General features: G+C 38.5%; 68 protein-coding genes, 6 tRNA genes and 1 other RNA gene (2 of these 75 only partly in view). 51 read left to right on the forward strand and 24 right to left on the reverse strand.

Annotated elements, in window-relative coordinates:
- The 6 genes from CFH81_06970 to CFH81_06995 all read right to left on the reverse strand — a co-directional run.
- Positions 1–856: the 5' portion of a type I restriction-modification system subunit M gene (locus CFH81_06970; protein ID DAB39951.1), read on the reverse strand. The gene continues 707 nt to the left of window position 1, outside the view; the window shows 856 of its 1,563 coding nt (coding positions 1–856); it begins with the start codon at positions 854–856; its stop codon lies beyond the left edge, outside the window.
- A gap of 313 nt (positions 857–1,169) precedes the next feature.
- Positions 1,170–1,424: a hypothetical protein gene (locus CFH81_06975; protein DAB39952.1), complete on the reverse strand. Its 255-nt coding sequence runs from the start codon at positions 1,422–1,424 to the stop codon at positions 1,170–1,172.
- Positions 1,425–1,546: 122 nt separating this feature from the next.
- The gene (locus tag CFH81_06980) at positions 1,547–2,227 is read right to left on the reverse strand and encodes a hypothetical protein (GenBank protein ID DAB39953.1); all 681 of its coding nucleotides are present in this window, start codon (positions 2,225–2,227) and stop codon (positions 1,547–1,549) included.
- Positions 2,208–2,540, reverse strand: a complete 333-nt coding sequence (locus CFH81_06985; protein ID DAB39954.1) for a hypothetical protein — start codon at positions 2,538–2,540, stop codon at positions 2,208–2,210. Before CFH81_06985 ends, CFH81_06980 begins: the two co-directional genes overlap by 20 nt.
- Positions 2,537–2,734, reverse strand: coding sequence for an excisionase (locus tag CFH81_06990; GenBank protein ID DAB39955.1), 198 nt, complete (start codon positions 2,732–2,734; stop codon positions 2,537–2,539). Before CFH81_06990 ends, CFH81_06985 begins: the two co-directional genes overlap by 4 nt.
- A gap of 346 nt (positions 2,735–3,080) precedes the next feature.
- Positions 3,081–4,385 carry a hypothetical protein gene (locus CFH81_06995; protein DAB39956.1) on the reverse strand — a complete coding sequence of 435 codons (1,305 nt, stop codon included), beginning with the start codon at positions 4,383–4,385 and terminating at the stop codon, positions 3,081–3,083.
- A gap of 689 nt (positions 4,386–5,074) precedes the next feature.
- On the opposite strand from CFH81_06995, the gene CFH81_07000 reads away from it, so the two are divergent.
- On the forward strand, positions 5,075–5,488 hold the full coding sequence (locus tag CFH81_07000; protein ID DAB39957.1) for a hypothetical protein: 414 nt from the start codon (positions 5,075–5,077) through the stop codon (positions 5,486–5,488).
- 25 nt (positions 5,489–5,513) lie between these two features.
- Here the strand turns inward: CFH81_07000 and CFH81_07005 are convergent, their stop codons facing one another.
- The 7 genes from CFH81_07005 to CFH81_07035 all read right to left on the reverse strand — a co-directional run bounded on the left by CFH81_07005 (position 5,514) and on the right by CFH81_07035 (position 12,585).
- The gene (locus CFH81_07005) at positions 5,514–6,227 is read right to left on the reverse strand and encodes a hypothetical protein (protein DAB39958.1); all 714 of its coding nucleotides are present in this window, start codon (positions 6,225–6,227) and stop codon (positions 5,514–5,516) included.
- A gap of 35 nt (positions 6,228–6,262) precedes the next feature.
- The gene (locus tag CFH81_07010; protein ID DAB39959.1) at positions 6,263–6,541 is read right to left on the reverse strand and encodes a hypothetical protein; all 279 of its coding nucleotides are present in this window, start codon (positions 6,539–6,541) and stop codon (positions 6,263–6,265) included.
- Between the two features lie 63 nt (positions 6,542–6,604).
- Positions 6,605–7,792: a recombinase RarA gene (locus CFH81_07015; GenBank protein DAB39960.1), complete on the reverse strand. Its 1,188-nt coding sequence runs from the start codon at positions 7,790–7,792 to the stop codon at positions 6,605–6,607.
- Positions 7,793–7,795: 3 nt separating this feature from the next.
- On the reverse strand, positions 7,796–8,611 hold the full coding sequence (locus CFH81_07020) for a pseudouridine synthase (protein ID DAB39961.1): 816 nt from the start codon (positions 8,609–8,611) through the stop codon (positions 7,796–7,798).
- Between the two features lie 10 nt (positions 8,612–8,621).
- Positions 8,622–9,590, reverse strand: coding sequence for a KpsF/GutQ family sugar-phosphate isomerase (locus tag CFH81_07025; protein ID DAB39962.1), 969 nt, complete (start codon positions 9,588–9,590; stop codon positions 8,622–8,624).
- A gap of 114 nt (positions 9,591–9,704) precedes the next feature.
- A complete protein-coding gene (locus CFH81_07030) occupies positions 9,705–11,792 on the reverse strand; it encodes a ribonuclease J (protein DAB39963.1) in 2,088 nt (695 codons plus the stop codon).
- On the reverse strand, positions 11,722–12,585 hold the full coding sequence (locus CFH81_07035; GenBank protein ID DAB39964.1) for a 16S rRNA (adenine(1518)-N(6)/adenine(1519)-N(6))-dimethyltransferase: 864 nt from the start codon (positions 12,583–12,585) through the stop codon (positions 11,722–11,724). Before CFH81_07035 ends, CFH81_07030 begins: the two co-directional genes overlap by 71 nt.
- 84 nt (positions 12,586–12,669) lie before the next feature.
- Here CFH81_07035 and CFH81_07040 point away from each other — a divergent pair, with 84 nt between their 5' ends.
- The 3 genes from CFH81_07040 to CFH81_07050 are packed head-to-tail and all read left to right on the forward strand — an operon-like array spanning position 12,670 to position 15,094.
- Positions 12,670–13,434 carry an imidazole glycerol phosphate synthase subunit HisF gene (locus tag CFH81_07040; protein DAB39965.1) on the forward strand — a complete coding sequence of 255 codons (765 nt, stop codon included), beginning with the start codon at positions 12,670–12,672 and terminating at the stop codon, positions 13,432–13,434.
- Position 13,435: 1 nt separating this feature from the next.
- On the forward strand, positions 13,436–13,963 hold the full coding sequence (locus CFH81_07045) for a purine-nucleoside phosphorylase (GenBank protein DAB39966.1): 528 nt from the start codon (positions 13,436–13,438) through the stop codon (positions 13,961–13,963).
- Positions 13,964–14,017: 54 nt separating this feature from the next.
- Positions 14,018–15,094, forward strand: a complete 1,077-nt coding sequence (locus CFH81_07050; GenBank protein DAB39967.1) for a 23S rRNA (adenine(2503)-C(2))-methyltransferase RlmN — start codon at positions 14,018–14,020, stop codon at positions 15,092–15,094.
- Between the two features lie 228 nt (positions 15,095–15,322).
- On the opposite strand, the gene CFH81_07055 is transcribed toward CFH81_07050, so the two are convergent.
- Entirely contained in the window at positions 15,323–16,249 is a 927-nt protein-coding gene (locus tag CFH81_07055) for an RNA pseudouridine synthase (GenBank protein DAB39968.1), read from the reverse strand.
- 64 nt (positions 16,250–16,313) lie between these two features.
- Between CFH81_07055 and CFH81_07060 the strand changes: the two genes are divergently transcribed.
- From CFH81_07060 to CFH81_07140, 17 genes are all read left to right on the forward strand, one after another.
- Positions 16,314–17,642, forward strand: coding sequence for an adenylosuccinate lyase (locus CFH81_07060; GenBank protein DAB39969.1), 1,329 nt, complete (start codon positions 16,314–16,316; stop codon positions 17,640–17,642).
- Between the two features lie 335 nt (positions 17,643–17,977).
- Positions 17,978–20,344, forward strand: a complete 2,367-nt coding sequence (locus CFH81_07065; GenBank protein DAB39970.1) for a ribonucleoside-diphosphate reductase subunit alpha — start codon at positions 17,978–17,980, stop codon at positions 20,342–20,344.
- A gap of 203 nt (positions 20,345–20,547) precedes the next feature.
- The gene (locus tag CFH81_07070; protein DAB39971.1) at positions 20,548–20,859 is read left to right on the forward strand and encodes a hypothetical protein; all 312 of its coding nucleotides are present in this window, start codon (positions 20,548–20,550) and stop codon (positions 20,857–20,859) included.
- Between the two features lie 142 nt (positions 20,860–21,001).
- Positions 21,002–22,021: a ribonucleotide-diphosphate reductase subunit beta gene (locus tag CFH81_07075; GenBank protein DAB39972.1), complete on the forward strand. Its 1,020-nt coding sequence runs from the start codon at positions 21,002–21,004 to the stop codon at positions 22,019–22,021.
- 11 nt (positions 22,022–22,032) lie between these two features.
- Positions 22,033–22,761 (forward strand): hydrolase, encoded by a 729-nt coding sequence (locus CFH81_07080; GenBank protein ID DAB39973.1) that lies wholly within the window; start codon positions 22,033–22,035, stop codon positions 22,759–22,761.
- 56 nt (positions 22,762–22,817) lie between these two features.
- Entirely contained in the window at positions 22,818–23,450 is a 633-nt protein-coding gene (locus CFH81_07085) for a protein-L-isoaspartate O-methyltransferase (protein ID DAB39974.1), read from the forward strand.
- A gap of 60 nt (positions 23,451–23,510) precedes the next feature.
- Entirely contained in the window at positions 23,511–24,164 is a 654-nt protein-coding gene (locus CFH81_07090; GenBank protein DAB39975.1) for a hypothetical protein, read from the forward strand.
- Between the two features lie 76 nt (positions 24,165–24,240).
- Entirely contained in the window at positions 24,241–25,923 is a 1,683-nt protein-coding gene (locus CFH81_07095; protein DAB39976.1) for a murein L,D-transpeptidase, read from the forward strand.
- A gap of 77 nt (positions 25,924–26,000) precedes the next feature.
- Positions 26,001–26,591 (forward strand): hypothetical protein, encoded by a 591-nt coding sequence (locus CFH81_07100; GenBank protein ID DAB39977.1) that lies wholly within the window; start codon positions 26,001–26,003, stop codon positions 26,589–26,591.
- A 1-nt stretch (position 26,592) separates the two neighbouring features.
- Positions 26,593–27,186: a dephospho-CoA kinase gene (locus CFH81_07105; GenBank protein ID DAB39978.1), complete on the forward strand. Its 594-nt coding sequence runs from the start codon at positions 26,593–26,595 to the stop codon at positions 27,184–27,186.
- A complete protein-coding gene (locus tag CFH81_07110) occupies positions 27,183–27,929 on the forward strand; it encodes a diaminopimelate epimerase (GenBank protein ID DAB39979.1) in 747 nt (248 codons plus the stop codon). Before CFH81_07105 ends, CFH81_07110 begins: the two co-directional genes overlap by 4 nt.
- 32 nt (positions 27,930–27,961) lie before the next feature.
- Positions 27,962–28,600 carry a hypothetical protein gene (locus CFH81_07115; protein ID DAB39980.1) on the forward strand — a complete coding sequence of 213 codons (639 nt, stop codon included), beginning with the start codon at positions 27,962–27,964 and terminating at the stop codon, positions 28,598–28,600.
- 33 nt (positions 28,601–28,633) lie between these two features.
- Positions 28,634–28,709: transfer RNA gene (locus CFH81_07120), tRNA-Val, on the forward strand.
- A 90-nt stretch (positions 28,710–28,799) separates the two neighbouring features.
- Positions 28,800–30,614, forward strand: coding sequence for a threonine--tRNA ligase (locus tag CFH81_07125; protein ID DAB39981.1), 1,815 nt, complete (start codon positions 28,800–28,802; stop codon positions 30,612–30,614).
- A complete protein-coding gene (locus tag CFH81_07130) occupies positions 30,611–31,159 on the forward strand; it encodes a translation initiation factor IF-3 (protein ID DAB39982.1) in 549 nt (182 codons plus the stop codon). The genes CFH81_07125 and CFH81_07130 overlap by 4 nt, the downstream gene beginning before the upstream one ends.
- Positions 31,160–31,398: 239 nt before the next feature.
- Entirely contained in the window at positions 31,399–31,590 is a 192-nt protein-coding gene (locus CFH81_07135) for a 50S ribosomal protein L35 (GenBank protein DAB39983.1), read from the forward strand.
- A gap of 134 nt (positions 31,591–31,724) precedes the next feature.
- Positions 31,725–32,081, forward strand: coding sequence for a 50S ribosomal protein L20 (locus CFH81_07140; GenBank protein ID DAB39984.1), 357 nt, complete (start codon positions 31,725–31,727; stop codon positions 32,079–32,081).
- Between the two features lie 101 nt (positions 32,082–32,182).
- Here CFH81_07140 and CFH81_07145 read toward each other — a convergent pair whose 3' ends face one another.
- Entirely contained in the window at positions 32,183–32,671 is a 489-nt protein-coding gene (locus tag CFH81_07145) for a hypothetical protein (GenBank protein DAB39985.1), read from the reverse strand.
- Between the two features lie 307 nt (positions 32,672–32,978).
- On the opposite strand from CFH81_07145, the gene CFH81_07150 reads away from it, so the two are divergent.
- The gene (locus CFH81_07150) at positions 32,979–34,022 is read left to right on the forward strand and encodes a hypothetical protein (protein ID DAB39986.1); all 1,044 of its coding nucleotides are present in this window, start codon (positions 32,979–32,981) and stop codon (positions 34,020–34,022) included.
- Between the two features lie 58 nt (positions 34,023–34,080).
- Here the strand turns inward: CFH81_07150 and ilvD are convergent, their stop codons facing one another.
- Positions 34,081–35,769, reverse strand: a complete 1,689-nt coding sequence (ilvD, locus tag CFH81_07155) for a dihydroxy-acid dehydratase (GenBank protein DAB39987.1) — start codon at positions 35,767–35,769, stop codon at positions 34,081–34,083.
- Positions 35,770–35,940: 171 nt separating this feature from the next.
- Here ilvD and CFH81_07160 point away from each other — a divergent pair.
- The 4 genes from CFH81_07160 (at position 35,941) to CFH81_07175 (ending at position 36,448) form a co-directional block, all read left to right on the forward strand.
- A tRNA-Gly gene (locus tag CFH81_07160) sits at positions 35,941–36,015 on the forward strand.
- Positions 36,016–36,138: 123 nt separating this feature from the next.
- Positions 36,139–36,226, forward strand: a tRNA-Leu gene (locus CFH81_07165).
- Positions 36,227–36,231: 5 nt separating this feature from the next.
- Positions 36,232–36,305 (forward strand) — tRNA-Cys (locus CFH81_07170).
- 55 nt (positions 36,306–36,360) lie between these two features.
- Positions 36,361–36,448, forward strand: a tRNA-Ser gene (locus CFH81_07175).
- Between the two features lie 244 nt (positions 36,449–36,692).
- On the opposite strand, the gene cydB is transcribed toward CFH81_07175, so the two are convergent.
- The 3 genes from cydB to CFH81_07190 are packed head-to-tail and all read right to left on the reverse strand — an operon-like array spanning position 36,693 to position 39,563.
- Positions 36,693–37,823, reverse strand: coding sequence for a cytochrome d ubiquinol oxidase subunit II (gene cydB, locus CFH81_07180; protein ID DAB39988.1), 1,131 nt, complete (start codon positions 37,821–37,823; stop codon positions 36,693–36,695).
- A 1-nt stretch (position 37,824) separates the two neighbouring features.
- Positions 37,825–39,351, reverse strand: a complete 1,527-nt coding sequence (locus CFH81_07185) for a cytochrome ubiquinol oxidase subunit I (GenBank protein DAB39989.1) — start codon at positions 39,349–39,351, stop codon at positions 37,825–37,827.
- Positions 39,352–39,353: 2 nt separating this feature from the next.
- Positions 39,354–39,563 carry a DUF4492 domain-containing protein gene (locus tag CFH81_07190; protein ID DAB39990.1) on the reverse strand — a complete coding sequence of 70 codons (210 nt, stop codon included), beginning with the start codon at positions 39,561–39,563 and terminating at the stop codon, positions 39,354–39,356.
- A 302-nt stretch (positions 39,564–39,865) separates the two neighbouring features.
- Between CFH81_07190 and CFH81_07195 the strand changes: the two genes are divergently transcribed.
- Positions 39,866–40,249, forward strand: coding sequence for a GntR family transcriptional regulator (locus CFH81_07195; protein ID DAB39991.1), 384 nt, complete (start codon positions 39,866–39,868; stop codon positions 40,247–40,249).
- Positions 40,250–40,307: 58 nt separating this feature from the next.
- Complete coding sequence (locus CFH81_07200; GenBank protein ID DAB39992.1) at positions 40,308–41,243, forward strand: methionine sulfoxide reductase; 936 nt, start codon at positions 40,308–40,310, stop codon at positions 41,241–41,243.
- 196 nt (positions 41,244–41,439) lie between these two features.
- Here CFH81_07200 and CFH81_07205 read toward each other — a convergent pair whose 3' ends face one another.
- The 4 genes from CFH81_07205 to CFH81_07220 all read right to left on the reverse strand — a co-directional run bounded on the left by CFH81_07205 (position 41,440) and on the right by CFH81_07220 (position 43,080).
- Positions 41,440–41,700 carry a hypothetical protein gene (locus tag CFH81_07205; GenBank protein DAB39993.1) on the reverse strand — a complete coding sequence of 87 codons (261 nt, stop codon included), beginning with the start codon at positions 41,698–41,700 and terminating at the stop codon, positions 41,440–41,442.
- 8 nt (positions 41,701–41,708) lie between these two features.
- A complete protein-coding gene (locus CFH81_07210) occupies positions 41,709–42,380 on the reverse strand; it encodes a hypothetical protein (GenBank protein DAB39994.1) in 672 nt (223 codons plus the stop codon).
- A 4-nt stretch (positions 42,381–42,384) separates the two neighbouring features.
- Entirely contained in the window at positions 42,385–42,846 is a 462-nt protein-coding gene (locus CFH81_07215) for a hypothetical protein (protein ID DAB39995.1), read from the reverse strand.
- Positions 42,847–42,992: 146 nt separating this feature from the next.
- Positions 42,993–43,080: transfer RNA gene (locus CFH81_07220), tRNA-Ser, on the reverse strand.
- 177 nt (positions 43,081–43,257) lie between these two features.
- Here CFH81_07220 and ffs point away from each other — a divergent pair.
- Positions 43,258–43,355, forward strand: an RNA gene (gene ffs / locus CFH81_07225) — signal recognition particle sRNA small type.
- A 6-nt stretch (positions 43,356–43,361) separates the two neighbouring features.
- Here ffs and CFH81_07230 read toward each other — a convergent pair.
- Entirely contained in the window at positions 43,362–44,435 is a 1,074-nt protein-coding gene (locus CFH81_07230) for a hypothetical protein (protein DAB39996.1), read from the reverse strand.
- 171 nt (positions 44,436–44,606) lie between these two features.
- Here CFH81_07230 and CFH81_07235 point away from each other — a divergent pair, with 171 nt between their 5' ends.
- The 22 genes in view from CFH81_07235 to map are tightly spaced (at most 13 nt apart) and all read left to right on the forward strand, a layout consistent with a single transcriptional unit that may run on beyond the window.
- Entirely contained in the window at positions 44,607–44,918 is a 312-nt protein-coding gene (locus CFH81_07235) for a 30S ribosomal protein S10 (GenBank protein DAB39997.1), read from the forward strand.
- A gap of 9 nt (positions 44,919–44,927) precedes the next feature.
- Positions 44,928–45,509, forward strand: coding sequence for a 50S ribosomal protein L3 (locus tag CFH81_07240; protein ID DAB39998.1), 582 nt, complete (start codon positions 44,928–44,930; stop codon positions 45,507–45,509).
- Complete coding sequence (locus tag CFH81_07245; protein ID DAB39999.1) at positions 45,506–46,099, forward strand: 50S ribosomal protein L4; 594 nt, start codon at positions 45,506–45,508, stop codon at positions 46,097–46,099. The genes CFH81_07240 and CFH81_07245 overlap by 4 nt, the downstream gene beginning before the upstream one ends.
- Before the next feature lies 1 nt (position 46,100).
- Positions 46,101–46,382 carry a 50S ribosomal protein L23 gene (locus CFH81_07250; GenBank protein ID DAB40000.1) on the forward strand — a complete coding sequence of 94 codons (282 nt, stop codon included), beginning with the start codon at positions 46,101–46,103 and terminating at the stop codon, positions 46,380–46,382.
- Positions 46,383–46,392: 10 nt separating this feature from the next.
- Positions 46,393–47,220, forward strand: coding sequence for a 50S ribosomal protein L2 (locus tag CFH81_07255; protein DAB40001.1), 828 nt, complete (start codon positions 46,393–46,395; stop codon positions 47,218–47,220).
- Positions 47,221–47,229: 9 nt separating this feature from the next.
- Positions 47,230–47,508, forward strand: coding sequence for a 30S ribosomal protein S19 (locus CFH81_07260; protein DAB40002.1), 279 nt, complete (start codon positions 47,230–47,232; stop codon positions 47,506–47,508).
- Between the two features lie 9 nt (positions 47,509–47,517).
- Positions 47,518–47,856, forward strand: a complete 339-nt coding sequence (locus CFH81_07265) for a 50S ribosomal protein L22 (GenBank protein ID DAB40003.1) — start codon at positions 47,518–47,520, stop codon at positions 47,854–47,856.
- Between the two features lies 1 nt (position 47,857).
- Positions 47,858–48,556, forward strand: a complete 699-nt coding sequence (locus tag CFH81_07270) for a 30S ribosomal protein S3 (GenBank protein DAB40004.1) — start codon at positions 47,858–47,860, stop codon at positions 48,554–48,556.
- A gap of 2 nt (positions 48,557–48,558) precedes the next feature.
- Entirely contained in the window at positions 48,559–48,984 is a 426-nt protein-coding gene (locus CFH81_07275) for a 50S ribosomal protein L16 (GenBank protein ID DAB40005.1), read from the forward strand.
- The gene (locus tag CFH81_07280) at positions 48,971–49,162 is read left to right on the forward strand and encodes a 50S ribosomal protein L29 (protein ID DAB40006.1); all 192 of its coding nucleotides are present in this window, start codon (positions 48,971–48,973) and stop codon (positions 49,160–49,162) included. The genes CFH81_07275 and CFH81_07280 overlap by 14 nt, the downstream gene beginning before the upstream one ends.
- Before the next feature lie 10 nt (positions 49,163–49,172).
- Positions 49,173–49,421, forward strand: coding sequence for a 30S ribosomal protein S17 (locus tag CFH81_07285; protein ID DAB40007.1), 249 nt, complete (start codon positions 49,173–49,175; stop codon positions 49,419–49,421).
- Entirely contained in the window at positions 49,421–49,789 is a 369-nt protein-coding gene (locus tag CFH81_07290) for a 50S ribosomal protein L14 (protein ID DAB40008.1), read from the forward strand. The genes CFH81_07285 and CFH81_07290 overlap by 1 nt, the downstream gene beginning before the upstream one ends.
- The gene (locus tag CFH81_07295; protein ID DAB40009.1) at positions 49,789–50,022 is read left to right on the forward strand and encodes a 50S ribosomal protein L24; all 234 of its coding nucleotides are present in this window, start codon (positions 49,789–49,791) and stop codon (positions 50,020–50,022) included. Before CFH81_07290 ends, CFH81_07295 begins: the two co-directional genes overlap by 1 nt.
- Before the next feature lie 4 nt (positions 50,023–50,026).
- On the forward strand, positions 50,027–50,572 hold the full coding sequence (locus CFH81_07300) for a 50S ribosomal protein L5 (protein ID DAB40010.1): 546 nt from the start codon (positions 50,027–50,029) through the stop codon (positions 50,570–50,572).
- Positions 50,572–50,757 carry a type Z 30S ribosomal protein S14 gene (locus CFH81_07305; protein ID DAB40011.1) on the forward strand — a complete coding sequence of 62 codons (186 nt, stop codon included), beginning with the start codon at positions 50,572–50,574 and terminating at the stop codon, positions 50,755–50,757. The genes CFH81_07300 and CFH81_07305 overlap by 1 nt, the downstream gene beginning before the upstream one ends.
- Positions 50,758–50,770: 13 nt before the next feature.
- A complete protein-coding gene (locus CFH81_07310) occupies positions 50,771–51,166 on the forward strand; it encodes a 30S ribosomal protein S8 (protein DAB40012.1) in 396 nt (131 codons plus the stop codon).
- A 10-nt stretch (positions 51,167–51,176) separates the two neighbouring features.
- Positions 51,177–51,719: a 50S ribosomal protein L6 gene (locus CFH81_07315; GenBank protein DAB40013.1), complete on the forward strand. Its 543-nt coding sequence runs from the start codon at positions 51,177–51,179 to the stop codon at positions 51,717–51,719.
- A 9-nt stretch (positions 51,720–51,728) separates the two neighbouring features.
- Positions 51,729–52,085: a 50S ribosomal protein L18 gene (locus CFH81_07320; protein DAB40014.1), complete on the forward strand. Its 357-nt coding sequence runs from the start codon at positions 51,729–51,731 to the stop codon at positions 52,083–52,085.
- A 9-nt stretch (positions 52,086–52,094) separates the two neighbouring features.
- Positions 52,095–52,535 (forward strand): 30S ribosomal protein S5, encoded by a 441-nt coding sequence (rpsE, locus tag CFH81_07325; protein DAB40015.1) that lies wholly within the window; start codon positions 52,095–52,097, stop codon positions 52,533–52,535.
- 10 nt (positions 52,536–52,545) lie between these two features.
- Positions 52,546–52,944, forward strand: a complete 399-nt coding sequence (locus CFH81_07330; protein ID DAB40016.1) for a 50S ribosomal protein L15 — start codon at positions 52,546–52,548, stop codon at positions 52,942–52,944.
- A gap of 1 nt (position 52,945) precedes the next feature.
- Positions 52,946–54,208 carry a preprotein translocase subunit SecY gene (locus CFH81_07335; GenBank protein DAB40017.1) on the forward strand — a complete coding sequence of 421 codons (1,263 nt, stop codon included), beginning with the start codon at positions 52,946–52,948 and terminating at the stop codon, positions 54,206–54,208.
- Positions 54,208–54,736, forward strand: the 5' portion of a protein-coding gene (gene map / locus CFH81_07340) for a type I methionyl aminopeptidase (GenBank protein ID DAB40018.1). 227 nt of this gene lie beyond the right edge of the window; 529 of the gene's 756 nt are visible here — the first part of the coding sequence; its start codon is at positions 54,208–54,210; its stop codon lies beyond the right edge, outside the window. The genes CFH81_07335 and map overlap by 1 nt, the downstream gene beginning before the upstream one ends.

The raw sequence follows: 54,736 nt of genomic DNA on the forward strand, positions 1-54,736 counted from the left end.
TATCTTCTTGCTTGATGTCAAACTTTCTGTAATGGACATCGTGCATTATCATGTTCATACGGGCTAGGTTATAAGTGGTACGGTTAAGCTCTTGCCCGTAAAAGTTACTCACATCTTCAACCTCTTTAGCAACACGCAAAAGAAGCGAACCACTCCCGCAGGTTGGGTCATACACTGATTTGAGTTTAGTTTTTTTGTTAGTGACTATCTTTGCTAAGATTTTTGATACTTGTTGAGGAGTATAAAACTCCCCAGCCTTTTTACCAGCCCCAGAAGCGAACTGAGCAATTAAATATTCATAAGCATCACCGAGTACATCTCTGTTGGTATTTTCAAGCTCAAAGTTAATCTTGTCAAGGTGAGATAGTACTTTTGAGATGAGAGTGTTTTTGGCTTCTTCTGTTTTACCCAGTTTGGTAGAGGTCAAATCAAGGTCTTCAAACAGATGCCCAAAGTCATCTTCACTTTCATGTCCCATAGTGCTTTGCTCTATGTTCCTCAGTATCCCCGTAAGGTCTTCTAGGATGAAGTTATTTTTATCTGAGTTTCCTCTCTTGGCAACCGCAGAAAAAAGCTCAGAGGGCTTGAGAAAATAACCCAGTGACTCAATGGCATCTTCTTTGATAGCTTCAAGGATCTCTTTACCGTCTTCACTATTCTCATCAAGACTCGCATAAAGTAGTCCATCTTCTTTGAGTAGGTGGTCTGCATAGTTTTCTATCTTCTCAGAGAGGTACTTGTAAAAGATAAATCCAAGTATATAATCACGAAACTCATCAGCATCCATCTTGCCTCTAAGTGTATTCGCTATGTTCCAAAGTTGTTGTTCTAACGCTTTTTTTTGCTCTTCGCCCATATGCTTTTAGTCCCTGTTGTGTATACGTCTAAATATTTTACAGTAATTTAAAATAATGATGCTTTTTGCCTAGTATTTTTTTCAATTTTTATCAGTAATACGAAGATATGTTTCAAAGCACGCAATTTTTTACATAAATATGCACAAAAAAGAACAAAATCGTCACATTTTTTTAAGATGATTTGAAGAGTAGTGTAAATTTTAGCTCTTTTCAAACAGACACGAAAATAGCATTAAACACCGTAAATGCGTATACTTTTAAGGAGTTTTGCCTGTATTTTGTACCTAAAATTTGACACCTTTTCGCGAAGTTTTAAAAATTTTCTTTTTTGAAGGTTTTCAATAGGCTTTTTACTCTCTGGATATTACCTTCAGATGTATTAATAAAATAGGCAGTATGACGACCTATAAAGCTTGGAACACTAATAACATTTACTTTATATTTATGCCTAAGTTCATAGATTTCATTGCGTACCCTTGAACTAGTACCGTCAAGCTTACAAAAATGTCCTAATACGATGTCTCCATGATGCAAAGCTTTAAGTACCAAGTAAATCCTTTTTCTCATGCTATCTCCTTTCCATTTTGTAAGTATTAATGCAAAATCGCTGTACACCCCCAAAATAGGGGCTTAGCTGGGTGTTGCTGTGTAAAAAAGTATTATTAACTTACGCGCGCGTACGCGCGAGGCTAAATCTTTTCTATCTTCACGCTTACCCCTGTAGCTTTTTTGATGCTCTTTTGTATCTTTTCCGAAAGTTTGTCCAAATCTTTTAATTTGTATCCTTTCAGGTATGAGCCTTTAAAGACAAACTCTAATCTCATCACTACATCATCATTTTTAATTTTCTCTTTTTTGAATTTGTTGTAAATTTTAATATCCATCTTTTGGTTAGCTCCTTTCTCTTTTGGTGTTTTCCAGTAGGTCGTAAGTCCGTACCTAAACGGTTTTCTATTCTTGGACAATGCCTTTATAATGCCTTTGGGTATCTCTTCCAAATAATCTAGGGCTATGTCTATCCTTGTAACTCGCGCATACATCAATTGGTTTTCTAACTCTCTAAACGTTTGAAGCAAGAGGCGGGAACGTTCATTATACCCGTGAAGCCCTGCAAATTCTAAAGTTTGCCTATTCGGTGTAACTGAAAAGGTTTTAAGCGGTAATCTCAATCCCAAATAGGTGTGTATAATCTTGGCTTCCTTGATGTTCTGTTTCAAAGATTGTCCAAACGCATCACTCCATAAAATAGGACTGAATACCGCTTTACTCTTTACAGTTTGTACGCTATAATCTTGATGGTAAATGAAGACCGCTTCCAGCTGTTCTGCGCTAAGGTTTAGAGAGTCTATTTTAGCTCTCTTGTACCTCATAAGTATAGGGCTTCATGAGTGCCCTTACTTTGGCTTTAAAGTTCTTGTCCAGTCGATAAATACCGATACTGACTTTTTTGCCATTTCTTTTTGTGACTTCTTTTGTTTCAGTATAAAAAATAATATCTTTTACATAGTCATAATCCACTCTCAATAAAATAGAAAGTTTTATTCTTATTCGCTTTCTGATTACATCTGCTAAATTGATGTGCTCAAATATTTCTTTGGAATAAAAGCTACATAGTCTATTATCATCATTGAGTGCCATTGATAGAATACGCTTTTCAAGCGGTGTGAAATTGATATTTTTCATTTTTCACCCTCGATTGCAACCATGTTCGCTTCAATAAAGGCTTCAATATCGCTTCTTTTGTAGCGTATGTATTTTCCGATTTTAGAATAAGGCAGATTGATATTTGCCATTCTCCATTTTGCCAGCGTGCTTTTACTAATAAAGTACTTTTCGGTAACTAGGTGTGGTGTAAAATATTCTTCTTGAATATTCATGTTTATTTCTCCTAATAATTAAATTAGGAAGACGGCGGGGGTGTTCGTGAGTCCGTGGCAAGCATTGTTACTTTGACTATAAGCACAAAGAATTACACTAAACGTAATTTTTTTAACAATAGGCTAAGTTTCTATCGTGTACAATTTGTACAAATGGTAGTTTAATTACTATTTTGACGAAAACTTTCCAATCAGTTATATCTTATAGTCGCCAAACTTGAAAAGATATAATGACTTTCAGGACTCGCGGTAAACCTTTTACTGCCTTCCTGAGTGTATTATAATGGAAAAGTAATTGTTTTTATTTGATTTATTTCAAAGTAAAGTAATAATTCCCTTGTTGCTTTTATTCCACGTCCTCAAAATCAACGTCTATAACCTCATCTATCTTTTTATAGCCCTCTTGGCTGCTTTTGTAGTGATTGATAGATAGATACTTGTTAATCGTGTTCACGTCTTTATGTCCCAATATCCCGCTCAAAACAACCGCTTCTGTTTTTTGTTCTGCCAGCATGGATACTAAAATGTTCCGCATGTAGTGTGGGCTTAGCTTATCAAATTTTTCAAGTTCGAGATTTGCAAAGATCAATCCTTTTTTCGTTCCGTTGTATCGCTCTAAAATCTCTTTTAATTCGCCCGTAAAGGTATCGTTCCATCTTAACCCCTCTATGTATTCAATCTTCTTTTCTTTGGCTTTAAGCACCGTGTAGGCTTGATATAACGGGTTATCGTTGCAATGCTTCAAAGCAAGATACTTAATGAGATTTCTCATCTGCCTATCAATGTTTGATATTTTTTTTCCAGTCGTCGGGCTTTTAAACACTAAGCCTCTTTTGGTATCGTTTATTTTTAATAGCGGCTCTTTGATAAAAGACGGTAATTCGTATTTTTGTTTATCGTCGTTTTTTGTATCCTCTATCCAGTAGTAATTATTTGTAAAGTCGATATTCTCCCATTTAAGCGTTAATACTTCTGTCTTTCTTCTGCCAGTAAAGCTAAACAAAAAGAGGGCTTTATAAAATGGCTCATCCTTGTATAGCGTGATGATGCCTTGATACACTTGGTTGAATAGTTCTGTCGCATCTGTGACTATCTTCTTTTGGTTTGGCACTTTTACCGTTATCCATGCCGCGGGGTCTTCCTTTAAGTATTTATTTTTCATGGCAAATCTAAAAAGGGGCTTCAGCACTTCCAGTACGGTCTTTTGTGTTCGCGGTTTTAACCCTCGTTCTCCCATATCATGCAAAATCTTTTTAATGTCCATTTCTCTTAATTTGTCTATCTTCTTTTTTCCGATAGCGTTCTTGATGTAGAGGTTATAAATATACTGTTGCTTTTTTGTCCATGATTTCGTTTTATCCAGCGTTTCAAAGTAAAAATCAAAGAGCTTATCAAGGTTAATATTTGATGATGAGGTGTAGCCCGCTTCAATGTCTGTTTTAATCCGTTCGAGTTTGTCTTTTGCTTTTTTGTCCGTTAGTTTGTCGGTTTCGCTGTGTCCTAAAATCTTTTTTTGTAATTTTCCGTCTATTTTGCACCACATGAGATATTTATATCCCTTTGTGTTGTCTTTGGTTTTACTTTTATAAAGGCCAGGATATTTTGTCTGCTTAAAGTCTTTTAAATCAATAGCCATTTTTTTACCTCTCATTTGGGGGATACTTTGGGGGATACCAGCATGCGGAATTATTATACATTCTAAGAAATTAATATAAACTTCAAAGCCCGTAAATACGTGGGGTTTTACATGATGATAGATTGTAGTAAATCAATAGTAACTAAGTTCGAGTCCTCTCATCCGCACCATCTTATACTTCAATACAATCTAACAAAATCTAAAATATCTTATAAAATCCCCTTAAATACGAGCTTTGAAGCCTATTGTTAATTTATTACAGTCTAACTTAATTCAACAGAAGCTATAATTTTTTACGGTAACTCACGCCAATTCTAATCACAAGTGCAATTCCACCTCAATCAAGCAGATAGAACTTTCGTAAATTCTTTTAATTTTTTGAATGTTGTTTTTTATTAGCCTCTCACAATTACTTCTCAGAAATTACACTTATTGTTAGATAAAATAAATCTCTTTGGCAGCTATGCCAAAAAACCCAAACTCTTGTAGGGCAGTGTGGGGGATGCATCATTTTGCTCAAAAAAAGAGTAAAGGTGCTTTTTGGAACACCAAAATGCCCAAAAATAATCTTTTTTCATCACAAAAAATATAAAACTTTACGACTTATGTGGTCGAGGTGAAGTTTTCGAGAATTTGCACAGGTGTAATTTCTTATCAAAAATAATAGTATAATGATTTTATTATTCCAATGTTAGGATGTGAGGATGGATAAGACATTTGTTTTGTTTGTGGTTGTGGGGATAGGGTTTATTTATTTTATAACTTCTTTTATAGGCGAAATACAAAAAGAAGATGACAAATTTAGTAACACTGAATATGCACTGAAGCATAAATATGATAAATATTACAGTTTAGATAGTGTAGGCAGAGATATTTTAATATTTGCGGATGCAGACGAAAAAATACAAATCGAAGCATGGCAACACAGCAAACTAAAAAAAGAATTTCTAAAGCTTTTCCCTGATTTTGGTGAAATGAAACGTTTTGCAAATGAAAGAATCAGGGGTGATTTGTTTCAGACAAAACTTTTAAATGTGATCAATGAAACAGAAGGTCAATTTTTTGAAGGTACATTAAACGCAGAACAAGCCAAACAAAAGCTTGACTTGTTGAAGTAGTTTTTATTTAGACTGGATCCTTGTGCTATTGGTAGCAAGGATCGGTCATCTTATTTCTGTCCGCATACAAATATACCTCTACGCGTCTGTTGAGCGCTCTATTTGCTGCAGTATCATTCGGAGCTATAGCTTTATTGTAAGAACATCCTTTGGTTAAAGGACGGCCGTTCACAGCAAGTATATTGGCTACAGAGGCCGCTCTTCTTTCTGAAAGTCCTTGGTTGTACTCATAGCTTCCTTGGTTATCGGTAAAGCCTGCGACTCCCACTACGGTTTGCGGATAGTTTTGCAAGAGCTGTGCAACTTTGTTTACTTTATAGCGTGCATTTGACTGTAGGTTTGACGAATCAGTGGCAAACATCATGCGGTCTCTAAACATGATTTTTACATAATTATTTGTTTTTGAAACGATAATGTCTCTTTGCGGGTCAAGTACGGCAAGAGGATCATTGTCTACCCCCGTTCCTAGCGCACGAGCCACTTCATTGGCTTGCTGGTCTAAACTGTATCCGATTGCGCCACCTGCTGCAGCACCCAAAAGACCTCCGATAAGAGCTCTTTGTCCTTTGTCGTGCCCTTTGGTATTGTATCCTATCAGTGCGCCTGCTAATGCACCGGTTGCAGCACCTGTTTTGGTTCGATCATAACTTGTATCTTGTGTCAATCCGGGTTCGTTGTAACATCCGCTTAGCATGAATGCCACTAATGTAGAGGCAATCACAGGTTTTACTAATTTCATCTCTTTCTCCTTTAAAATGTATATAGTGCTTAATATTATTCCCAACCGCCGGTTTCTACAGGCTCTGGATTTTGATTATCTATTGCATGACCAATTGCGCCGCCGGCAGCCGCACCAAGAAGACCGCCTATAACAGCACGTTGACCTTGGTTGTCTCCCTTGGTATTGTACCCGATCACAGAACCTGCTAACGCACCCGTCACTGCACCTGTTTGAGTTGCATTGCTAGGAACAGCTTCTTGTCCCGTACAACCACTCAATCCGATCATGCATGCACTACCTGCAATGACAAACTTTACTATTTCGAGCTTCATTCATTCTCCTCAATTTAATTATATAATGAATAAATTATAGCATAGAAATGTGTCAAAATTGTGTCATTTCTTTTGGGACGTTATTTTTTCATGCCACTCAAAAAGAGTTTTTTCAAAACCTATCTGTTTTGTTTGGTAAAACTGTTTGGGTTTTGTGAGATAATCTTGTTTTATCCATCCTCCAAAATCATGAGGATAGAGATATTCATTCGCATGCGTTTTAATATGGGAGGGGATCGGGGTGACTCCCTCTTCTTTTAGGGTTTGCAGGGCATGATTTATGGCCATATAGGCCGCATTTGACTTGGGAGAAGAGGCAAGATAGATAACCAATTGAGAAAGGGTTATTCTTGCTTCGGGATAACCGATATGCTTAACTATGTTTAGCGCAGAACTGGAGAGATTGAGCGCGTGCGGATTTGCGTTGCCTATATCTTCACTGGCTAAGATAGCTAAACGTCTAGCAATAAATTCTGCGGGCTCACCCCCGTCCACCAGTCTGGATAGATAATAAATAGCCGCATCAATATCACTTCCGCGTATACTTTTTATCATGGCCGATGTTAGTTCGTAGTGATTTTCACTTTCTGAGCTTCCTGCCTGCATGCCATGAGGTCTTATCTGCTTGAGTGTATGAAGTGTGATTGGCGTTTCAATTGTGCTTGCAGTTTCAAGCAGATTTAACATGGCTCTTGCATCTCCTCCGCTTGAAAAAATTAAATATTTTCTTGCTTCTTCTTCAATAGCGATATTTTCTGCATTTAGTATTTTTTCAAGATAGGTTGCCATATCTTCTGTGCCTAGTGGCTTAAGTTCAATGAGATGAGAACGTGAACGCATTGCGGCAGTGAGCGAATAATAAGGGTTTTCGGTGGATGCTCCGATAATGAGAGCAGCTTGATTTTCCATAAAAGGCAAAAGCACCTCTTGTTGATTTTTGCTTAAGCGATGCACTTCATCGATAAAAATAAGCGGTTTTTGTAATGCATAGGCATAATCTTTGAAAATTTGGCGTAACTGTTCTATTTTGAGGGTCGTCGCATTCATCTCGTAAAACGGTTTTTCCAGTTTTGATGCAATGATGCGCGCAAGTGTTGTTTTTCCGGATCCGGGGGGGCCATAAAAAAAAGTGTGCAAAAGCGCATTGGCTTCAATTAACTTTCTCAGCGGTGAAGAAGGATGCATTAGATGAGGCTGCCCCATGAACTCATCCAATGTTTTTGGGCGATATTTGAGTGCAAAATTTGCCAACGACTATCCTTTTTTTTTGCGTTGATCTTTATCTTTGTTTTTATCTTTATCTTTGGCTTGATTTTGTTTGATTCTCTTCATAAATTTATGCACATCATCATACTCTTTTCGTGTAAAAAAACGTGTTTTATTTGTGGGAAGATTATTTAGCTCTATTCCTCCAAAAGCAACACGCTTAAGATCGAGTACTGCGGCATCAAAATGAGCAAAAAAACGTCTAAGTTCACGATTTTTGCCCTCTGAGATGGTTACCCTAAGTTTGGTGAAGTTTTGTCCGGCATGACGAATTTCATAGTGCGCAAAAGGGGCAAATTCCATACTGGTAATAGTGCTTTTGCTGTGGGCTCCGGCTCTCGCATCATCTAAAATAAGTCCTTTTTCCATCGCTTCCATCATTTCGCTGGTGATGGGCTTATCTATTTTGATGTTATAGGTTCTGTCCAGATTACTCTCCATGAGTGCTTGCGCCACCTCTGGAGTGTCTGTTAAAAGCAAAAGTCCTTCTGAGGCGTAATCAAGTCTTCCCACCGGGATAAAGTGTCTAAATTTCCCAGAAAGCTTGTGATAGATGGTTGTTCGTCCTCTGTCATCTTTTTTGGTGACCAGTACTCCTTTTGGTTTGTTGTACACAATGATCGTAAGTTCGGTACGCACCTTGATAGGTTTTCCCTTAATATAAATGTGATCCCCTTCTTTCACTTCATAGCTAAAACTTTTAAGAACCACTTTGCCAAGCGTAACTTCGCCTGCCTCTATGAGTTTGTCTGCATCACGACGTGAATATTTGGTATGATGTGAAATGTATTTGTTGAGTCTCATGTGCATTGTCCTATTTGCTTTTAATGCCGGCATTGATTAGATCATGGATGTGCAATACGCCGATGATTTTTCCTGATTTGTTCGTGATGGGTAACAGTTGTATACGTTCATTTTCTATGATTTCAAGCGCTTGACTTGCAAGCAGTTGGGTATCATGATAACTTTTTGGGTTTCGTGTAGCATAGTCTATGGCAAGATGTTCTAAGCTGAAAGATTCTTTCATTAATGCCCTTCGCAAATCTCCGTCACTAAGCAGCGCGCAGAATTTTCCTTCTTTATCGACGATAAGTACGGTGCCAAGTTTCCCTTCGCTCATGGTAACGATAGCTTCTTTAAGTTTTGTGTCATCGCGGATAATGGGCAGCGCTTCTGTACGCATGAGATCTTTAATTTTGATAAAGAGTTTTTTGCCCAATGTGCCGCCGGGATGAAAAGAAGCAAAATCTTCGTGCCTAAAGCCTCTTTTTTCCATCAGCGCCACAGCAAGAGCATCTCCTATGGCCATGGTAAGTGTAGTGGAGGAGGTAGGTGCAACATTGAGAGGGCAGGCCTCTTTTTCTACAGAGATATCTAAAAATACATCCGAATAGTATGCAAGTGAAGATTTTGGATTACCGGTTAGGCCTATCAGCGGAATTTCAAAACGTTTGATGTGTGGAAGAATTTTGGTAAGCTCTTCGCTCTCTCCGCTACTGCTGATGGCGAGCAGGGTATCTCCTTTGCTTATCATTCCTAGGTCACCGTGCAGTGCTTCAGTGGGGTGTAAAAAAAAGCTAGATGTACCTGTGCTTGCAAAAGTCGCAGCCATTTTTGCGCCCACTAAACCAGATTTTCCTACACCGGTAATAATAAGTTTTCCTTTTGTATGCATGATGAGATCAATAGCGTCTAAAAAATTTTTGTCAAGCCGAGCTGCAGCCCGCTCAAGTGCTTGCGCTTCAGTGTAGAATGTTTCTTTTGCGGTTTTTATGAGGTCCATTGTGTAGCCTTTGTTTGAATGAAAAATTATAGCATAAGGTAACTCTAAATAGAGAAGAAAGGTCTAAGAAGAGGGACGCCCACCTTTTTGAATAGGAGGGCGGATTGATTGGGACTAGATGATAAAAATTGTTGGAATAATAAGAGGATATCTTTTTTTGGTACGCACTACATGTTTTCTGACACTGGTTCTAATTTCATTTTCAATATTTCTGTGATCTTTTAGCGCTTCAGGCTTCATATTGAGCAGCATGGTTTCAAGAAGCAGTTCAATCTCTTTAGCAAATTTTTTGTCATCTTTGTCAGCCACAAGTCCATGGGAAGTAACAATCGGTTTTCCCACTACTTTTTGATTTTCCTGAGAGACCTGCGCAACGATATTGATAATACCGTCTTCGGCCAGTTTCTGTCTGTCTAGGACCACATCATTCTCAATCTTCATATTGTTTTGGTTGTCAATATATGTTTTTCCGTTTTTGACGGTTTTTACTTTTTTGATATATTTTGGTGTGATTTCAACTTGATCCCCGTCACTCATTAAGAGAATATTTCTCTCCTCTACCCCGCAACTGACAGCTGTTTTTGCGTGCTGGGCAATGTGATTGTACTCGCCGTGTACAGGCAAAAAGAATTTTGGCTGTATAAGCCTAAGTACGAGTTTTTGTTCTTCTTGTGCCGCATGTCCTGAAACGTGAATATCTCCAAACTCTTTATAGCGTACAGTCACTCCTGCTTTCATAAGGAGATTCATGAGCTTGGAAACAGAGGCTTCATTTCCCGGGATAGCGCTTGCAGAAATAATAACTGTATCGGAAGGCTTAAGTTTGATATGGCGATGTTCATCAGTCGCCATTCGGTTAAGTGCAGCCATTGTTTCTCCCTGGGAGCCGGTAGTAACAATAAGTATTTCATTGTCTTTGTATTTAGGAGCTTCATGCACCTCAATAAAGTGTTTATCGTCAATATCTATATAGCCTAAAGCTCTGGTTGTTTCGACATTTCTTTCCATAGAGCGTCCAATCACACAGATTTTTCTTCCCGTAGCAACCGCTCTTGTCATAGCCTGGTAGATGCGATGCATATTTGAAGAAAATGTTGACATGATTACTCTTCCCGCAGCAAGATCAAAGAGTGTATCAAATGTTTTGCCTACCACTGATTCACTTTTTGTAAACCCGGGATTATGAGAATTGGTGGAATCAGAGAAAAGACATAAAACACCTTTTGCTCCATAATAAGCATAACGATGCAAGTCTGCAGTATATCCATCGATGGGGGTGTGGTCTATTTTGAAGTCAGCAGTATGTACTATGGTTCCGGCAGGCGTTTCGATGGCAAGAGAACATGAATCTATGATAGAATGGGTCATATGGATCCATTCTATTTTAAGGTCACCTATCTCATATTGTTTTCTTTTGGTAATAAAGTTAAAATATTTTGCATCTGCTTTAAGACCATGTTCATTAAATTTATTTTCTATCATTGCAAGAGCCAAGGGTGTTCCGTATACGGGAAATTTTAACTCTTTAAAAAGATAAGGCATTGCCCCGATATGGTCTTCATGTCCATGCGTTATAACAATAGCTTTGATTTTGTCTTTAATCGTATGAAGATAAGAGAAATCAGGTACCAAAATATCTACGCCGTGCATCGTTTCATCCGGAAAACTCATCCCTACATCAATAATGATAGCAGTTGTTTCTGTTTCAAGTACTGCCATATTGCCACCTATTTCGCCAAGACCTCCCAGCGGCGTAAAGCGTATTTTTCCTTGACTTGAGATATCCAATTGCTTCCAGGGTTGCATTCTTGCATTTTGAATACGTGTATTTTCATTGATAGAGGCACGCATCTCTTCGCTTACTGTCGTAGAATTTTTTTTGCGATTTTTATTTTTGCTGCCGATATTTTGAGTATGGGTCTTTTGGCCGGGTTTGTTGCTTGAGTCCGGTCTCTTGTTCTGGCCCGGGTTTGCCTTGGTATTGGCATCTTGATTAATGTTTTGTTCTTGTATCGTTTGCGGGTTTATTTGATTTTTGTTTGGATTGGGTTTTCTGTTTGGATGTGATGTTCTGTTTGGGTTTTCACGTTCTGTCTGTCCATTTTGATTGGGATTTTTTGTCCGGTGGGGGTTAGGTCTTCTGTTGCGTTGTGATCTGCTTTCTTGATTTTCTTTTTTGTTGTTTATGTTTTCGTTGTCCATCTAAATAATCCTTTAATTCATTATATAAGTGATGATATATAGATGTCTCAGCCTCATGGGGTCGCAAGAGGGCGTCTAAGCCCAATTTGCTAAAAGTTTGCTCTATCATCTCTTGAGGAAAAGCAGACATGAGATTTCTCATAAGTTTTTTGCGCGGTTGCCCAAAAGCAATTTTGAGAAACGCTTCAAACTTTTCGTCATCCCTTGTCATCTCTTTTTCGATTAAAAGTACCGCGGAAGTTACTTTTGGCGGCGGCACAAATGCTTCAGGTTCAACCTCGAAACATACTTTTGCTTTGCCGGTACTGCCTGCAATAACAGAGAGGGCAGAAAAAGCCTTCTGTTTCACTCTGGCAGCAAATTTATCCGCCACTTCCTTTTGTACCATCACCAGTATTGACTGACAATGGGTATCTTTTAATGCCTTTAGGATGATATTGGTAGCAATATAATAGGGCAGGTTGGCCACCAGATGATAAGGTTCATCCAGCAAGCTCCCTGACTCCCAACGCTCAAGCACATCCCCGCATTCCAATTTGAAGTTCCCTTGATGAATGGGTGTTTCAAATAGCACGCTCAGATGCTCACATAATCTTTTGTCAACCTCAAATGCTGTGACATTTTTAGCTTTTATAAGCTCTTTGGTTAAATCACCTAATCCAGGCCCAATTTCTGCAACCCTGAGGCTGTCTTTGGGCATCGATTGGATGATTTTTTGTATATAGATATCATTTTTAAGAAAATTTTGACCAAATCTTTTATCCGCAAAATTAGCCAAATCCTTCTGAATCATACTATAATATACCTTTATAAACTATGCCAATGGATAATTTTTGTATAATTTTACCATAATTTTTAAAGGAAGATGACTAATTAGATGGATTATTTTGCAAAACGTATCATCCCCTGCTTAGATGTGAATGATGGAAGAGTAGTTAAAGGGGTGAATTTTATTGGATTGCGTGATGCGGGCGATCCGATAGAAGTTGCAAGGCGCTATAATGACGAAGGTGCGGATGAAATTACTTTTTTGGATATTGGAGCAAGCCATGAGGGTCGAGATACTATAGTGGACGTAGTAAAAAGAGTAGCACAAGAAGTATTTATTCCATTGACTGTAGGCGGCGGAATACGTCAATTGCAAGATATTTATAATCTTCTTGATGTCGGTTGCGATAAGGTTAGTATAAACTCTGCCGCGATTAAAAGGCCAATGTTTATAGAAGAGGGCGCCAAGCGTTTCGGATCCCAATGTATTGTGGTTGCTATTGATGCCAAAAGGGTGAGTGAAAGTAAGTGGCATGTCTTTACGCATGGCGGCCGGAACGATACGGGAATAGACGCATTTGCATGGGCCAAAGAAGCTTGTGAAAGAGGAGCCGGAGAGTTATTGGTGACCTCTATGGATGCAGACGGAACCAAGGCCGGGTTCGATAATGAACTTAACCGTAAAATTAGCGATCACGTTAATATCCCTGTCATTGCCAGCGGGGGTGCGGGCACAATGCAGCATATAGAGGAAGCATTCACTTTGGGGCATGCAGATGCAGCTTTGGCTGCATCTGTGTTTCACTTTAAAGAGATAGATATTATGGAATTAAAACACTATCTGCGGGCAAAACAAATTCCTGTAAGGATATAAGATGATTATCTGTGCCGGAGACAGTGAAAATTTTGATTTTGCTACGCCTGTAGGAATAGGAATGACAAATGTTGCGATCAATCTTACGAGACTATGTCTATTAAATCCTCCGGAGTTTATACTTTTTGTGGGAACAGCAGGAAGTTATGGCGAAAAAAAAATATTTGATATCATCGAATCAAAAACAGCGACCAATATTGAAAACAGTTTTTTTACCGGAACTTCTTATACTCCTATAGACAATGTAGTCTCAAGCGCAGAAGATGTTTCACGTGAAACCTTTGTGAACTCTTCAAACTATATTACTACTGATGACAAATTGGCAAAGCATTATATTGGCCACCATATTCATCTTGAGAATATGGAATTTTATGCTGTACTGAAAGTAGCTAAGGAGTTTCGGATCTCTGCAGGGGGAATATTTGTCGTAACAAACTATTGCGATACAAATGCACATAAAGATTTTTTAAAAAACCAAAAAAAGGCCATGATGAAACTTACCGCCTACATGAAAAATAGACTCAAATAACCATTTATAGTGTTTTGAACTAAATTTAAGATGATAAATAACAAAGAAAGAAAAATGAATAAAAAAATAATACAAGACTTTACCAAAGAAGAACTGAGTGAAATAATCAAGCCTTCTTTTAGGGCGAAACAGATATGCCATTGGATTTATCATAAATATGCAAGCTGTTTTGAAGAGATGAAAAATATCCCCAAAGAGATGCGAGAAAAACTCGAAAAAGAATATACACTGACTCCATTAAAAACTATTATGGTTCAAAACAGTAAAGATGGCAGCCGTAAATATCTATTTGAGTTACATGACGGACATACAATAGAAGCAGTACTTCTTTTGATGAGGGAAAAAGAGTATCATGAGGACGGCTCTATAAAGCATCAGGAACGGTATACTGTTTGCATCTCTTCTCAGGTGGGGTGCAAGGTTGGATGCGCATTTTGTTTGACAGCAAAGGGCGGTTTTGTTCGAAATTTAACCCCAGGAGAAATTGTATCCCAGTTGCTTATGATTAAAAAAGATAATGACATTGATGCCAATCGCCGTGTCAACATTGTTTATATGGGCATGGGGGAACCTCTTGATAACCTGGAAAATGTGGCTAAGGCGGTGAAAATCTTTGCGGATCCAGAGGGCATGGCCATTGCGCCTCATCGCCAAACAATCTCGACCTCAGGACTGAGCACAAAGATAGAAAAACTTGGAAAAATGGAATTGGGAATCAACCTTGCCATATCGCTGCACGCGGTAGATGATGACCTTAGACAAAAACTTATGCCGATCAATAAAGCATACAATATCAAATCTATTATTACGGCAGTTAGAAATTTTCCTGTCAACGACAGAAAAAGAGTTATGTTCGAATACCTTGTTATTAAAGATGTCAACGATGATATTTCAGCAGCCAAGAAGCTTTTAAGTTTGCTTGACGGCATTAAAGCAAAAGTCAATTTAATCTATTTCAATCCTTATGGAGGAACAGAATTCAAAAGACCGGAATATGCCGATATGCTGAAATTTCAAGAGTATTTAACGCAAAGAGGACTATTGTGCACCATTCGGGAATCTAAAGGTCTTGATATCTCTGCGGCTTGCGGACAACTTAGAGAGCAAGAACTCAATAAAAAAGAGATATGATGACAAATTTGGATGAATTTTTAGTGATTTTTATTATTATTGTCGTACTGATAGGGGCGGGCTGGTTTGTATATGATGCCAATAGAAATGACAAACAATAAGGCTTTGCATCCATTGCAGCAGTTGGCTGAAATGTTTTATTTTTGTAAAAAATTTGTTTTTGCAGACGAAAAATAAAATTACTTTTTATGACAATATAAGTGTTTTTCTGTTGCCTCTGCTATTAGATTATCGATTAAATTTTCTTTTTTCTTTTTCGTAAATCAATTTTTTCATCTTAATAAAATCGGTTCTGCTCTCGATATAAAATTTTGAATTATACTGAAAACGTAAACTTTGTGCATGAAGCAATAGTCTGCCGGCTCCCATCTGAATCATGCGTTCCTCATCTTCAAGAACTTCATCTAGATAGGCATTGCTGGCATGAAAAGTCGGGCCATAGATGGGATCACCCAGGATCGGATGTTTCACGTGAAACAAATGTATCCTGATTTGATGTGTTCTGCCGGTTAAAGGATAGCATGCGAGCAATGTAGCATCTAGTTTTTCATCATAGTAAAGCGGCTTGAAATCTGTGTGCGCAGATCTTCCGGAATCATCAATTAGTACTTTATGTTTTGTTGCACTGTAGTTGTCGTTAACCTTGATGGATTTGGTAACAGAAAACGGCTCTGTAATTTTACCATCCACCCAGGCCAAATAACTCTTTTGTATGGTTTTGGCCTCAAATGCATTTTTAAGATAGGTTTCGGCTTTTTTGTGTTTACTTGCAAGCAGTAATCCTGATGTTTCCATATCGATACGGTGCGTAGCATTGGCATCATTTCCGGCTAAATGACGTATTTCATCAAGCATCGAATAGGGTGTTGACATGGTGTTGGGATGAACTAAAATACCAGAAGGCTTCTCGAGAATCATAAAATCTTGATTTTGAAAAAGAGGAAGATGATTTTGAGAGCGCGGTTTAAAATAAACTATTTCTATCTCTCCCATTATTTTTTCTCCAGGCTTATACATAGACTCACCATGTATAAGCAGCCTACCTTTTGTGATGAGCCTTTGGGCTTCGCCTTGGGTTGCATCAAACGTACGCATGATATAAAGGAAAGCAGGCATCTCCTTAGCGACAATAAATTTTTCTTTGACAAATGGCATCTTTACCTCTCTGTAACTGCGATTTTGGTAGAATGATATCTAAAATTGTTGAATAGGAATAGATATGGTTGAACGATATGCTAGAGAAGAGATGAGTAGCAAATGGACGATGCAAGCAAAGTATCAAGCATGGCTGGATGTTGAGCTAGCAGTAGTGAAAGCATGGAACAAATTGGGACTTATTCCGGATGATGATGCACAAAAAATTATAGCCAACGCAGGATTTTCCGTAGAGCGTATTGATGAGATCGAAGCAATAACAAGACATGACCTTATTGCTTTTACTACTTCTGTATCAGAGACATTGGGTGATGAAAGCCGCTGGTTTCACTACGGAATGACAAGTTCAGACACGGTCGATACCGCAGTGGCTTTGCAAATGACATCTTCGCTCAAACTGATTATAGAAGACGTAAAGATGATGATGGAGTCTATCAAAAAAAGAGCATATGAACATAAGATGACACTAGTGGTCGGAAGAAGCCATGGTATTCATGGAGAACCCATCACATTTGGCTTGGTGCTTGCAGTATGGTATGATGAGATGGCAAGACATCTTGAAAATCTCGAGCAAACCATGGAAGTCATTCGTGTAGGGCAAATTTCTGGCGCGATGGGAAATTTTGCTCATGCTCCGCTTGAGCTTGAAGAATATGCGTGTGAAGAGTTAGGACTAAAGTTTGCACCGGCATCCAATCAAGTCATTCAGAGAGATCGGTATGCCAGACTTGCCTCGGCTTTGGCATTGCTCGCATCAAGTGTTGAAAAATTTGCCGTACAAATTAGACACTGGCAGCGCACAGAAGTGTATGAGTGTGAAGAATTTTTTGCCAAAGGCCAAAAAGGGTCATCAGCAATGCCTCACAAAAGAAATCCTATTTTAACAGAAAATATTACCGGACTTGCACGCATTATCCGAGCATACTCTATCCCTGCAATGGAAAATGTAGCACTTTGGCACGAAAGAGACATTTCTCACTCTTCAACAGAAAGATTTTGGTTGCCCGATGCTTTTATTACAACAGATTTTATGCTTCATCGCATGAATAATGTGATCGCAAATCTTACGGTAATGCCAGAAAACATGATGAAAAATCTCAATCTGACAGGAGGATTGGTTTTTTCCCAAAGAGTTCTTCTTGAGTTGCCAAAAGCAGGCGTGAGCCGAGAAGACGCCTACCGAATTGTGCAGCGCAATGCAATGAAGGTGTGGGAAGAGATACAGCATGGCAAACCAACAACCAATGAAAAGGGGGAATCGCTCTATCTTCAATATCTTTTGGAAGATGAAGAGCTAAGAATCTCGCTAAGTGAAAAGCAGATAAGAGAATGTTTTAACTATGACTATTACACAAAAAATGTAGATAAGATTTTTTCTCGCGTATTCAAATAAATTTTGGCAGGTTTTTTATAAAATCTGCCAATGATTGCTTTCTTTTTTTCTCTTATTCAATCCTCGCTTATGCAGAATCTTGCATGGGTTTATACTTTTTGTAAAGGATATTAATTTTCTTATAAAAATTTTTATAAAATAATATATAAATTCAAAAGCAAACAAGTAAAATTTGAGTAAAATATTTTTATAAAAACAGACATGTTTCCTGTGTAATTTTCTAAAAAATCGTTATACATAAAAGGCAGAAATAGCGGTATTTTTCAGCCATAAAAATGCGTTACAGATGAACTGAATACAATTTGTATCTATTTTGAAGGATAAAAGGAGTAGAAATGATTAGAGTTGTCAAACGAAACGGAAGAGTAGAGACATTGGATATATCAAAAATTCAAAAGTATACATCCGCAGCAGTAGAAGGTTTGGAAGGCGTTAGCCAAAGTGAGTTGGAAGTTGATGCAAAACTTCAATTTCGAGACATGATTAACTCTGAAGAGATACAGCAAACACTCATTAAAACGGCAGTTGACAAAATTGACATCGACAGACCCAATTGGACATTTGCTGCAGCGCGGCTTTTTTTATATGATATCTATCATAAGGCAAGCGGTTTTACGGGCTATAATCATCTCAGGGAGCATTTTGAGCGCGGAGAAAAAGAAGGACGAATTGTTCTTGGACTAAAAGACAAATACGATCTTGATGACTTGAACGACTATATCAGGCCCGAACGCGATTTGCAGTTCAATTATTTGGGGATTCGTACGCTTTATGACAGGTATCTCATTAAAGACAGATCAGGCTCTCCGATAGAGCTTCCGCAGCAGCTTTTTATGGGAGTTGCAATGTTTTTGGCACAAAATGAGTTTGATTGCCAAACATGGGCAAAGAAGTTTTATGATATTTTGAGTAAATTTGAAGTAATGGCGGCCACGCCAACCTTATCCAATGCAAGAACGCCAAGACATCAACTCAGTTCGTGTTATATTGGTTCTACGCCAGACAATATTGAAGGTATTTTCGATGGTTATAAAGAGATGGCGCTTCTTTCAAAATTTGGGGGAGGAATTGGATGGGACTGGTCACTTGTGCGCGGCATGGGTTCATATATAGATGGTCACAAGCATGCCGCAGGAGGTATTGTGCCTTTCTTGAAAATTGCCAATGATGTTGCCATTGCTGTTGATCAGCTAGGAACGAGAAAAGGAGCCATTGCTGTCTATATAGAGCCTTGGCATATTGATATAAGAGATTTTATCGATCTTAAAAAGAACTCAGGAGAAGAGCGTCGCAGGGCGCATGATCTCTTTCCTGCGCTTTGGTTGAATGATTTGTTTATGAAGCGTGTGCAGGAAGATGCTACATGGACACTTTTTGATCCGTATGAAGTACCTGAATTAACGGAACTTTACGGGGCAGCATTCGAGGCGCGTTATGTTGAGCTGGAAAAAACGCAAAGCGTTACAAGGGAAATTATTTCAGCTAAAGGATTATGGAAAGAGATACTTAGAAGCTATTTCGAATCAGGTAGCCCGTTTTTAACCTTTAAGGATGCTGCCAACAAGACAAATCCAAATAAACATACCGGGATTATACGAAGTTCAAATCTTTGTACAGAAATATTTCAAAACACAGCCCCAAATAGCTACAAAACAAGATTTATCTTTGAAGACGGCAGTATGGAGGCACACGACGAAAACGAAATGTTGACGGTTGACAACGGGATGATAAAACCCGCAAAAAAAGTGACAGCACTTGATAGTATCAGCGGTAAACAGATATGGATTGTGGATAAAGAAAAAATAGATGGGGATACGGCAGTTTGCAATCTGGCTTCTGTAAACCTTTCTAAAGTTCACACGCAAGAAGATATTGCAAGAGTTGTGCCGACAGCAATTCGTATGCTTGACAATGTTATAGATCTCAATTTTTATCCGCTTGCAAAAGTAAAAAAGACAAACAGTAAGTCAAGAGCAATAGGGCTGGGTGTAATGGGTGAAGCGCAAATGCTCGCTGAAAAATGTATCAGATGGGGGAGCCAGGAACATTTCATAAAAATTGATGAAGTGATGGAATCAATTTCCTACTATGCCATTCGTGCATCTAGCGATCTTGCTTTAGAAAAAGGAAAATATCCCACCTTTGAAGGATCCGAGTGGAGCAAGGGCATTTTTCCAATTGACAAAGCCAATGAAAATGCGTGTAAGCTGGTTGACAGAGGAGGGCTTTTTGGGAATATTCATGATTGGCAGTCACTTAAAGAAAAAGTCAAAGCTGATGGGATGCGCAATGGATATCTCATGGCGATTGCCCCGACTAGCTCCATCTCTATTCTTACCGGAACCACGCAGGCTATAGAGCCGGTCTACAAAAGAAAATGGTTCGAAGAGAATCTCTCCGGACTTATTCCTGTGGTCGCACCAAACCTCTCTCCTGATACATGGGAGTACTATACGCCAAGTTATGATCTTGACCAAAGAGTGCTTGTTCGTGCTGCTGCAATTAGGCAAAAATGGATAGACCAAGGGCAAAGCTTGAATATTTTTATTACTCTGGACAAAGCAAGCGGCAAATATCTAAATGATATTTATATGGATGCATGGAAATATGGATTGAAATCAACTTATTATCTTAGAAGCCAGTCGCCAGAGACCAGTAATGATGTGGAAGACAGAAGTCAAGAGTGTGTTGGGTGCCAATGATTGATTGAAAGTTTTTCGATATTTGATAGACAATGAGCAATGAACCTGCGCCTGAAGCCATTGAAATCAAAATGAATAGATTTAAAATTTTTAAGTTGGGCAGAAAATAGAGTCCCAGGCTAGACCGGATCATATTTTGGATTTTTGAAAAGATATAAAAGAGTGTAAGTAATTTAGTTATAATTGCCCAAAAAGGAGGATTTATGAAAAAATTTGAGAATGTAACGGTTTTGGCGGAAGGCAATAGTTATTTTAACGGAGCAGTGACAAGCCGGACAATTATTTTTGCAGACGGAAGCAAAAAAACATTAGGCTTTATGCAACCGGGAGAATATGGGTTTGGTACGGATGCAGCTGAATTGATGGAGATTACTTCAGGTTGGCTTGAGGTAAAATTGCCAGGCAGCGATGAGTGGATACATATAAAAAGCGGAGAGTCTTTTGGTGTTCCGGCAAAAAGTAAATTTCAAGTTAAAACTTCTATATTGGTAGACTATTGTTGTTCTTATTTGTAGTTTATGTTTATTGTACAAAAAATATTTTCCAAAAAATGACGAGATACGGCGTGAGAGTGGAGAAAAACTTTTGTTTATGATATTTTCAGGAAATCCCGCTGTCAAAAAATATTGCAGATTAAAAATTTATTGAAGAGAAAAAATGATACGTAAAAAAATATATAACCCCGAATCCCAAGAAAAGACAAACCAAAGAAAGATATTCGGAGGAGATCCTACGGGGATATTTGAACTCAATGACATCAAATATCAGTGGGCATATAATTTATGGGAAATGATGCTTAACAATACTTGGTTTCCCAAAGAAGTGGATATGACAAGAGATGTAAATGATTACAAACATCTCACTGATGCAGAAAAAATGGCATATGATAAAGTGCTTGCGCAACTCATTTTTATGGATTCGCTACAGACAAACAACATTATAGACAACCTTAATCCTTTTATTACTTCTCCGGAAATCAATTTGGTTTTGGTAAGGCAGGCATTTGAGGAGGCATTGCATTCCCAAAGTTATGCCGTGATGGTGGACAGCATCTCTACTAACTCCCAAGAGATTTATCAATTATGGCGAAGAGATATGAAGCTTAAGCACAAAAATGATGCTATTGCAAAAGTGTATGAGGACTTGTCGAAGGATCCCACTGACGCTAATATCGTTAAAGCAATGTTTGCCAATCAAATCCTGGAAGGTATATATTTTTATAGCGGATTTACTTATATTTATACGCTTGCACGTTCGGGAAAAATGCTAGGCTCCGCGCAGATGATTCGTTTTATTCAAAGAGATGAGGTTACCCATCTTTTACTTTTTCAAAATATGATTAATGCCACCAAAAAAGAACGACCTGAACTTTTTACCGATGAATTGATCGAAGAAGTTTATGCAATGTTTAAAAATGCGGTAAAACTTGAGTGTGAATGGGGAGTGTATATCACGCAGGGGCAAATTTTAGGGCTCACCGATCAAATCATTGAACAGTATATCCAATATCTTGCAGACAAAAGGCTAAGTGCTGTTGGGCTTAAGAAGCTTTACAATGTAGAGCACCCCATCAAATGGGTAGATAATTTTTCTCAATTTAATGATCAAAAAACAAACTTTTTTGAAGGAAATGTGACCAACTATTCCAAAGGAAGTTTGAATTTGGATGATTTTTAAGGCGGTTGCACATGCAAACGTTTCAAAAAATGGAAGCCGTCTCTTTGCAGCTCCCTGTAGTTCAGCGCTATCAAGACAATCTGGAGAAACTAATCGAATGTCTGGAGAAACACCAAGATAAAACACTCGTAGTAGCACCAGAAGTATGTCTGACCGGATTTGACTATGCGCACCTAAAAACGGCAGCTAAATTTTCTGTAAAAGCACTTAAGATTCTCAAGAAAATAGTTGATAAGCAGATTGTAGTATTGACACTTATTTTGGAAGATAGGGGAGGTTTTGTGAATTGTGCAGTAGCGATTCACAAACATAAAGTTGTCCATAGGCAGGAGAAGGTAAAACTATTTGCACCAGGGGACGAAACTCACTATTTCCTGTCAGGCAAAAAGAAAAATATTAAACCTTTCGAGATAGAAGGGGTGAAGTATGCTTTATTAATCTGCTTTGAGCTGCGCTTTAAGATGTTTTGGAAGCAGATCGAAGGCGCAGATATTGTAGTGGTTCCTGCCAGATGGGGATTGCCCAGAAAACAGCATCTTGAAATATTGTCACGTGCCTTGGCTGTCATGAATCAATGCTATGTTATTGTTTCTGATAGCAGTGACGCAGATATGGCAAGATCTTCCTCGATTATTTCACCCAATGGCGATGCGGTCCAAGATGATACGCAATCCCAAATTGAGGGCACGGTGGATTTGAGAGAGATCAAAAAAATGCGTCGCTATATCGTGATGAATTAATACTTTTAATCACATTTTAGATAGAATCTGCCCACTAATACGAGGGAAGAGTATATATGACAACAGTCCGACAACTGCAACACTTAGTAGAACAAATCGAAACACATTTTATTTTAGATCCGCATGTCAAAGAAGCTTTTTTGTCGGTTGATAGAGAAGTTTTTGTGCCAAATGGTTTTAAGCATCTTTCTTACCAGTTGGATGCACTTCCTTTGGCCGCAAGTCAGTGGATCTCTTCCCCATTGACGGTGGCAAAAATGACACAACATTTGGAACTGGATGGTATTGATTCTGTCCTCGAGGTGGGATGTGGAAGTGGATATCAGGCGGCGATATTAAGTAAAATCTGCCGCCGCGTCTTTACTATTGAGCGCATTGATGAACTCCTTAGGCAGGCTAAAATACGTTTTTCTGCTTTGGGAATATATAATATATTTACTCGTTTTGATGATGGGCAAAGAGGATGGAAACAGTATGCTCCTTTTGAGCGTATTTTATTTTCCGCAACTGCCAGAGAAATCCCTTCTGTGCTTTTTGATCAGTTGGCAGAAGGAGGCATTTTGCTCGCCCCCGTAGAGGAAGGACCGATGCAGATCATCACTCGTTTTTATAAGCGAAACGGCCGCATTACTTCAGAAGCAATAGAGCCCTGTCTTTTTGTGCCCATTCTGGACGGAACACAAAAGTAGTTGACACATTTTCATTGACTTTATGCTATGATTAAAATCAGCAACACTAAAGGCAAAATAATGGAAAAGCTGATAAAACCGGCAGAATATGCAAAAGAAGTCGGAATTTCACGACAAGCAGTCTACGCAAAAATAAAGCGGGGCATTTTGACAACTAAAAATGTAGAAGGAAAACTTTATATTGTGCTCCACGAAGATTCTCAAATATCTAAGGAAGAGCCCACTAAAGCAATTATTTCCAAAACTAATATGGTTGCGCGCGATATGTCTATTTTGCAAAAGCAAAAAAATGAACAAGAATACAAACGTTTATTGGCAGCCAAGGATGAGACAATTCAAGTACTTAAAGGCACTATGAAAGAGCTTAAAAAGAGCAATAAACAAATGTCATCAACCCTAAGAGGTGAAATTGAATTGCTTAAACAGGCATTTTATGAAATGCGAACATTGTATACGCACAAAATAGAACAAATGAAGACAAAACCTCTTTTGCAGAAAGAGATGACAGAGATTTCTTCAGTGTCAACTGAAAGATTTGAAAAATGGATAGGAATAAAGAAATTTCTTAAAAGACAAAATATCATCAAAGAAAAAGAAAAACAACGCATACGAAAATATCTCAAAAAAGCATATAAAGAGGGTGATAGGAGATTGGTAAAAATAGAGGGAAAATTAAAAATTGATTCAGACAAAAAGTATGAAGATATTTTGTAAAGCTTGTTGTTTGAAAATATAGGGTAGATTGAAATTTTTTTGGTTATACTTTACAAAATTTCTTTGGATGACTAAAATGATAACAAAAATAAAAAATAAAATATTCGGCAAATTAGCAATTGTTGGTACGGTTTTAATGCTGTGGACCGCGCCTCAAGCTGCAGCGAGTCTCGTGGGAGTTGAATTTCATGAAGCCGCTTCGGATATTATGATAAATTCACTTCAGACTCAACCCCAAAATAGTTTTTTAAGAAAGATGTATACCCAGCTTTTTTTTGTTCCGGTCTGGATCAATGAAAGATCCCTTTCTTCTTTTGCCCAAGAGCTATTTATCCAGATAAAAGAGGATGAAACGCTTAGCCATTCAACAAGACTGTATGGGGACATGTTAGAGCTTGAGGAGAAAGCAAAAAAAATTTATGAATCTTCGAGTACTTTGGCACAGAAAGTTGATTTGGAATTCAAGATCGCTCAGCTTTATAAAGGGTATGCGGACTATACGCTTTATGGCAGCATTAATTGGGGTGCATTTCAGGCAAGGCTTTCCAATCTTAAAACAAAAGACATTGGAGCAGCATGGGTAACCCATAAACCCAAAGAAAGTCCGGTTTCACTCATTGAAAGCGCGCTCATGAACGGAAGTCTAAAAAAAGAATTTCAAAATGCAATGCCAAACGAATATCATTATAAAGAACTTCGCAAAGCATTGATTCAGTATCTTGAAATCCAGCGAAATGGCATATGGTCACCCGTGCCCTTGAGCGGGACATTGACAGTGGGGCAGTCTTACACGGCGGTGCCGTATCTTAGAGAAAGATTGCGGGCAACAGGAGATTATCATGGTTGCAATGGAAGCAGAGAGAATAAAATATATGACAGTTGTCTTAAAGAGGCAGTCATTCGATTTCAAAAACGAAACGGACTTGAAGCAAAAGGAATAATAGGACAAGCAACTATTAAGGCACTCAATCAGAGCATTGAACGACGCATCGCTACAATACGTTTAAATCTTGATCGTATCAAATGGTTCAAGGAGCGCAATGAAAAACGTCATATCATTATCAACATCCCCGCATTTTCTCTGTATTTTGAAGAAGATGGAAAATTACGACAGGAAATGGGCGTAATCACAGGAACACGAAAGAATCCTACGCCTATTTTTAGCAATCGCGTAAAACAGATTGTTTTAAATCCTTATTGGAATGTACCTGAAAGCATTATACAAAAAGAAATGATTCCAAAATTGTTGCGTAACGCCAATGCGATGGCAAGAGAAAAAATAGAGATTCACAGCGGTTGGGGTGAAGATGACAAGAAAATCAATCCCGCTTCTGTAGATTGGAGTCAATACCGTTACAGCAAAACTGTACCGTTTAGATTTGCACAAGTACCGGGTGCACATAATGCTCTAGGTAAAGTAAAATTTCTTTTTCCCAATGAGTTTTCCGTTTATATGCATGATACCCCTACAAAAGGACTTTTTAACAGAACAACAAGAGCATTTAGCCATGGATGCATCAGGTTGGCCAAGCCGATAGAGTTGCTAAAAACATTTTCTACGTTTAACACCAATGTGGATTTCGATAAGTCTCAAGAGACGCTAAAAGGCAAAAACATGACTTATTTGAATCTTGACAACAGTGTTCCTATAGATGTTGTTTATTTAACTGCATGGATTGACCATGACGGCAAGCTTCAGTTTAGAGATGATATATATGGATATGATGAAATGCAACTAAAATCGTATAGAAGTTGGTAAATAAGACTATTTTAATCTTATTTGGATAGTTTTTTGATACAATCGCTAAAATTGACATTGCTTTAAAGGAAAAGAGTATGGAAAAATTACACTACATTAAAGACGAGATGCTTGTGCATATTCCCATGTGTACGCATGCCCAGCCTAAAAATATTTTGATTATCGGAGGGTGCGATAAGATTAAAAATGAGGTAGAAAAACATAAAGGTTTGGAAGACATTCTTATCGTCAGAGAAAATATTGCTGATCAAATGACAAGATTGAGCGAACATTTTTTTGATGTAGCTATTGTTGCGGATGAAAATTTTAAAACAGACAGAGTTTTTTGGGGTCTGTTGCATAAAGCACTTCATCCAAAAGGTGTAGTTTCTGCAGTTGCGAGCACCATGCTTGTGCAGGAAGAAGTTTTTGAGAAAGAGCTCAAAACAGTTGGCGAACTTTTTAAGATTGTCATGCCTTACCGCTATGAAGGGGTGACAGAAAACGGACAATTGGTGTGTAAAAATCTTTTGCTTGCAAGCAAAGCATATCATCCTACTGCGGATATTAATCTTCAAAGGGCAGATTTGACAGACGGACTGAATTATTACAATTCAGATATTGCAATCGGTGCATTTCAAACTCCCACGATAAGCAAAAAGAGATTCGCAGGGTTGATTAAATTCTAATATGTCATTTAAATACGCCATTGCACTGACAGGAGGAATTGCTACAGGAAAGAGTTCGGCAACCATTATCCTTTCTTTATATGGATTTCGTTTTATCGATGCAGATAAGATAGCACATCAAATATTGGATGAACAGCATATGACAATTGCAGAGATGTTTGGGAGCGATCTGGTTTTAGACAATAAGGTGGACAGGAAGAGTCTGGGAGGCATAGTATTTGCAGACAGTACGAAACGTAAAATACTCGAGTCTTTCTTGCATCCCCTTATTTATAATGAGATAGAACGGCAAGCGCATATGGAAGAGCAATTCCAAAAGCCCTACATCATAGATATTCCGCTTTTTTTTGAAGGCGGCCGTTATCCTATAGAAAAATCTCTTGTAGTTTACACAACAAGAGAGCAGCAATTGCAGAGATTAATGCAAAGAGATAAATATAATCAAACAGAAGCAAGCAATCGCATAGATTCTCAAATGAGCATAGAAGAGAAACGCAAAAAAGCCACGTATATTATTGACAACAGTGGCGGCTTGAAGCAATTGCAGCATGAGTGTGAACGCGCCAAAGAAGCCATTTTAAAGGATTTTTTATGACAGTGACAAAATATTCAGGTAACGGCAATGATTTTATTATTTTTATAGCACAGGAAAAAGCAGACAGAAGCCAATTAGCCAAAAAACTATGTCATAGGCAAAACGGTGTGGGAGCAGACGGAATGGTTGTTGTGCTGCCTCATCCTGAATATGATTTTGAGTGGGAATTTTATAATGCAGACGGAAGTCATGCCGACATGTGCGGAAATGCTTCCCGCTGTGTAGCGCATTTTGCACACGAAAAAGGTATTTCTAAAGACAATAAAGCCGAATTTTTAACCGGAGCAGGGGTTATACGTGCCACAATCAATGGGCTTTATGTGGTGAGCGACATGGTTGAGCCTCAAATACTCCGAGAAGACATTTTTGAGTATGGTGAAATGTGGTGGCTAATCAATTCGGGGGTGCCTCATTTGGTTGCAGTGCGTGAAAATATTGATGCTTTTGATTTGGAACAGGCAAGAATTTTACGTCAAAAATATAATTGTAATGTTAATATCTGCAAAATAGACGGAGATACGATGCATGTGCGCACCTATGAGCGAGGCGTAGAGGATGAGACTTTAGCTTGCGGGACAGGGATGGTTGCTTGTTTTATACGAAATCATAAAGAAGGCAAGGCACCTGATCAAATAAAGGTGCATCCAAAAAGCGGTGATGAGCTTTATGTGAGTTATGAAGACGGAGTTTATCGTTTTGGGGGAAAGGTGACAAAAACATTTGTCGCAGAGACCTTGATATGAGACAATGATTATATTTGAAAAATAGGGCAAAAATGAAAAAAATATTTATTGTTTTAATTGTTGCAACCATAGGTTTGTTTTCCGGGGACTTTGAACAGGCAGTTTCAGACTATGAAAAAGGAAACATCATTAAGGCCCTGAATGCTTTTTTTGTTTTGGCTAAACAAGGAGATGCCAAAGCTCAATATAATGTAGGTCTGATTTATGCCAATGGCAAAGGAGTAAAATCAGATCTTTCTCAGGCGATAAGATGGTATGAGAAATCAGCTCTACAGGGCAATGCATCGGCGCAATACAATCTTGCACAACTCTATCATGAGCGAATAATAAATGATGCCCATGCGGCTGAAAAAGCAAAATATTGGTATGAAAAAGCGGTCGAAGGAGGGCTCAGGGAAGCTTATAATAATCTCGCTTCATTTTATTTGGAAGGCATAGGCGTAAAAAAAGATTCTCAAAAAGCATTTGAGCTTTTCCAGAAAGGTGCGCAAATGGGGGACGGCAGTGCACAAATCAACGTTGCCATTATGTATGCATGGGGAGAGGGCATGGCGCATGATAAGATGAAAGCGTATGAAAATCTTAAAAAGGCGTTAGAAACAGGAAAAAGCGAGGCCGGCGAATATCTAGATAAGCTTTGCAAGGAGAGTGCTTGGGTGTGCAAAAATTAAGGATATCTTTGGCATAATGCCATCCTGTATTTTGATCGCGTAGCTCAGTCGGTAGAGCACTACCTTGACATGGTAGGGGTCGTTGGTTCGAGTCCAATCGTGATCACCACTTCATTTAATTTATTTCTATCAAACTTTTAGCTATAATTACCCCATTTTGAAACATTATGTTAAAAACAAATATGATAAAAGGTTTATTTTGAGCGAAAATATTATCGGTTACATTGATAACCAGGGTAACATTATAGATACACAAACCGCGCAAGGATCATGCAAGGCAATCCCCATAGAATTTGACAACAGCCAAAAGGCACTTGAGATCATTCGACATTCAACCGCACATCTTATGGCACAAGCAATCGCTGAACTTTATCCTAATTCCCAATTTTTTGTGGGACCTGTGGTGGATGAAGGATTTTACTATGATTTTAGGGTCACCGAAAAGATAGGGGAAGAAGATCTTAAGAATATTGAAAAAAAGATGAAAGAACTCATCAAGAAAAAATACAGTATCGAAAAATATACAATAAGCAAAGAAGAGGCACTTGAAAAGTTTGCGAATGATGATCTTAAACTAGCGGTGTTTTCTCGCATTACAGATGATACGGTAAGCATCTACAAACAGGGAGAATTTGAGGATCTTTGCAGGGGACCGCATGTTCCTTCATTAAGATTTCTTAACAATTTTAAACTGACCCGCGTTGCTGGAGCATATCTTGGCGGGAATGAAAAGGCAGAGATGCTAACACGTATCTATGGAATTGCTTTTGCGGATAAAGAATCTCTTAATGCCCATTTGACTATGCTTGAAGAGGCAAAAAAGCGTGATCATCGCAAAATCGGCACAGAAATGGAACTTTTCATGTTTAATGACGAAGCAGGCGCAGGATTGCCGTTTTGGATGCCACAAGGTGCAAAGTTGAGAGTAAAATTGGAGGAGATCCTTCATAAGGCGCACCGCATCAGGGGTTATCAGCCAGTACGCGGTCCTGAGATACTCAAATCTGATATGTGGAGAACATCAGGCCATTATGCTTGTTATGGTGAAAACATGTATTTGACAAACATTGATGAACAAGAATACGGCATTAAACCGATGAACTGTATCGGACATATTCAGATCTTTAAGCAGACGCAAAAAAGCTATCGTGATCTTCCACTAAAATTTTATGAGTATGGCGTTGTGCACAGACATGAAAAATCAGGGGTATTGCATGGTTTGCTCAGAGTTCGTGAATTTACACAAGATGATGCACATATTTTCTGCACACCGGAGCAGATTAGCACGGTAGTCCTTGATGTGGTAGAGTTTGTGGATGCCGTCATGAAACTGTTCGGATTTAATTACACGATGGAAGTTGCAACAAAACCAGATAAGGCTATTGGGGAAGATAGCGTTTGGGAATTAGCAACGCAAGGTTTGAAAGATGCTCTTGACGGGAACAGTTTGCCTTATACGATAGATGAGGGCGGCGGCGCATTTTATGGCCCAAAAATAGACGTGAAGATTACTGATGCACTCGGTCGAAAATGGCAGTGCGGAACGATTCAGGTTGATTTTAATTTGCCGCAACGTTTTGATGTAGAGTATGTTGCGGAGGACAATACCAGAAGGCAGCCGGTAATGATACACCGAGCAATCCTTGGTTCATTTGAAAGATTCATTGCTATCTTGACTGAACATTATGCCGGAGAATTCCCATTTTTTCTTGCGCCAACACAAGTAATATTTGTACCGATTGCGCAAAGTCATGTTGCCTATGCAAATACTCTTAGACAGGCACTTATGCTAGAAGGAATAGATGCGGAAGTATCTGATAAAAATGATTCGCTCAATAAACGTATTCGTACCGCAGAAAAGCAAAGAGTGCCATATGTGGTAGTTATTGGCGATGAAGAAGTAAGCACGCAAACGGTTGCAATACGCGACAGAAGAGCCAAAGAACAATATAATCTTACACAAGACGAATTTATGGTAAAATTAATACAACAACTTCAAGAAGGTAAAATTTGAGCAAACAAAACGATAGAAACAGGGGTAGAAAAAAAGGCGATGACGTCATTATGAATGACGAAATCAGGGCGACTGAGCTTAGAGTACTGGGTGATGATGGCGAACAATACGGGATCATTCCTAAGGCCGAAGCGCTTAGTATCGCTGAAGCCAAAGGATTGGACTTGGTGCTTGTTTCTCCAGATGCCCAACCTCCTGTTGCTAAAGTGATGGACTACGGAAAGCATAAGTATGAAGTCGAAAAAAAGAAAAAAGAGGCCAAAAAAAACCAAAAGAAAATTGAAGTTAAAGAGGTCAAATTTTCTTGCAAAATAGCAGAAAACGATATCAACTACAAAGTCAAACATGCCAGGGAATTTCTGGAAGACGGTAAGCATGTGAAGCTTCGTGTATTTTTGCGAGGACGAGAAATGGCAAATCCAGAGTGGGGCATTGAGGTGTTGCAGCGCGTATGGCCAATGCTTCAAGACGTTGGGCATTTGGAGAAAGATGCCCACCAAGAAGGTCGTTACATCAATATGTATGTCACCCCGCTCAAAAAATAATTTCTACTAAATCATTTTGATCTGTTGACGGCAAAACAGGTCAAAATTACTTTTCTTTTAGAATATTTTACTTCAAATAGAAGTACAGAATCCATTCTTTCTTTTTTGAAATATCCATTTATCTTATCGAATAGGATTGCAGAGATACAAAAAATCTTTATAAATCTTTTAGAATATTTGGGTATAATTGCGTCCCATTTTCTGTTAAGTATAGAAAAAATTCAATAGGGAGTAAGCATATGCCTAAAATGAAAAGCGTTAAAGGCGCAGTGAAGCGTTTTAAGATTAAAAAAAGCGGCAAAATCAAAAGAGGAACGGCATTTAGAAGCCACATCCTTACTAAAGTGGACGGTAAACACCACAGAAGCATGAGAAGCCCCAAGCATGTTGACAGCGTAGATGCAAAAAACATTAAAGAGATGATTAACTAAGTTAATCCCACAAAGTAGTTTCCCTCAATATGAGGCAAGTTCAAACAAAAATGTTTGACACCTACTATAACCAAACTTCGGCAGACAGTCTGTATATTAGAAGTTTTAGTACAAGATAAGGTAAAGGAAAAACCATGAGAGTAAAAACAGGTGTCGTTAGACACAGAAGACATAAAAGATTATTAAAACAAGCAAGAGGATTCTATAGCGGAAGAAGAAAACACTTCAGAAAAGCAAAAGAGCAACTTGAGCGTTCATTGGTATATGCTTACAGAGACAGAAGACAGAAAAAAAGAGATTTTAGAAGACTTTGGATTATTCGTATAAATGCAGCCGCAAGATTAAATGACTTGAATTACTCAAGATTTATGCATGGTCTTAAACTGGCAAATATTGAACTTGACAGAAAAATTCTTGCAGACATGGCAATGAATGCACCTGAAGCCTTCACAAAAGTAGCCAGTGCTTCAAAAGCAGCACTAGCAAAATAATTTTGTTTAGAAGTTACGCCTTTGGCGTGCTTCTTTCCTTTCTTTCATTATTAATTTATTTTTTACTACTCCTCATATCAGATAAATCTTTCAAACTTTGTCTATTTAGTGTCGGTTTTCTCATCCAGCTCTTTTGTTATATTATCCAATTCTCTTATAAGCGCTTGCATTTTTATACTCCAGTCTTCAAGAAAACTCTTCGTTTTATTGAGATCAATATTGATATGTGTTTTATTGAGTTCTATGCCCGCCTCTTTTTCGCTAAGTGTGCCGTCCTCAAGATCTTTGCCCAGCGTTTTCATTTTATTTTCCAGTTTGTTGCCCAGATCCTGAAAAAAACCTTTGGTTTTATTGGTGTCGACAGTAAGTATGCCTTTATCTATCGTAACACCTATCTGTGAAAGTTTTGAATCTTTCTCTTTCTCTTCTTTGATTTTTTGATCTGCTATTTCTTTGGCTTTAAGCTCCTCTAGCAGCTGTTCTCTGGCTTCTTGTGCAACTGCTGCATCATGCTGAGCCTGTTTTTCTCTACCGTCTTGGCATCCGCTTAGTGCAAGAAGTACAATACCTGACATCAATATACGCTTCATCATCCACCTCTTTTTATTTTATAAACTAGTTACATATTATTATACAATGATTCGTGGACAAAATATGAAATGAGTGTTTCGCAACAAATGCAAGCAGGGGCACAATGAGACCAATAGTTTTTGGTTTGGGATGTTTTGAGGCTTAGTATTTAAATATTGTTTGAATGACAATTGGAGACCATAGGGCATTTAAGTTAAATTTCAACCAATGTTTATTTTTTGTTAATTTAAAGTTGTTAGAATGGTAGAACGTTTTTTGACATGCGTCATCATGTTGAAATTCAAAGTCTAACAAGAAGGAGTATTTTTGAAGAAATTTTACACACTATTACTTGCAATGTCTCTCTCAACCACAGCAATTTATGCATCTGGAAAATTAATTAATCATACTATAAAAAATGGCGATTCTCTTTATACAATAGCTCGAAAGTATGATACCAGTGTTGCAGAACTCCAAAAGGCCAACAATATTAAGAAGGGAGAGATTCTTAAGCTTGGCAAAGTATTAAAAGTGCCATCGAATGCTAAAACAGACAAAAAAATAGCACAAAAAAATAGTGTAAAATCTACAGCACATACTATTTGCCAAGGTGATACCCTTTTTGCCATAGCCAGAAAGTATCACACAACCGTTGATGGGATCAGGAGAGCAAATGGCATTAAAAGCGGAGAAACACTTAAGCTAGGAAGAATGATACAGGTGCCCCAGAATACAAATATTCAAAACAGCAATAAAAAAATAGTTCAAGTTGCCACCAAGACAACTAAACTAAACAAAGAAGATAAAAAAGCAATAAAAACATTGGTAGCAAAAAATGATCAGTCAAATAAGGCGCTTAAAACAGCTCTTATTTCTCATGCTGCCCCATTGGCAAGCAATCATGCTCAAAAAAATAATCAAAAATTATCTACAAAAGCTACAAAATCAAAATCCGAAAATATTTGTAATGTTGAGCCTACAAGGATTACTTCTTTGGCAAAGCAAAAATTGGGAAAAAAATATGTTTGGGGTGCAACGGGAAACAAAGATACTTTTGATTGTTCAGGTTTGACGACTTATGTATATAAGAAAAATGGTATCAGTTTGCCAAGAAGAGCAATTGCCCAATCAAAAGTAGGGAAAGCGGTAAGTAAAAAAGAGTTGCGCAAGGGAGATCTTGTGTTTTTTGATACATCTAAAAATCGCAAGGGATATATTAATCATGTAGGTATTTATATTGGAGATGGTAAGTTTATCCATGCAAGTTCAGCCAAAAACAAAGTAGTTATAACCGATTTATCAAAATCTTTTTATAATGAAAGATTTAAAGTCGCAAGAAGAGTTACTCCCCCAGCCTCTACATCTCTCTAAAAATTCTAAAGATAAGTACTTTTTTTAAAAACCCTCAAGATTGAGGGTTAGTTTTTGTTTATTCTGCTTTTAAAACGGCACCTGAACTGGCATTGGTAACAAGCGCTCTATATTGACTAAGCCATTTTGATTTTAAAGGTTTCAGTATAGGCTTAAATTCGTCTTTTCTTTTGGCTATTTCTTCAAATGTAAGATTTGCTTCCAGGATATGATTGTCCACATCAATATGAATTTCATCACCGTCTTCAAGTAGCCCTATCATTCCCCCTTCGGCTGCTTCCGGGCTGACGTGACCTATGCTTGCTCCTCTGGTCGCACCGGAAAAACGGCCATCTGTAATAAGCGCAACTTTGTCGCCAAGACCCATTCCCATAATGAGGCTTGTCGGACTTAGCATCTCCTGCATTCCCGGTCCTCCTTTTGGGCCTTCATAGCGAATAACAACTACATTTCCTGCGTTTACTTTTCCCTTAAGGATGCCTTCAATAGCCTCATCTTGAGAATTAAAACATACTGCAGTACCCGTAAAAACTCTTTCTCCTGTGATCCCGGCTGTTTTGATAACAGCTCCTTGTTCGGCAAGATTTCCATAAAGTATAGCCAGCCCTCCAACTTCGGAGTAGGGATTGTCTATAGTATGAATGATATTGGTATCTAAAATTTTAGCATCCGCTATTTTCTCATATAAACTTTCACCAGTGATGGTAAGATTATCGATAAGAACATTATTCCCGCGCTTCATCATCTCATGCATTACGGCATTGACTCCGCCGGCCCTGTTGATATCTTCCATATGTACGGTGCTAAGTGACGGGGATATCTTGGCAATGTGTGAAACTTTTTTAGAGATAATATTAATATCTTCCAAATAAAATTCCACATCAGCCTCTTTCGCGATAGCCAACATATGCAAAACAGTATTGGAACTCCCTCCCATTGCCATATCTACTGCAAATGCATTGCGTACGGCATTTTCATTAAGAATATTTTTAAGCTTATATTTGTCACGCTCTACCTGTTCTAATTTGGCTATTTCACAGATACGGCGAGCTGCTTTTTTATAAAGTTCCGTTCTTTCGGGGGTTAATGCAAGAATTGTTCCGTTGCCCGGAAGCGCTATTCCCATAGCTTCCATGAGTGTATTCATGGAGTTAGCTGTAAACATTCCCGAACATGAGCCGCCGCTTGGGCACGCATGGCATTCGATATCATAAAGCTCTTCGTCTGTAATTTCACCTGTTTCGTGCTTTCCAACCGCTTCAAAAGCAAAAGCAAGGTCAATGGGCATCCCATCTTTTGTATACCCTTTTTGCATTGGTCCGCCAGATACAAATACTGTCGGCACATTTACACGCAGTGCACCCATAATCATACCAGGAACGATTTTATCACAGTTAGGAATGGCAATCATTGCATCAAGCTTGTGGGCATTCATTACTGTTTCTATGGAGTTGGCAATAAGTTCACGGCTTGGAAGAGAGTAGAGCATACCATCGTGTCCCATTGCGATTCCGTCATCAACTCCAATTGTATTGAACTCAAAAGGAACACATCCGTTTGCACGAATCTCTTCTTTGATAATTTCAGACACTTTATTTAGAAAAAAATGTCCGGGAATAATTTCAATGAAAGAGTTTGCTACACCAATAAACGGTTTATTGAAATCCTCATCTTTTAATCCAGTAGCTCGAAGTAAGCTTCTGTGGGGGGCTCTATTGAATCCCTGTTTTATTTCATCACTTCTCATTGTTAAGAACCTTTAAGATAATTTGAATGATTATAGCACTTTCGTACTCAAAAAGAGCAGGATAAATCATTTTTTTGCCACAAAACCATGGTTTTCTCTTTACATTAAAATATTTTTTAGCTATAATGTCATTCCATTTTCGGATTAAACTCTTCAAATGGTTGTTGGGGTGCGGGCGTAGCTCAGGGGTAGAGCATAACCTTGCCAAGGTTAGGGTCGACGGTTCGAATCCGTTCGCCCGCTCCATAAATAAAAAATCCTCTTGATGTGAAACGGTCACAATCAATTAATCTTGCTGAATTCATTGTGCAACTCAGAAGAGACTAGAAGTGTATAAATTTATAATTGTTTAAGTGGTGTTTCTATGATGCCCGGATGGTGAAATCGGTAGACACAGGGGACTTAAAATCCCCCGGCTATTGCAGCTGTGCCGGTTCGAGTCCGGCTCCGGGCACCACCTTTGGAGCTATCGCCAAGCGGTAAGGCCGCAGCCTGCAAAGCTGCTATCCCCGGTTCAAATCCGGGTAGCTCCTCCATATTTAAACTAGATTTTATCTTTTTAGGATAGAATTTTATTCTTTTCATAACCATCGGGAGATGGTAGAGCGGTTGAATACACCGGTCTTGAAAACCGGCGAAGGTAACACTTCCGGGGGTTCGAATCCCCCTCTCCCGGCCATTTTCATTCTTTATTCATCATTGTGCTAACGAAATTTATGCAGACAAGATACTGCTACTCCAAAATCAACTTAGGTTTGATTGGAAAATATTTTTAGGTATTTAGCCATAATTTCTGCTTATTTTTTTAAGATATTGTTTTTGAATCCTTTTATGTTTTTAAGTGAAATTTTATAGCTAAAGTATATTATCGCAGGCCAAAGGCCTAACCAAAATAATGAAACTGTATAATCCATATTTTCCTCCTAATAATTGTGCGCATCGGGCGCCTCAATCTCTTCTTTCGTAATTTTTGTTTTATTCATTTGGTGCCAGGCGTATGCTATGTATCCTAAAACAAAAGGAACCATCAAAGAAACATATCCCATGACCATCAATGTATAGTGACTGCCGGAACTATTCATAATAGTTAAGGAACTTTGCAAATCAAATGTAGAGGGATAGTAGGCAGTGCCATTGAGTCCCACATTTAATAGCAACGCGGTTACCGCCAATACTGTACCTGCTCCTCCTGTTTTAATACAAGAGGATTTGTTAAAATGCACAGTCAAATAAACTGCTGTAATTACCATCACAACACCCGACAAAAACATGCCTAAAATGACAGGCATGTCTAGAAAATTCAACAAATATTTAAAAGACTGTATATAAATGGAGCCATTTTCATTGATCGCAAAACCGTCTTTAGTTAAAATCCAAATTATGAAGCTTAGGAAAAATATCAAAAATGCAATCATGGTAAATTTGATTGAGTCGATGGCCCTATTTTGTATGTCTTGATGGTCTATGCTGTTTATAAAATATAGCGCACCTAATATTTTTGATAAAAATACCAAAGCAAAGCCAAGCAAATAATTGAACGGATTTAGTAATGCCTCCAAGCCCCTTAAATCATTTTGCCAATATGAAAAATTTCTTTCATCTATGATAAATTCATTGCCGCTAAAAAAAGTACTTACGGCAACGCCAAGCAAAAATACGCCCATATTTCCGTTGATATATAAAAAAGTTTCATAAGTTTTTTGACCAAAAAAGTTATTTGGTTTTATTCTGTATTCATAGCTAACGGCTTGAATGATAAAGCAAAAAAGGATCGCCATCCATACCCAGTAGGCTCCCCCGAAACTTGTACTGTAAAAAAGAGGAAAAGCGGCAAAAAGTGCTCCGCCAAACAATACCAAAGCAGTAAACCCAAGCTCCCATTTTCTGCCTAGGCTATTGACCATCATGGTTTTTTCCGTTTCGTTTGCAGAAAGAGTATTTAAAAGAGTTTGCCCTCCTTGTACAAACATCATAAAAACGAATAATCCTCCAAGAAGTGAGATTATACTCCACCAATATTGTTGCAATTGCAACAGAGATAAATTTTCAAACATCTTAGTGCCTCCCCTCAAAACCAAGTTCAATTTGTTTTGTCATAATTTTTATTTCAGCGATCAATAATGCAGTAAAGAGAACCGCAAAGAGCCAAAATGTTATCATGACATTCGTGCTTGAAATATTTGTAACCGCTATACCGACCGGCATAAGATCTTGTACAGCCCATGGCTGCCTGCCTACTTCGGCCACAATCCATCCTGCTTCGGCAGCAATATACCCAAGGGGTATTGACCAAAGGGCAGATTTTAAAATTAGTTTATAATTGGTAATTTCTCTTTTTTGAACAAGAAATAAAAGAAGAGCAAAAAGTACCATAAACCAAATTCCCAGTATGACCATTAGATGAAAACTATAAAATGTTAAAGCAACGGGCGGAACGATATCTTCCGGTTTTTCCAAATATCCATATCCAAAATATGGCATATTTTCACCCAAAACCATTTTCGCCTCATTTGCTTTTTCATCATTGTCGGTACGTTTTGCATTTTTATATTCTTTAAACGCTTCAACGGCAATTTTGCCTTTTTGGATTTTCTCTTTCGCGCTCATGATGTTTTGTTCGCTGTTGCCCCAAACTAAATCTTTAAGCCCCGGCACATAAGCATCAATATTGTGATGTCCAAGAAGCGATAGAATATATGGAATTTCAAGCTCAAAAAGATATGTATTTTCATTATTTTGGAGTGTTTTGTTCGGATTAAGTGCTCCTATTACTACGATCCCCGCTTCATTTTTTCCTTCATACAGTCCTTCCATGGCAGCCAGTTTAACCGGTTGCGTCATAGCAACTTGATGTGCCGATTCATCGCCGCTGAATAAAAGAAAAAGTGAAGTAATGAACCCAAAAGTGGCCCCTATGATCAAAGAGTTTTTAGCCATCCACGTATCTTTATCCTTTAGTATCAGCCAGCTACTTATGCCCACAACAAACAAAGAGGCTATCACATAACCGCTGCCTACAGTATGTAAAAATTTACTCACGGCTACGGGAGAAAGTATTACCTCCCAAAAGTTACTCATTTCGTTTCTTGCTGTATCGGGATTAAATACCATACCTACGGGATACTGCATCCATCCGTTTGCAACCAATATCCAGAGTGCCGAAAGATTTGAACCTATAGCTACCAGCCAGGTTGAAAGCAAATGAAAGCTTTTTGATACTCTGTTCCATCCAAAAAACATTACAGCAAAAAATGTACTTTCCATAAAAAATGCTAAAATACCTTCAATTGCTAAAGGTGCTCCAAAAATATCCCCCACAAACCAACTATAGTTTGCCCAGTTTGTACCAAACTCAAATTCCATAATAATGCCGGTTGCAACACCTATAGCAAAGTTGATTGCAAACAAGGTCATCCAAAAAATGGTGATCTTTTTCCATCTTTCATCACCTGTTTTAACATAGATAGTTTCCATAAAAGCAACGATAAAGCCAAGTCCCAATGTAAGGGGGACAAACAAAAAGTGATAAATTGCGGTCAAGGCAAATTGTGCTCTGCTCCAGTCCACCAATGTCTCTTCCATAACTATCTCCTTGTCAAATTAGATGAAACAAATTCAGATTTTTCGCTATCTGTTTTATATTCACTTTGAAATGTTTTGTCATGTATGAAAAGTTTTAAAACTATCAAAATTACAAATAGTTTTATAAAAACTATTTTCCATAGTATTTTCCCTACCGTCATCTTTCTAAAACCTTCTATATACATATCATAAATAAGTTTTATACTATTCATAGCTTTACCTTTTTGAACATATGACCATATTTTATTATGAATTTAATCTTGTGTCAAGTATTTATCAAGAGATAATAAATAGTATTAAAGAATTATTTTATGGCAAAACTAATACCTTTACGGCAATAAAAATATAAAAATAAAGGGCGCATTCTGAAGAAGAAAAATTTGTGATTATTATCAATATAAAATATTCGAAAGGTTTTTTATAGAGCCAATTGATCTATTGAAATCAATAGGAAAAAGTATATTTTATGCTATGATAAAAGATCAAATAAATCTATATTCGAAGGAGTGAACAGATGCATGAGAACATGGCAAAATTAATGTTGCGAGTAATGGTGGGGGGCTTGATGTTATTTCACGGCATTCATAAAGCAACGCACGGCATTGCTCCGATCAAAGGAATGCTTGCGGCACATCATTTTCCTGAGATGTTAGGATATGGGATCTATGTCGGCGAAATACTTGCGCCCATTTTTCTTATTATTGGATGGAAAAGCCGATGGTGGGCCGGTATTATTGCGATGACGATGGTGGGGGCTATCTACCTGGCACACAGTAAAGATATTTTTGCCATCAATGCTCATGGGGCATGGATGATAGAGTTACCCATACTGTTTTTGATTTCTTCGTTGGCAATAGTTTTGCTTGGGTCTGGAAAATATGCGATAATTCGTGACTAAGAAAGGCGGAAAATGTATAAAAAGGCAGTAGCATATATTGAACATAAAGGAAAGTGTAATGAAAAAAATAAGTCTTGTGTGGATATTGTTGTTTTTGGCCTTTCTTTTGGGGGATCAAATGAAGCCATGGACTGAGCGTATTAAGACGCTATCGCCCGAAGAAAAGCATGTGATTGTAGACAAAGGAACGGAAATGCCTTTCTCGGGAGAATATGTAAGCACAACGCAAGAGGGTATTTATACCTGCAAAGTATGTGGCCAACCGCTTTATGTTTCTAAAGATAAATTTAATTCACATTGCGGATGGCCAAGTTTTGACGATGCCATTCCCGGAGCAGTCAAAGAACAAACGGATGACGATGGTAGACGCACGGAAATTGTTTGCGCAAAGTGCGGTGCACATCTTGGCCATGTATTTAGGGGAGAGGGGTTTACTCCCAAAAACACGAGACACTGCGTAAACTCCATTTCACTTCAGTTTGAAGCAAAAAAAGACAATTTCGACAAAGTGTTACAGAAGGCTTACTTTGCGGGGGGATGTTTTTGGGGTGTTGAATATTACCTTGAAAAACTCAACGGTGTAAAAGAAGTGACCTCCGGGTATATGGGAGGTGCTATTGAGGCTCCCACTTATGAACAAGTGTCTGCCGGCCAAACAGGACACCTTGAGGCTGTAGAAGTAGTGTATGATCCAAAGATCATTACTTATGAAGCGCTTGCTAAAACATTTTTTGAGATTCATGATCCTACCCAAATAGACGGCCAAGGACCGGATATTGGAGAACAATATCGTTCCGCGGTATTTGTGGGCAATCAGAAAGAAAGAGAAGTTATTGAAAATCTTATTGGTTTGCTTGAAAAAAAAGGCTTTAAAGTTGCCACCAAGGTACTGGATATAAAGCCTTTCTATAAAGCTGAAGCCTATCACCAGAACTACTATCAGCAAAAAGAAAAGACTCCCTATTGCCATGGGTATGTGAAGCGTTTTGATTAGTTTCAAGAGTGATGCAAGCAGGGGAGGTGTGTCTACCTTTCTCGTTTGAGCAGACCTTCTCTGTATTGATTAAATGTCTGTTAAAAGGCAGGATTTCAGGTTTGGTTGGAGAAGAAGTAAAACTTTTTGTGCAAGAGAGAATCAAAATTCAGGGCTTTACCCTTTTGTGTGCTGCAAGAGAGGTAGTACCGGAACATCAAATACCGCAATCTGACCCATGTACCGAAAACGTATTGGTATAGCCGCATTGTGTACAAGTAAAAGTAAGGATTTTTGGCCCAGAGCATCCCGTTGATCTTTGATCAGCAAGCTCAATGCTTTTCTGGTGGCACTTTGGACAAAATCCTCGCTTGATGCTTGCCAGTTCGCTCTTTTTTTCTTTGAGATAATAGACATAGCTCAACACGGAGCCCGCAAGAATAATCACTAGAAAAAGTATGAGATATAATGTATCCATTCGAATCCTTAAATGTAGGTTTTAAGCTCGGCAATATGAGTTTTATAATCAGCCATATGTTGCGCAACAAACTGCCAAAAACTTTTTCGGTGATGCTTGTATTTAATGTGCGCGAGTTCATGGACAATAAGATAGTGTATCACACAAAGAGGAAGTTTCATGGCCATTGTATTAAAACTTACTGCATTTTTTCCGTTGCAACTCCCCCACTGTCGCCTAGTCTTGCGAAATTTTATTGCAGAGGGAGATAGCTGCATCTTCTTGGACCACTCTTTAACGAGCGGAGGAAAAAGCATTTTGGCTTTGTCGGCATAAAAACGGTCGATATGTGCTTGAAAAAGAAGAGGATTGTAAGAGTGATAAAAAAGTATAAATGCCGTCCCGTCAAACTCTAGCCTTGTTATTTTTTGCGAATGGGCTACAAGCTCGAGAGTGTACTGCTCTCCTAAATAATAGAGACAATTATTTCCTAAAAAATCTAGCGGTTTGCCTTTTTTATTTTGTATTTTAGCCCTAGAACTTTGAATCCACTCTGCCTTTTTAAGCAAAAGATGCTCGATATGTTTTAGTGAGACTTTGGGAGATTTAATGATAAGATCTCCATTGGCATCAAATGTGAGGTAGATGTGTTTGAGCTTTGGGTTGACAATATGGGTATAGCCTGGAAACAAAGAACTCATCTGATTAATTGATAATTTGCCCGTTTCTAAAAATCACTTTTTGATGAATCGTGCCGTCTTTGTTGAAGGCGATAGCTTCTCCCTCTTTGATGTCATTTTTATAGGTTGTTGAGATCATCAAGCTGCCATCTGGATAAAACGCTTTTTGTGCGCCCTCTTTTTTGCCGTTGACATATGGGATAGTCATCAAGATCTTCTCTTCTTTGTCGTACCATGTTTCTATACCGTTTTTCATTCCGTCTTTGATTTGGGCTGTAGAGGTAACCCGACCATCGTATCCGTATTTTTTTAGTAACCCGTTTTTGCCTGTGTCGTCGCTCATGATAAATTCGGAGCGGATTTTTCCTCCAGTAAAATACTCTCTTTCAACTTTTCCTCCAAAAAAGCTTGGCGAACTGCAACCGCTACATATAAAGATTAGCGCTATAAAAAAAGTAACAGAAGAGATAATTTTAAGTTTGGGCATGCCACACTCCCTATATTGTATTTTAATAGTTAAAGTATACTGTGAAATTGCTTTGCAGAAGAGTCAAAAGCCATAAAAATTTATTTCCAGAAAAAGGTGTTTTTTCGAGTTTGGTTAATTTTTTACAAATAATTGAAGTCTTGGTATGGCAGAGAGGAAGGGATTCGAACCCTCGATGAGTTGCCCCATACACGAGTTCCAGTCGTGCGCCTTCGACCACTCGGCCACCTCTCTACACAATTCTTCTTAAAGATGAACAAAGTTCATTTTATTGATCCCACTAAAATGTCGGCTAATGCCCTGGATAGTTTAGTTTGGATTGAAGAACGGTATTATACAAAAGAGTATCTCTTAAAATCCTTAGAAATCTATAAATTTTTAAGACAAAGTTTGGTATCATTCCCTTGCCTCTTCTTAGACCTGTGCAACGGTACTGAGAGACAGCGGGTCAGGATGGGAACATAGCAGCCCACCTTTCTTTACTGTGTGCCGCAGGGATCTGGGGAGAGGTGCTTTCACTCTTCGTTTAAAATACTCCACTCATAAAATGGCAATGCTTCAAAATGTATGTTTTTTATGTGAAATTCATATTGGTTGGCTACCGTAACGATCGTAACCTTGCGAATACCATATTTTTTATATAGAGAAAACTTATTTTGTGATTTGACCCAGAAGCTCTCTTCGCTTTCAAAGGGTGCCGCAATAACAAGCTCATCTTCTTGCGTCAGATAACCGTGATTTCCCAAGGTTTCAAAAATAATATGGTGCTTGACCATGGCCAATGCAACCATGTTGTCAAATTGAAGCATAAAAGGTTGTCCGGTTGTAAAATATTTGGCAAAAGCAAAATCAAACAACAGCATCTTTTTCCCACTTTTTTGGTATCTGTCTTCGATGAAAAAAAGAAGCTTTTCGTCGCCAAAGGCTTTAATTGTTTTATAGAGCCAATCCTTTGAAACCTTGAACTTCTCCTTGGCAAAATTATAAATTTGATGTACGGTGAGATGCTGAGTGTGATGCTGCGCAAGAATCAAAAGCAGTTTTTGTTCATTGGGCTCAAAGCGGCTCTGCATGAAGATCTTCATTGCAGAAGTGTTTGATTTGTGAAGTTTTGCCATTTGCGGGAGCGTGCCTGTTTTAAGAAAATGGTTAAAAGCATTGGTGGCCGAAACAGAGCCTTCGAAAGCAAGAAACTCTTCGTAGTCTAAAGGAAAAAGCTCCAATGGATCAAGGGAAGTGTGATGCAGTTTGATCCGTGTTACCACGATCAATCTTTCTACGCTGGGAAAAGAAGTGAGAGCGTTTTGCGTATAGTGATCCAAAACAAGCAGTTTGATTTGCATTTTGTCTATGTATTTTTGCAGTGTCTCCACTGCGAGGGAGGCAAAGATGAGGTTAGGATCCTCCATGTCAATATAGAGCGTGCATTCTTGAGGTTCTTCTTGAATGTAGTCTAGTACCATCGCACTTTTGCCGCAGCCCCTTACACCATAGAGATTAATGTCCCCCTGGAGAGGAATTTGAGTTTTTCTTGGCACGTAATGTTCATTAAAATAGTGCTGATTTTGATAATATTCAAGTAAAAGCATAGCCATCCTTCCTTTTAAAAAGGAAATATTTTTTAAAATTATAGCATTTTTGGATTAAAAACTATTGTCTGTAAAAAAAAGTTTAGATATAATTCGCGTTCCTAAATTTATGTTAGGTATATCCTTGCCTTGGTTTTGGATATAAATAACGAGTTCTTTAAAGGGTAAAAAATGGAAAAAATTAGATTAAAGCTTAAAGCTTATGATCATCGCGTGTTAGACAGATCAGTTGCTGCTATTGTAGATGCAGTCAAACGTACTGGTGCAGAGATTAGGGGCCCTATTCCAATGCCTACTAAACTCAAGCGTTATACGGTTCTTAGATCGCCGCATGTCAATAAAGACAGTCGTGAGCAATTTGAGATCAGAACCCATGGAAGAATGATCGACATCGTTTCGGCTACTTCAGATACTATTGATTCACTTATGAAGTTGGATTTAGCACCTGAAATCGAAGTTGAAATCAGATCAATGGACAAGTAGGAGTAGGGAATGGAATTTATTATAGAAAAAATTGGTATGAGTAGAACGATTGATGTACCAAGTGTTCCAGTTACGCTTCTTAAAGTCGTTGAGGCGAAAGTTTGTGAAGTGAGAGAAGACGGAAAAGCACTTGTAGCATACAACAGCAGCAAAAAACTAAACAGAAGCATCGAAGGTCAACAGACTAAGTACGGTGTGTCTAAAGAGTTTAATAAATTTATGACAATTGAAGTGGCCAAAGGTACCGAAGCTGGGGATTTGAATCTGGCAGTACTTGCAGAAGCCGCGGTTGTAAAAACATCTCTTAACACCAAGGGTAGAGGTTTCCAAGGCGGCATGAAGCGTCACGGATTCAGCGGAGGACCAGGTGCTCACGGGCATAGATTTGGTAGAAGAGTTGGTTCTATCGGTAATGCTGAATGGCCGGGACGTGTTCAAAAAGGCAAAAAGATGCCTGGACAATACGGAAACACTAAAATAACTGTAAAAAATGATGTTGTGTCTTTCGACGCTGAAAACGGCATCTTAGTATTAAAAGGTTCAATTCCTGGGCATAATGGCGCTAGAGGATTGGTAAGGATCGTGAAATGAGTAACCCAATAGTAATTAAAACAACTGATCTTCCTAAGGCATTTCTGGAAGTTCATCCGCATAACCTTTATCTTTACTGCAAAGCATATGCAGCTGGCCTTAGAGCAAATACTGCAAAGGCCAAAACAAGAGCTGAAGTGAGCGGCGGAGGCAAAAAACCATTCGCTCAAAAAGGCGGCGGTAGAGCAAGACAGGGATCAATCCGTGCTCCGCACTATAAAGGCGGGGGTGTTGCGTTTGGACCAAGCACAGACAGAAACTATGACCTCAAAGTCAATAAAAAGCAAAAGAAACTTGCACTTTACCATGCAGTAGCGGAAAAAGCAGCCAATGAAAGACTTTTTGTGGTAGATAATGTTGCAGTAGAATCAGGTAAAACCAAAGATGCTTTGGCATTTGTAAACAGTCTTGGACAAAGAGACGTACTTGTAGTAAAAGAGATGATTGATGACAAGAGTTTCTTGGCATTCAGAAATCTTCAAAATGCATATCTTGTTGAAGAAAATGAGCTTAACGCTTATCTTGCAGCCGCATATCACTCTATTGTGATCGAAAAAGCTGTATTTGAAAAATTGACTAAAGAGAGTTAAGATGGCAGATATTACAGATATTAAATCAATAATGTATACAGAGAAGAGCTTGTCTCTTCAAGAAGAGGGTGTCATCGTTGTTCAGACAACTCCAAGAATGACAAAAAATGGTCTTAAAGAGGTATTCAAAGAGTTTTTTGGTATTAACCCACTCAGAGTAAACTCTATGAGAGTGAACGGAAAAGTGAAAAGATTTAAAGGTATCGAAGGTAAAAGGGCAGATTTGAAAAAATTCTATGTCAAGCTTCCTGAAGATGCTAAAATTGAAAGCTTAGCGGTATAAGGAAGAAGAGATGGCAATTAAATCATATAAACCAACCACACCTTCACGTCGTTATATGACAAATCTTGACAGCAGTGATATTACTGCTAAAGCAAGTGTAAGAAGTCTACTTAAAAAATTACCAGCAGCAGCAGGTAGAAACAGCAACGGTAGAATCACGTCTAGACACAAAGAGGCAGGCGCAAAAAAGCTATATAGAATCATTGATTTTAAAAGAAACAAATTTGGTATCGAAGGAACTGTTGCAACGGTTGAATACGATCCATACAGAAACTGTAGAATCTGTCTTGTCAAATATGTTGACGGAGACAGAAGATATGTACTTCAGTCAAAAGGCTTGAATGTTGGCGACAAAATCATGTCAGCAGAGTCCGGACTTGATATAAAAACCGGCAATGCAATGAAACTAAAAAGTATCCCTGTGGGTACCTTGGTACACAATATCGAACTCAATCCAGGTCGTGGCGGTCAAATGGCAAGATCAGCAGGAGGCTACGCGCAAATTATGGGTAGAGAGGGCAAATATGTTTCCTTGAGACTTCCTTCGGGCGAGATGAGATATGTTCTTGGCGAATGTCTTGCAACTATCGGTACAGTAGGAAATGAAGACTTTGCAAATATCGTGATCGGAAAAGCCGGCAGAAGCAGACACCTTGGTATAAGACCTCAGACAAGAGGTTCCGCAATGAACCCTGTAGATCACCCGCATGGTGGTGGTGAAGGTAAAACGGGTTCTTCAGGACATCCGGTTTCTCCTTGGGGTATGCCAACCAAAGGTTATAAGACACGTAAGAAAAAAGCTAGTGATAAGCTTATCATCTCTAAGAGAAAGAAGTAAGGGGCTAAAATGGCAAGATCGACAAAAAAAGGTCCATTTATTGATGGTCACCTAATGAAAAAAGTGCTTAAAGCAAAAGAAGAAAATTCAAACAAACCGATTAAGACATGGTCGAGAAGATCAGTGATCTTCCCTGAATTCATCGGTTTGACGATTAATGTACACAATGGTAGACAATTTGTGCCGGTATTTGTAACTGAAAACCATGTAGGTTATAAACTTGGTGAATTTGCGCCAACAAGAACATTCAAGGGCCATAAAGGTTCTGTTCAAAAGAAAATAGGCTAGGGGTGAGAGATGAGTAGAGCATTATTAAAATTCGTAAGAGTTTCACCTACAAAAGCAAGACTGATTGCTAAAGAAGTTCAGGGAATGAATGCCGAGCTTGCGCTTGCAAGTCTTGAGTTTATGCCAAACAAAGCAGCAGGAATTATCTCTAAAGTGATTGCATCAGCTGTAGCAAACGGCGACTATGAGCCCGAAGAAGTAACTATTACTTCATGCAGAGTAGATAAGGCAGCAGTAATGAAAAGATGGAGACCAAGAGCAAGAGGTACTGCATCAAGAATCATTAAGCCAACGGCACATATTTTGGTGGAAGTCGGCGTGGCTGAAAAAAAAGGGGAGGACGCTTAATATGGGTCAAAAAGTCAATCCAATAGGTCTTAGACTTGGAATCAATAGAAATTGGGAGTCAAGATGGTTCCCTGCAAAAGGTAGGGCGTCTGATTTTATTGCTGAAGATTATAAAATTAGAAAATATTTGAAAAAAGAACTTTTCTATGCAGGCGTATCTAATATTATCATCGAAAGAACGGCTAAAAAACTAAGAGTAAATATCGTGACAGCACGTCCCGGCATTATTATTGGTAAAAAAGGTGCGGATATTGAAAAGCTTAAGTCAACATTGACAACGATGCTTGGCAAAGAAGTTGCGCTTAACATTAAAGAAGAAAAACGTCCACAGGCTTCAGGCCAGCTTGCTGCCGAAAATGTTGCAACGCAGCTTGAGCGAAGAGTAGCCTTCAGAAGAGCGATGAAAAAAGTGATTCAGGGTGCACTTAAGTCAGGGGCAAAAGGAATTAAAATTTCTGTTTCCGGTCGTCTTGGCGGTGCAGAAATGGCAAGAACTGAGTGGTATCTAGAAGGAAGAGTGCCTTTGCATACACTTAGAGCAAAAATTGATTACGGTTTTGCAGAAGCACATACTACATACGGAATTATCGGTGTCAAGGTGTGGATCTTTAAAGGAGAAGTCCTCGCAAAAGGTATCCAGGCAGAACCGCAAGAAGAGAAAAAAGGTGGCAAAAGACCATCTAGAAAAAGAGGTGAATAGTTATGTTGATGCCTAAAAGAACCAAATGGAGAAAGCAGCAAAAAGGCCGCAACCGCGGTAAAGCTTTCAGAGGTAACAAAATTGAGTTCGGTGATATCGCAATTAAAGCTACCGAAGCAGGTAGAATTGATTCTAGACAAATTGAAGCAGCGCGTATTACTATGACAAGAAAAATCAGCAGATCAGGTAAAACATGGATTAGAGTATTCCCTCATAAGCCACTGACTGCTAAGCCACTTGAAACAAGGATGGGTAAAGGTAAAGGATCCGTTGAGAAATGGGTTATGAATATCAAGCCGGGCAGAATCATCTTTGAAATGGCAGGTGTTGAAGAGACTCTTGCAAGAGAAGCTTTGATGTTGGCAATCCACAAAATGCCATTCAAGTGTAAAATCATCACTGCAAAGGATAGTAATGAATTATATTGATTTGAAAGATAAAAATGAAGCAGAACTTTTAGCAATGCTTAAAGAGAAAAAACTTGAAGTGTTTACGCTTAATGCAAAGCTAAGAACTATGCAGTTGACGAACACTTCAGAGTTAAGAGTAGCGAAAAAAGATATCGCAAGAATCCAAACAGCACTCACAGCTGTGAGATCGAAGTAAAGGGTAAAAAATGCCAAAAAGACAGATAACAGGAACGGTGATTAAAAAAGCTGGAGATAAAACAGCGACTGTTTTGGTTGAGAGAAGAGTTCTTCACCCAAGATATCACAAAACAGTAAAAAGATTTAAAAAATACCTTGTTCATGATGAAAAGAATGCAGTGAATGTCGGTGATACGGTAAACGCAATTGAGTGCAGACCGCTTTCAAAAACAAAAAGCTTCAGACTTCTTGAAATCGTCAAGAGAGGAGAAGCGTAATGATCCAGGCGTTTACAAGATTGAATGTTGCAGACAACAGTGGAGCAAAAGAAGTTATGTGTATCAAAGTACTTGGTGGTTCCAAGAGAAGATACGCATCGGTAGGCGACGTAATTATCGCTTCAGTTAAAAAAGCACTTCCGACAGGAAAAGTAAAAAAAGGTAAAGTGGTTAAGGCAGTTGTGGTAAGAACTAAAAAAGAGATTCAGAGAGAAAACGGATCGCTTATCAGATTTGATGACAACGCTGCTGTAATTATTGACGACAAAAGAGAGCCAATAGGTACGCGTATCTTCGGTCCAGTAAGTCGTGAAACAAGATATGCAGGTTTTATGAAAATCGTATCACTTGCGCCGGAGGTATGGTAATGGCTACAAAGTTAAAAATCAAAAAAGGTGACAAAGTATTGGTCATCGCTGGTGATGATAAAGGCAAAACGGGAGAAGTTCTTCAGGTATTGCCTAAGAAAGAAGCAGTGGTTGTTGCTGGATGTAAAATAGCTAAAAAAGCTGTTAAGCCAAGCGAACAAAACAAAGAGGGTGGATTTGCCAACAAAGAGATGCCAATCCATGTCTCAAATGTAAAAAAAGTAGAGGGTTAATCCTATGAGTAGAATGAAGCAAAAGTACAATGACATCGTTCCTGCGCTTAGAGAAGAGTGTGGGATAGCTAATGCGATGCAGACTCCGAAGCTTGAAAAAATCGTTATCTCTGTTGGTGCCGGCGAAGAGGGTAAAGATAGTAAGTTGATTCAAAATATGGCAGATACTATTTCTCTTATTGCAGGACAAAAAGCAGTGATTGTTATGGCGAAAAAATCTGTAGCCGGTTTTAAAGCAAGAGAAGGTTCACCAAGCGGTATTAAAGTAACGCTTAGAGGCGCAAATATGTATAACTTCTTTGATAAACTTGTATCTATCGCACTTCCAAGAGTAAAAGACTTTAGAGGTACGCCAAGAAAAGGTTTTGATGGTAGAGGTAACTATAACTTCGGTCTTCAAGAGCAATTGATGTTCCCGGAAGTGGTGTTTGATAAAATCATTAAAACTCACGGTATGAATATCACGATCGTTACAAATGTTGAAGATGATAAACAAGCATTCACGCTTTTAGAAAAGCTTGGTATGCCTTTCGCTAAAGGGAGAAACTAATGGCAAAGAAATCAATGATTGCTAAGCAAAAGAGAAAACCAAAATTTTCTACTCAAGCCTATACAAGATGTAATATTTGCGGTAGACCGCACTCAGTATACAGAGATTTTGGTATCTGCCGTGTGTGTTTAAGAAAGATGGCCAACGAAGGTCTAATTCCTGGTATGCGTAAAGCAAGCTGGTAAGGAGAAGAAATAGATGATGACAGATATAATTGCAGACTCTCTTACTCGTATAAGAAATGCTGCGCAAAGAAAATTAGACGTAACAACGCTTCTTCACTCAAAAACCATTGAAGCAACAGTGGCTATTTTTGTTGAAAAAGGGTATCTTGAGGGATACAAAGTGTTGGAAGATGGCAATAAGAAAACAATTCAAGTAGTTCTTAAATATGACGAGAATGAAAAAAGCGTTATCAACGAAATAAAAAAGATTTCTAAACCTGGTAGACGTGTTCACCAAGGTAAAGATGCAATTAGAACATTTAAAAACGGATATGGTTCTTTGGTTGTTTCAACAAGCCAAGGCGTACTTGCAAACGATGAGGCGTATAAGCGCGGTATCGGTGGCGAAGTAATCTGTAGTATTTGGTAAGGAATTAAAGATGTCAAGAATAGGAAAAAGACCAGTAACTGTAGCAGGTGGTATTGAGGTATCACTCGACGGTACGACTCTCGTCGCTAAAAAAGGCAATCTTGAAAAAAGACTTGAAACTTACGGTAGAGTAGGCATCAGTATAGATGGTAATGAGGTTACTTTCTCAAGAGCAGGCGATGACAAACAAGATTCAGCGTTTTGGGGAACATACAGAGCGCTTTTTGATAATATTATTATTGGTTTAGATCAGGGATTTAAAAAATCTTTGGAAATCAATGGTGTGGGTTACAGAGCAGCAGTTGAAGGCAATGCACTTAAGCTTCAGCTTGGGTATTCACACGATATTCTATATCCAATCCCTGCAGGCGTTGATATTTCTGTAGAAAAGAACGTTATTACAATAAGCGGTACAGACAAACAGGTTATTGGACAGGTTGCAGCCGAAATCAGAGAATTTAGACCGCCAGAGCCGTATAAAGGCAAAGGTGTCAAATACAGTGATGAGACAATCATTAGAAAAGCTGGTAAATCAGCCGGCAAGAAAAAGTAGGAGTGACGGATGTTAAAAAGTATTCAAAAAAGAAAAAATCAACTGCGCACTCAAAGAAAAGCTAGGGTTAGAGGTAAAATCTTTGGTACCGAAGTAAAACCAAGATTGACCATCTTTAAATCCAACAAACATTTTTATGCACAAGCAATCGACGACAATGCAGGTGTAACATTGGCTTATGCTGACGGTAGAAAGCTTGGACTTAAAGCTAACAAAGACGATGTTAAGAGAGTGGCTGAGGAAATGGCGAAAAACCTTGCTTCTAAAAATATCGACAGTGTTGTATTTGACAGAAATGGTTACCTTTACCACGGTGTTGTAGCCTCTTTTGCTGATGCACTTAGAGAAGCCGGAATTAAGTTTTAAGGAAGCATGATGGAAACTATTGAAAAAGAATTTGAAGAAGTAATCGTAAATATCGGACGTGTTACCAAGGTTGTTAAGGGCGGTAGAAGATTCAGATTTACTGCTCTTGTTGTCATAGGTGACAAAAATGGTACAGTAGGATACGGATTTGGTAAAGCCAAAGAAGTACCTGATGCGATTAAAAAAGCGGTGGATGATGCACACAAGAACCTTGTGAAAGTCAATATCAAAGGTGCGACTATCGCACATGATATTGAACACAAATTCAATGCTAGCCGAATTGTACTAAGACCAGCAAGTGAAGGTACGGGCATTATTGCCGGCGGTGCAGCTAGACCGGTACTAGAGCTTGCAGGGATCCAAGATGTCCTTTCAAAATCAATCGGTTCAAACAATCCAAACAACCTAGTAAGGGCGACAATCCAAGCACTTACTAGAATCAAAGCGTAAGGGGTAAAATATGGGTTTACATAATTTACAACCAGCTCCAGGCTCAACTAAAAACAAAAAAAGAGTTGGACGCGGTCAAGGTTCAGGTACAGGTAAAACAGCCGGGCGTGGTCATAAGGGTCAAAAAGCCAGAACAGGAAACAAAAGAAAAAGAGGTTTTGAGGGTGGTCAGCAGCCGCTTTACAAAAGATTGCCTAAAATCGGTTTCGTGTCAAGTGTGGAAAAACCATATGTGATCAATGTCGAAAAAATTAAAGCAATTGCTGAACTTTCTGAGATTACTCTTGAAAGTATCAAATCAGTACACAAGTTACAAAAAACAGTAACGAGAGTTAAATTGATTGGCGCAAGTGCAAAAGATCTTGCATCTAAAATCAAAGACGAAGCTGTTACTACAAGCGGAAAATAAGATGGGCAATGCTTTAACTCAGAAAATTCTGATTACTTTGGGATTCCTTTTTGCGTATAGAGTTTTAGCTTATATCCCAACACCGGGTGTTGATTTGAATGTCATCAAAGAGTTCTTTGATGACAATACAAATAATGCTTTGGGATTAGCCAATATGTTTAGCGGTGGCGCAGTTGAGCGCTTAAGTATTATCTCCTTGGGCATCATGCCTTATATTACTGCTTCTATCGTAATGGAACTTCTCGCAGCTACTTTCCCTACACTCGGTCAAATGAAAAAAGAACGTGACGGTATGCAAAAATACATGCAAATTATTCGTTATTTTACTATTTTTATTACAGTGGTGCAGGCGATTGGTGTATCAATGGGATTGCAAAGCATGACAGGTCGAGGCGGCGAGAGTGCAGTGATGATTGACCCGATGATGTTTACAGCGTTGGCAACTTTCTCCATGTTGACCGGTACAATGTTACTGATGTGGATAGGTGAGCAGATCACACAAAAAGGTATTGGAAACGGTATTTCCTTGATCATTTTTGCCGGTATCGTTTCAGGGTTGCCTTCAGCCATATCCAATACGGTTAAAGCAGTGAATGCTGGAGAGATGAACTTTTTGGTTGTGCTTGGCATCTTGGCAATCATTTTGATTACTGTTTGGGCTATCATCTATGTTGAATTGGGTGAGAGAAGAATCCCAATTTCCTATTCAAGAAAAACGATTATGCAAAATCAAAGCAAAAGAGTGATGAATTATATTCCTGTAAAAGTGAATCTTTCGGGAGTGATACCGCCAATTTTTGCCTCCGCTATATTAATGTTCCCTCTTACAATGCTGCAGGCAAGCACGCATCCTTGGATGACAGCAATTGCTGACACATTGGCGCCGGGGGGGATAGTATTTAATGTTGCGACATTTTTGCTGGTGATGTTCTTCGCATTTTTTTATGCTTCGATTGCATTTAATGCCAAAGACATTGCAGATAGCCTCAAAAGACAAGGCGGATTTATACCGGGTGTTAGACCGGGAGTTCATACTAAAGAGTTTTTGAACGAAGTAGCAAGCAGACTCACCGGTTCAGGTGCAGTTTATTTGGCAATTGTCTCTACGGTACCTTTTTTACTTATTAGCGGAATGGGTGCAAGCTTTTACTTTGGGGGAGTTTCTGTGTTGATTATTGTTCAAGTGGCGCTTGACACCATGAGAAAGATTGAAGCACAAAGAACAATGAATCAATATGATACATTGGGCAATGTAGGTCTATAATGGCTATTGCGATTAGGAAATCCGACGAGATCGTCAAGCTTAAAAAAGCTGGCGAGATTGTAGGGAAAACACTTCAGCATCTTCAAAATATTATAAAACCAGGAATGACTTTAGAGCAAATAGACAGTATTGGAGAAGCGTTTATTCGCCAGCATGGCGCAGAACCTTCTTTTAAAGGGCTTTATGGCTTCAAGGGCTCTGTGTGTACTTCCCTCAATCAAGTCTGTATCCATGGTGTGCCGGATGAAACCATTGTTAAAGAAGGTGATATCCTGGGCCTTGATATAGGTACCAAATTAGACGGCTATTATGGTGACGCAGCGATTACTATGGGAATAGGAAAAATATCCCCAGAAGACCAAGAGCTCATTAACTGCTCTAAAGATGCACTTTATCACGCGATCAGTTTGATCAAAGAGGGTATGCGCTTTAAGGAATTGACAAAAATTCTTGAAGACTTCATTGTCTCCCGCGGTTTTGTGCCATTGAGAGAGTATTGCGGACACGGTATCGGCACAAGTCCTCATG

The sequence above is a fragment of the Sulfurovum sp. UBA12169 genome (assembly GCA_002742845.1).
GTDB lineage: Bacteria > Campylobacterota > Campylobacteria > Campylobacterales > Sulfurovaceae > Sulfurovum.

What these genes read in the sequence shown, in the direction of transcription:
- CFH81_07000 (DAB39957.1), top strand. Translation starts at nt 5,075, where the DNA reads ATGGATAAGACATTTGTTTTGTTTGTGGTTGTGGGGATAGGGTTTATT.
- CFH81_07290 (DAB40008.1), top strand. Translation starts at nt 49,421, where the DNA reads ATGATCCAGGCGTTTACAAGATTGAATGTTGCAGACAACAGTGGAGCA.
- CFH81_07305 (DAB40011.1), top strand. Translation starts at nt 50,572, where the DNA reads ATGGCAAAGAAATCAATGATTGCTAAGCAAAAGAGAAAACCAAAATTT.
- ilvD (DAB39987.1), bottom strand. Translation starts at nt 35,769, where the DNA reads ATGAGAAGTGATGAAATAAAACAGGGATTCAATAGAGCCCCCCACAGA.
- CFH81_07300 (DAB40010.1), top strand. Translation starts at nt 50,027, where the DNA reads ATGAGTAGAATGAAGCAAAAGTACAATGACATCGTTCCTGCGCTTAGA.
- CFH81_07240 (DAB39998.1), top strand. Translation starts at nt 44,928, where the DNA reads ATGGAATTTATTATAGAAAAAATTGGTATGAGTAGAACGATTGATGTA.
- CFH81_07265 (DAB40003.1), top strand. Translation starts at nt 47,518, where the DNA reads ATGAGTAGAGCATTATTAAAATTCGTAAGAGTTTCACCTACAAAAGCA.
- CFH81_07035 (DAB39964.1), bottom strand. Translation starts at nt 12,585, where the DNA reads ATGATTCAGAAGGATTTGGCTAATTTTGCGGATAAAAGATTTGGTCAA.
- CFH81_07185 (DAB39989.1), bottom strand. Translation starts at nt 39,351, where the DNA reads ATGGAAGAGACATTGGTGGACTGGAGCAGAGCACAATTTGCCTTGACC.
- CFH81_07190 (DAB39990.1), bottom strand. Translation starts at nt 39,563, where the DNA reads ATGAATAGTATAAAACTTATTTATGATATGTATATAGAAGGTTTTAGA.
- CFH81_07090 (DAB39975.1), top strand. Translation starts at nt 23,511, where the DNA reads ATGGAAAAGCTGATAAAACCGGCAGAATATGCAAAAGAAGTCGGAATT.
- rpsE (DAB40015.1), top strand. Translation starts at nt 52,095, where the DNA reads ATGGAAACTATTGAAAAAGAATTTGAAGAAGTAATCGTAAATATCGGA.
- CFH81_07080 (DAB39973.1), top strand. Translation starts at nt 22,033, where the DNA reads ATGCAAACGTTTCAAAAAATGGAAGCCGTCTCTTTGCAGCTCCCTGTA.
- CFH81_06995 (DAB39956.1), bottom strand. Translation starts at nt 4,385, where the DNA reads ATGAGAGGTAAAAAAATGGCTATTGATTTAAAAGACTTTAAGCAGACA.
- CFH81_07295 (DAB40009.1), top strand. Translation starts at nt 49,789, where the DNA reads ATGGCTACAAAGTTAAAAATCAAAAAAGGTGACAAAGTATTGGTCATC.
- CFH81_07245 (DAB39999.1), top strand. Translation starts at nt 45,506, where the DNA reads ATGAGTAACCCAATAGTAATTAAAACAACTGATCTTCCTAAGGCATTT.
- CFH81_07010 (DAB39959.1), bottom strand. Translation starts at nt 6,541, where the DNA reads ATGAAGCTCGAAATAGTAAAGTTTGTCATTGCAGGTAGTGCATGCATG.
- CFH81_07135 (DAB39983.1), top strand. Translation starts at nt 31,399, where the DNA reads ATGCCTAAAATGAAAAGCGTTAAAGGCGCAGTGAAGCGTTTTAAGATT.
- CFH81_07055 (DAB39968.1), bottom strand. Translation starts at nt 16,249, where the DNA reads ATGCCATTTGTCAAAGAAAAATTTATTGTCGCTAAGGAGATGCCTGCT.
- CFH81_07260 (DAB40002.1), top strand. Translation starts at nt 47,230, where the DNA reads ATGGCAAGATCGACAAAAAAAGGTCCATTTATTGATGGTCACCTAATG.
- CFH81_07320 (DAB40014.1), top strand. Translation starts at nt 51,729, where the DNA reads ATGTTAAAAAGTATTCAAAAAAGAAAAAATCAACTGCGCACTCAAAGA.
- CFH81_07070 (DAB39971.1), top strand. Translation starts at nt 20,548, where the DNA reads ATGAAAAAATTTGAGAATGTAACGGTTTTGGCGGAAGGCAATAGTTAT.
- CFH81_06980 (DAB39953.1), bottom strand. Translation starts at nt 2,227, where the DNA reads ATGAGGTACAAGAGAGCTAAAATAGACTCTCTAAACCTTAGCGCAGAA.
- CFH81_07205 (DAB39993.1), bottom strand. Translation starts at nt 41,700, where the DNA reads ATGGATACATTATATCTCATACTTTTTCTAGTGATTATTCTTGCGGGC.
- CFH81_07285 (DAB40007.1), top strand. Translation starts at nt 49,173, where the DNA reads ATGCCAAAAAGACAGATAACAGGAACGGTGATTAAAAAAGCTGGAGAT.
- CFH81_07280 (DAB40006.1), top strand. Translation starts at nt 48,971, where the DNA reads ATGAATTATATTGATTTGAAAGATAAAAATGAAGCAGAACTTTTAGCA.
- CFH81_07040 (DAB39965.1), top strand. Translation starts at nt 12,670, where the DNA reads ATGGATTATTTTGCAAAACGTATCATCCCCTGCTTAGATGTGAATGAT.
- CFH81_06990 (DAB39955.1), bottom strand. Translation starts at nt 2,734, where the DNA reads ATGAATATTCAAGAAGAATATTTTACACCACACCTAGTTACCGAAAAG.
- CFH81_07145 (DAB39985.1), bottom strand. Translation starts at nt 32,671, where the DNA reads ATGAAGCGTATATTGATGTCAGGTATTGTACTTCTTGCACTAAGCGGA.
- CFH81_07030 (DAB39963.1), bottom strand. Translation starts at nt 11,792, where the DNA reads ATGGACAACGAAAACATAAACAACAAAAAAGAAAATCAAGAAAGCAGA.
- CFH81_07255 (DAB40001.1), top strand. Translation starts at nt 46,393, where the DNA reads ATGGCAATTAAATCATATAAACCAACCACACCTTCACGTCGTTATATG.
- CFH81_07100 (DAB39977.1), top strand. Translation starts at nt 26,001, where the DNA reads ATGGAAAAATTACACTACATTAAAGACGAGATGCTTGTGCATATTCCC.
- CFH81_07250 (DAB40000.1), top strand. Translation starts at nt 46,101, where the DNA reads ATGGCAGATATTACAGATATTAAATCAATAATGTATACAGAGAAGAGC.
- CFH81_07005 (DAB39958.1), bottom strand. Translation starts at nt 6,227, where the DNA reads ATGAAATTAGTAAAACCTGTGATTGCCTCTACATTAGTGGCATTCATG.
- CFH81_07105 (DAB39978.1), top strand. Translation starts at nt 26,593, where the DNA reads ATGTCATTTAAATACGCCATTGCACTGACAGGAGGAATTGCTACAGGA.
- CFH81_07330 (DAB40016.1), top strand. Translation starts at nt 52,546, where the DNA reads ATGGGTTTACATAATTTACAACCAGCTCCAGGCTCAACTAAAAACAAA.
- CFH81_06985 (DAB39954.1), bottom strand. Translation starts at nt 2,540, where the DNA reads ATGAAAAATATCAATTTCACACCGCTTGAAAAGCGTATTCTATCAATG.
- CFH81_07085 (DAB39974.1), top strand. Translation starts at nt 22,818, where the DNA reads ATGACAACAGTCCGACAACTGCAACACTTAGTAGAACAAATCGAAACA.
- CFH81_07075 (DAB39972.1), top strand. Translation starts at nt 21,002, where the DNA reads ATGATACGTAAAAAAATATATAACCCCGAATCCCAAGAAAAGACAAAC.
- CFH81_07065 (DAB39970.1), top strand. Translation starts at nt 17,978, where the DNA reads ATGATTAGAGTTGTCAAACGAAACGGAAGAGTAGAGACATTGGATATA.
- CFH81_07230 (DAB39996.1), bottom strand. Translation starts at nt 44,435, where the DNA reads ATGCTTTTACTTGAATATTATCAAAATCAGCACTATTTTAATGAACAT.
- CFH81_07115 (DAB39980.1), top strand. Translation starts at nt 27,962, where the DNA reads ATGAAAAAAATATTTATTGTTTTAATTGTTGCAACCATAGGTTTGTTT.
- CFH81_07270 (DAB40004.1), top strand. Translation starts at nt 47,858, where the DNA reads ATGGGTCAAAAAGTCAATCCAATAGGTCTTAGACTTGGAATCAATAGA.
- cydB (DAB39988.1), bottom strand. Translation starts at nt 37,823, where the DNA reads ATGTTTGAAAATTTATCTCTGTTGCAATTGCAACAATATTGGTGGAGT.
- CFH81_07195 (DAB39991.1), top strand. Translation starts at nt 39,866, where the DNA reads ATGCATGAGAACATGGCAAAATTAATGTTGCGAGTAATGGTGGGGGGC.
- CFH81_07060 (DAB39969.1), top strand. Translation starts at nt 16,314, where the DNA reads ATGGTTGAACGATATGCTAGAGAAGAGATGAGTAGCAAATGGACGATG.
- CFH81_07275 (DAB40005.1), top strand. Translation starts at nt 48,559, where the DNA reads ATGTTGATGCCTAAAAGAACCAAATGGAGAAAGCAGCAAAAAGGCCGC.
- CFH81_07200 (DAB39992.1), top strand. Translation starts at nt 40,308, where the DNA reads ATGAAAAAAATAAGTCTTGTGTGGATATTGTTGTTTTTGGCCTTTCTT.
- CFH81_07335 (DAB40017.1), top strand. Translation starts at nt 52,946, where the DNA reads ATGGGCAATGCTTTAACTCAGAAAATTCTGATTACTTTGGGATTCCTT.
- CFH81_06975 (DAB39952.1), bottom strand. Translation starts at nt 1,424, where the DNA reads ATGAGAAAAAGGATTTACTTGGTACTTAAAGCTTTGCATCATGGAGAC.
- CFH81_07020 (DAB39961.1), bottom strand. Translation starts at nt 8,611, where the DNA reads ATGAGACTCAACAAATACATTTCACATCATACCAAATATTCACGTCGT.
- CFH81_07110 (DAB39979.1), top strand. Translation starts at nt 27,183, where the DNA reads ATGACAGTGACAAAATATTCAGGTAACGGCAATGATTTTATTATTTTT.
- CFH81_07235 (DAB39997.1), top strand. Translation starts at nt 44,607, where the DNA reads ATGGAAAAAATTAGATTAAAGCTTAAAGCTTATGATCATCGCGTGTTA.
- CFH81_07215 (DAB39995.1), bottom strand. Translation starts at nt 42,846, where the DNA reads ATGCCCAAACTTAAAATTATCTCTTCTGTTACTTTTTTTATAGCGCTA.
- CFH81_07025 (DAB39962.1), bottom strand. Translation starts at nt 9,590, where the DNA reads ATGGACCTCATAAAAACCGCAAAAGAAACATTCTACACTGAAGCGCAA.
- CFH81_07310 (DAB40012.1), top strand. Translation starts at nt 50,771, where the DNA reads ATGATGACAGATATAATTGCAGACTCTCTTACTCGTATAAGAAATGCT.
- CFH81_07045 (DAB39966.1), top strand. Translation starts at nt 13,436, where the DNA reads ATGATTATCTGTGCCGGAGACAGTGAAAATTTTGATTTTGCTACGCCT.
- CFH81_07315 (DAB40013.1), top strand. Translation starts at nt 51,177, where the DNA reads ATGTCAAGAATAGGAAAAAGACCAGTAACTGTAGCAGGTGGTATTGAG.
- CFH81_07050 (DAB39967.1), top strand. Translation starts at nt 14,018, where the DNA reads ATGAATAAAAAAATAATACAAGACTTTACCAAAGAAGAACTGAGTGAA.
- CFH81_07095 (DAB39976.1), top strand. Translation starts at nt 24,241, where the DNA reads ATGATAACAAAAATAAAAAATAAAATATTCGGCAAATTAGCAATTGTT.
- CFH81_07140 (DAB39984.1), top strand. Translation starts at nt 31,725, where the DNA reads ATGAGAGTAAAAACAGGTGTCGTTAGACACAGAAGACATAAAAGATTA.
- CFH81_07210 (DAB39994.1), bottom strand. Translation starts at nt 42,380, where the DNA reads ATGAGTTCTTTGTTTCCAGGCTATACCCATATTGTCAACCCAAAGCTC.